This window comes from Nonomuraea sp. NPDC001636 (assembly GCF_040298265.1).
In the GTDB taxonomy this organism is placed as follows: domain Bacteria; phylum Actinomycetota; class Actinomycetes; order Streptosporangiales; family Streptosporangiaceae; genus Nonomuraea.
Window position 1 is genome coordinate 1 of the sequence record NZ_JBEOZT010000013.1, and the last position, 56,105, is coordinate 56,105.

Here is a 56,105-nt window from a genome sequence, read left to right on the forward strand (position 1 = left end):
GGCCGGGCTGGGCGGCGTCTGGACGGAGGCGATGCGCGACACGGCGCTGCGCCTCTGCCCGATCTCCGAGCGGGACGCGCGGCTCATGCTGGACGCGACGCTCGCGCTGGCCGGGCGGCTGGCCGGGGTCGCGCCGCGGGCGCTGCGCGCGGACCCGCGCGCCAACATCAGGGGCGGCGCCGCCCTCCTCGCCTCCTACCAGCGCCATCCCAGCCCCGACCCGGCCGACTGGTACGCGGCCGTCGCCCGCTACTCGGGCGCCCGCGACCCGCTCGCCGCGCGGTCGTTCGCCGACGAGGTGTTCGCGGTGCTGCGCGAGGGCGTCGCGCGGCGCACGGACGACGGCTTCGACGTGCGGCTGGACGCCGTGCCCGGCCTGCGCCCGCCCGCGGCCCCGGCGAAGAGCGCGACCGGCGACGACTCCGACGAGGACGACGACCCGTTCTTCTTCTCCGACATGGAGCCCGAGGGCGACGACGACTCGGAGTCGGCCGACGAGTCCGACTGGGACGTGCCCGCGCAGGACGAGCTGCCGCTGACCGCCGCCGACTCCGCCGCCGACTCCGCCGCCGGTTCGTCCGCCGAGTGCCCGCGCAGCCTCAGGTGCGAGTGGATGCCGGCCGCGTACAAGAGGTACGGCAGGAAGAAGGACCGCGGCTACGGCAACCACGACCGGGTCGAGGGCCGCCGCCAGATCGACTACATCGTCATCCACGACACCGAGGGCGGCTACCAGGGCATCCCGTCGATGATCGGCAACCCGAAGTACGTGAGCTGGCACTACACGATCCGCTCCCGGGACGGGCACGTCGCCCAGCACGTCCCGACGAAGGACATCGCCTGGCACGCCGGCAACTGGGACTTCAACGCCCGCTCGATCGGCATCGAGCACGAGGGCTACCTGGCCAGGGGCGCCTGGTACACCGAGGCGATGTACCGCTCGTCGGCCCGGCTGGTGCGCTACCTCGCCGGCCGGTACGGCATCCCGCTCGACCGCGCCCACATCCTCGGCCACGACAACGTGCCGGGCGCCACGGCGCAGGCGGTCGCCGGCATGCACGAGGACCCCGGTCCCTACTGGGACTGGGCCCACTACTTCGAGCTGATGAACCACCCGTTCAAGGGCGAGGGCGACGGGACGGGCACGTCGGTGATCATCCGGCCGTCCTACGACGACAACCGGGCGTACTACACCGGCTGCGCCAGCACCAAGCCCGGCCGCCGGTGCCCGGAGCACGGCGCGGCCAGCGTGTGGCTGCACACCCGGCCGAGCGAGAACGCCCCGCTGGTCTCCGACGCCGGCAAGCACCCCGGGAAGCCGAGCACGTACAGCGTCTATGACCACAGCGCCCGCGCCTCGACCGGGCAGCGGTTCGCGGTGGCCGGACAGCAGGGCGACTGGACGGCGATCTGGTACCTGGGGCAGCGGGCCTGGTTCCTCAACCCGTCCTCCGCCCCCACGGCCGTGCCGGCGAAGGGCCCGCTGGTCACGCCGCTGGCCGCGGGCACCAAGGTGTACGGCCGCGCCTACCCGGAGCGGTCGGCGTACCACGGCGGCGGGGTCCAGCCGTTGACGCCGTTGCAGTACCGGATCGGGCCGGGGCAGTCGTACTCGCTGGGCGGCACGGTCACCGGCTCCTTCTACTCGGCCGGCGCCTTCAACCCGGCCAGGCACGTGCGGGTCACGGGGTCCGTCCGGTACCACCAGATCCAGCTCGGGCATCGTGTCATGTTCGTCCAGGCCAAGGATGTGCGCGTCATCCGCTGAATTTCGCCCCACGGGGCTCGGGCTGCGCACGGGCACTCCGCGAAGACGATATGGTTTTCCCGTGGCCCCGCGAGTTCGCGGGGGATTCACGCGGAAGTGGCTCAGTGGTAGAGCATCACCTTGCCAAGGTGAGGGTCGCGGGTTCGAATCCCGTCTTCCGCTCGGAGTCAAACTCCTGGTGGAGTGGCCGAGAGGCGAGGCAGCGGCCTGCAAAGCCGTCTACACGGGTTCAAATCCCGTCTCCACCTCGGTGGTACAACGGACTCTCCTGGGTCCGGTAAAGTTAAGTGCGCCATGCGGAAGTGGCTCAGTGGTAGAGCATCACCTTGCCAAGGTGAGGGTCGCGGGTTCGAATCCCGTCTTCCGCTCTGAGTGACAACTCAACAAGGACGATTAGCTCAGCGGGAGAGCGCTTCCCTGACACGGAAGAGGTCACTGGTTCAATCCCAGTATCGTCCACCCACGCTCTTCGGAAGTCAGACCGGGTTTCGGTCCGGTCCGGACAGCGGTCAAGCCCCAGCGAACGGCAAACGCCGGACGGCTGGGGCTTCTTCGCTTCGCGGGCCGGGGCCCCGCTTTTCCGGGCAGAGCCCGCCAGACGCTCATCCCCAGCCGGTCGCCCATCGAACGGCCGGCCCCGAGGCTCGTCCGGAGTTCGGATCTCCCGGCTGGCCGGCGGCTCGTACTCGTCCGGTGGGTCCCGTCCCACAGGCTGCCGGTACGGAGCCGCCACGTCACCGCGTACCGCCACGTATCCGGCCCCGGGCCGCGCCCACCCCGCGGTCGATCAGGGACCAGTTCTGCACCGGTGAGGTCTCCCCGCCATGTTCGCTGGCCTGCCAGGGCCACCGGCCACACCCCCGGGCTGTCGCGCGGTCTGCGCCAGTGCCCTGATGCCGGAGGTTCGGTGTATCTCGGGCGTATCGAGAAGCGCATACGCCACCACAACAGTCCTCCCTCTTCAGTAGAGGCACCGACCCCATGGTGGTGGTCGGCTGCCGACGGCGGTCGCGGTCAGACCTGCAGCGGTCGGTTCGTCGTCAGGAAAGGACCGTGATCATGGACTCTGCAGGTGGCGTCGGCCGGCGGCGGCTGCTCGGGTGGAGCGGGCTCGCGGCGGCCGGCGTGGTGGCGGCCGGCGCGCCACTGGTGGGCGGCCGGCCCGGCAACCGGCAGCACCGTCCGGCCACGACCGGCCCCGGCATCCCGCCGGACACCCGTCCCGGCGGAGCCTACGACCGGTACGTGGCGAAGCTGGCCGCGGAGGGCAGGTTCTCCGGCGTGGTGCTGCTGTCGCACCGCGGCCGGACGGTGCTGTCCCGCAGCTACGGCATGGCGGACAAGGAGAAGGGGATCCGCAATCACGAGGGCATCGCGTTCAGCCTCAGTTCGGCGGGCAAGCCGTTCGGCGCGGTGGCCGTCCTGCAGCTGGTGCAGCAGGGCAAGGTGAAGCTGTCGGACACGGTGGGCACCCACCTGACGGGCTACGCCAAGGACGTCGCCGAGCAGGTGACCGTCCACCACCTGCTCTCCGGCACCTCCGGGCTGAGCACCCCGGAGGAGGACCCGCAGCGCATCTTCCGGAGCCGGGAGGAGGTGCACGAGTTCTACGAGCGGTGGGCCCGGAAGGCGAAGCTGGTGGCCGCCCCCGGCACCCCCACCGACCACGCCGGCGCCGACGTCGTCATCCCGGCGCTGATCGTGGAGGCGGTGACCGGCAGGACGTACTGGGACTACGTCGAGGAGAACATCTTCAAGCGCTGCGGCATGACCGGCTCGGCGTTCCACACCAGGCGGGAGTGGCTCGCCAACGCGCACATCGCGCACCCTCACATGAGGCTGGCCGACGGCAGTGTGGTGGACGCCGTCCGCAACCTGGGCAAGAGCAGCTCGAACCAGTCCACGCCGGGCAAGAACCCGGGCCGCGGCTTCATCGACGTCCCCGGGGACGGGGGCTTCGCCACCGCACCGGATCTGGTCCGGTTCGCGCACGCCCTGAGCGACGGCACGGTGCTGGAACGGCCCTACGCCGAGGTGCTCACCGCGGCCAAGTTCCCCCACGGGCCGCAGTCGTTCGGGGCCTACCACATGGCGGTCCGCATCGTCAGCGGTCAGTGGGTGCACGGGCGCGCCGGCGCCAACCCCGGCGTCGGCGCCAGCTGGAACATCTACCCGTACACCGGCTGGGTCGGTGTCATCCTCAGCAACACCGACGGCGGGACGTTGCAGGAGCTGACCGGGCGGGAGGTACAGGCTGTCACCGGCGGCACGCCTGGCGGCGGCGGGGGTGGCTGAGCTGGTTCGAGACGCTGAGGGAACACGGCGTTACCTGCCCCGGGTCCGTGTGCATCCCGGCTCGGCGCGGCGGACGTCGCCGCCAGGTGATCGACACCGCGGCCACGCCTTTGACATGCCTTTCGAACGAGCGAGGAGTTGGTCATGGATCGCATGGTGGAGATCGCCATTCCGGTCTACAACGAGCAGCATGTGCTGGCGGGCAGCGTGCGCAGACTGCACACCTATCTGGAGGAGACGTTCCCCTACCGGTTTCGGATCACGATCGCCGACAACGCCAGCGTCGACGGAACGTGGCAGGTCGCGCAGGAGCTGGAGACCGAACTGCAAGGGGTCCGGGCAGTACGGCTGGAGCAGAAGGGCCGGGGACGGGCGCTGCGGCATGTGTGGAGCCACAGCGACGCCGACGTGGTCGCCTACATGGACGTGGATCTGTCCACCGACCTGGACGCGTTCTTTCCGCTGGTGGCGCCGCTGATCTCCGGACACAGCGATCTGGCCATCGGGACGCGGCTGACGCGCGGGTCGGCGGTGGTGCGCGGCCCGAAACGGGAGCTGATCTCCCGGGGTTACAACGTGTTGTTACGCACGACGCTGGCGGCCCGCTTCACCGACGCCCAGTGTGGTTTCAAGGCGGCGCGGACCGTGATCGCCAGGGCGTTGCTGCCGTCGGTGCACGATGAGAAGTGGTTCTTCGACACCGAGTTGCTGCTGCTGGCCGAGCGCAACGGGCTGCGCATCCACGAGGTGCCGGTGGACTGGGTCGACGACCCCGACAGCCGCGTGGACGTCCTGCGAACCGCGCTGGATGACGTGAAGGGCATGGCCCGGGTGGCGCGGCGCATGCTGACGGGCGCGTTCGACGCCCCGGTGGAGAGCCGGCCGCGGCCGCGGCTGCCGGCGGGGATGGCCCGGCAGCTGCCGGCTTTCGCGATCATCGGGGTGTTCAGCACGATCGCTCAGCTGGTGCTGTTCGTGCTGCTGCGCATGGTGACGGGGCCGCTGTGGGCGAACGCGGTCTCGCTGTTGATCACCACTGTCGGCAACACCGCCGCCAACCGCCGGTTCACCTTCGGGGTGACGGGCCGGGAACGGGCGCTCAGGCAGCAGCTGGAGGGCGGTCTGGCGTTCCTGCTCGGACTGGCGCTGAGCACCGGCGGCCTGGCCCTGCTGCACGCACTGGCGCCCGAGCCGCCACGGGCCGTCGAGCTCGCCGCGCTGGTGACCGCCAACGGGGTCGCGACGCTGGTTCGGTTCCTTCTGATGCGCACCTGGATCTTCCATCCACGGCGCCTCGGGCGCCGGTCGGCCGCGGCCGGCCGTGCCGGATCGGGGTGGCTGCGCCGGCTGGCCCTGGGCGGGCCTGAAGATCCGCGCTGGTCGCGTCCGGCGCTCTGGGGCGTGCTGTTGGCGGCTTTCGTGCTGTACGCGTGGAACCTGTGGTCGGCTGGCTATGCCAACTCCTACTACTCGGCGGCGGTCAAGAGCGGCACCGCGAGCTGGAAGGCGTTCTTCTTCGGGGCCCTGGACTCCGAGTCGTTCATCACCGTGGACAAGCCTCCGATGGCGCTGTGGGCGATGGGGCTGCTCGCCCGCGTCCTGGGGTTCGGGACGTGGAGCCTGATGTTGCCGCAGGTGCTGGCCGGGGTGGCCGCCGTCGCGGTGCTGCACGCCACGGTACGGCGCGCGGCCGGGTTTCCGGCGGCGCTGATCGCTGCCGGGGTGCTGGCGCTGACCCCGATCACGGTGGCCATCAACCGCGACAACAATCCCGACACGCTGCTGGTGCTGTGGCTGGTGCTGGCCGCGTGGTCGGGTCAGCGCGCGATCGAGTCGGGACGCCTGCGCTGGCTGCTGGCCTCGGCCGCGTTCGTGGGGTGCGGGTTCAACACCAAGATGCTGCAGGCGTTCGTGGTCGTCCCGGCGCTGGCGCTGGCCTACCTGGTGGCGGCCAGGCCGGGCGTGCTGCGCCGGGTGGGGCACCTGCTGGCGGCGGGTGCGGTGCTGGTGGTGTCGAGTTCCTGGTGGATGGTGGTGGTCGACCTGACCCCGTCTGGGAGTCGCCCGTTCATCGGAGGCAGCACCGACGGCACCGTGCGTGACCTCGTCGTCGGCTTCAACGGCCTGGGCCGGATCTTCGGCATGGAGACGCCCGGCGGCGGCCGGGGCGGCGGGGGGTTCGGCGGCGCCGCGGGCGCGGGACGGATGTTCAACGACATGGTCGGCGGTCAGATCTCCTGGCTGCTGCCGTTCGCGATGCTCGCGCTGATCGCGGGGGTCGTGCTGCTGTGGAAGCGGTCGCGCACCGACCTGGCACGGGCTGGGCTGGTGCTGTGGGGCGGCTGGCTGGCGATGTACTGCGCGGCGTTCAGCTTCGCGAAGGGCGTGTTCCATCCGTACTACACCACGTCGCTGGCCCCCGCGATCGCCGCACTGGCCGGAGTGGGCGGGGTGTTGTTGTACGACGCGTACCGGGGGCCGGTCCGGTGGTCGTGGGTGCTGCCCGTGGGCGTCGCGGTCACGGGGGCGTGGTCGTTCGCGCTGCTGGACCGGACGCCCGACTGGAATCCATGGCTGCGCTGGGTGATCGTGGCGGCGACCGTGCTGGCGGTACTCGCGCTGGTGGCCGCGCGGCTGTCGTGGGCGCCGGGCCACGGCGTCGTCGTCGCGTCGATGACGTTCACGCTGGTCGCGGCCCTGGCAGGTCCGGGGGCGTACGCGGCGGTGACCGCGTTCGGCGGCGGCAGCACCAGCGGCAACGCGCTGGCGGGGCCGTACGCGGCGCAGGCCCACAACGGTCAGGCCGGGAACGGTCAAGCGCCGCCCCAGGGGCGGGGCGGCATGCTGGTGGTCGGCGGGCCGGCCGGTGAGTTGAGCGACGACATGGTCGGCTACCTGCTCAAGAACCGGGGCGGTGCGCGCTGGCTGGTCGCCGTGGTCAGTGCCCAGCAGGCGTCGTCGATCATCCTGTCGACCGGCGAGCCGGTGATCGCGATGGGCGGCTTCACCGGGCAGGACCCGGCGATGACGGTGGCCAGGCTGCAGGAGTACGTCCGCAGCGGCGAACTGCGCCACATCGTGATCAACGGGTCGGGTCAGAGCGGCCCGATGAGCGGCGACCCCGCCATCGCCTCATGGGTGCGGAAGAACGGCACGAGGGTTCCCGCGAGCACGTACGGCGGCACGTCCGGCGAGGGCGGCGCTGAACTGTACCGGCTCGGCTGAGGGAGCACGGCGAGGGGACCATCGGTTGGCGTTCGTCGTGGGTGACGAGCTGGTTGATCTCTTGGAAGAGCGCGGCCCGGGTCACAGGTATTCGTGGGGGCCGGTGGGCACGGGTTCGCCGGCGGGCGGGTCGTCGTCGGACAGGCCGGTGAGGATGACGGCGAGTTCGGCGCGGGTGTGGATGCCGAGCTTGCGGTAGATGCGGGCCAGATGGGTGTCCACCGTGCGCTTGCTGATCGACAGTGTCGTGGCCACCTCCAGGTTGCTCATCCCGCGCAGCACCAGGTCGGTGACCCGGCGTTCGCCGACGGTCAGCACGTGGTCGTCCTGGCCGGGGACGAGGGCGGCGGCGCGGGCCGGGGCGGTGGCGGCGCGGTGCTTGTCGGCCAGGGCGGCCAGGCGGCCCGCGCCGCAGTCGGCGGCCAGCCGCAGCGCCAGGGCCAGCGTCTCGTGGGCCTTGCCGTCGTCGCCGGCCTGGCGCTGGGCGATGCCGAGGCGCAGCAGGGCCCTGGCGTGTTCGAGCCGGGCGCCCCGGTTGCCCAGCAGGGCGACGGCCTCGTGCAGCATGTCGAGCCGGACCCGTCCCTCGTGGGCGAGGCTGCCCGCGCTGAGCGCGCGGGCGACGACGGTGGGCGCGCCCCAGGCGCGGGCCAGCTCCAGCTCCCGTTCGGCCACCATGCGGGCCGCCGTGCGCTCCCCGGACAGGACGTAGGCCAGGATCGAGTTCGTGCCCCAGGGCACGCAGGCGGGGTTGGTGATGCCGGCGGCGGTCAGGCGGCGGCCGCACTCCAGCAGGGTGAGCAGGCCGTCGCGCGGGCGGCCCTGGGCGAGCCGGAGGCGGCCCAGGGCGTCGAGGGCCTGTCCGGAGATCATCGGGTGCCAGTCGCCGTACGGGGCGACGGACTTCAGCGCCGACTCCGCGGCCTCCAGGTCGCCGAACTCCACCAGCACCCGGGCGGCGCAGGCGGCGGCGGCCACGTGGAAGCCCTCGGCCTGGCACTCGCGCGCGCTGACGACGGCGGCCTCGGCGTCGGCCAGCCCGGCCTCCAGGCTGCCGAGCTGGTAGCGCACCTCGGCCCTGGTCAGCAGCGCCAGCGCCAGGCCGGTGCCGGAGCCGGCCTCCTGGGTCTCGCTGACCAGGCGTTCGGCCCAGTAGGAGGCCTCGTCGAGGCGGTCGCCCCACACCAGCGGCAGCACGGCGGCCGCCGGCACCGGGCCCTGGCCGTCGAGGCAGCGCCGGGTCTGGGCGAGCGTGCGCGGCAGGCTGCGGCCCCGCGCGCCGGTGGCCAGGGCCAGCACGCTGAGGAACTCCCTGGCCGCCGGATTGACCAGCGTGCCGAGGGAGCGTCCGAGCCGGCGCAGGCCGAGCCGTCCGGCCGAGCGGCCCCACAGCAGCGCCTGGGCGGCGAACACGAGCAGCAGGTCCGCGCCGCCGAACTGGGGGACGGCGGCGGCGCTCTCGGCCGCGCCGGCGAAGACCTCGGCGGCCTCGGCGGAGTTCGCGGTGACCAAGATGTCGGCGAACGGCGCCAGCGACATCAGGGCGTGCGGGGCCATCCTGACCCGGCCGTAGGCGGTGCGCAGGTGGCGCAGGCAGGCGGGCAGGTCGCGGTGCTTCTCCACGGCGCCCAGCTCGGCGGTGACCTCCAGCACGGTGTCCTGGTCGTCGGTCTCGGCCAGGGCGCGGTGCAGGTAGCCGGTCGCGTCCTCCCACGAGTGCCTGGCGGCGGCCTCGCCGGCGGCCTCGCGCAGCACGGTGACGGTGAGCGGGTCGCCGGTCGGGCCGGCCGACATCAGGTGGCGGGCCGAGCGGCGCAGCGGCGCGCCCAGCCGGTACAGCAGCGACGCGGTACGGCGGTGCAGCCGGTCGCGCTCGCCCGGGTCCATCCCGGCCAGCACGGCCTGCTGGATGCGCGGATGGGCGAAGCGGTCGGGCGGCGTGCCGGTGACCAGCCCGGCGCGGCGCAGCGCCTCCCCCGCCGCCCTGGCGGTGTCCTGGCCGTGCCCGGCGATCATGGAGGCGACCTCCATGCCGTCCTCCGGCGCGACGATGGCCAGGCTGCGCAGCAGGTCGACGCCCGCGGCGTCCACGCCGGAGCCGCTGCCGGACAACCAGCCGAGCGCGGTCTCGGTCAGCGCCAGCGCGCCGATCTCCAGCACCCGGGGCAGCTCGGCGCTCACCGGTCGCACGCCGGACCGGCCGAGCCGCCCGGCCAGTTCCCGCAGCAGCAGCGGGTTGCCCTGGGTGAGCCGGTGGCAGGCGGCGGCGACCTCCTCGCCGATCTCGTCCCCGGTCTCCTTCCCGGCGCCGAGCACGGACTCCATGAGCCGGGCGGCGCATTGGGCGCACAGGGGCGCGGGCCGCAGCAGCCGCGTGTACGGCAGCGCCGCCAGGTCCCTGACCAGGTCGTCGGGGCCGCCGGAGTCGGCGGCGGTGTCGGCGGTGGTGAGGATCATCGCGATGGGCAGGCCGTCGAGCCGCCGGGCGATGTAGGAGCACCACTGGGAGGACTGCGGATCGGTGTGGTGCACGTCGTCGACGGCGATGATCAGCGGCCGGTCGCCGGTGAAGGACCGAGTGGCCCGGTAGAGGCCGTGCAGCAGGTCGGGGGTGACGGGATGGCCCCGGTCGAGGCCGCCGCCCAGGTCGGGCCCGACGACGGAGCCCCCGCCGGACGGCGGCGCGCGCCCGGCGGTCATCAGCGGTTCGAAGAGCTGACGGACGACGCCGAACGGGTGGTCGCGCTCGGTGGGGTGGCCCCGCGCCATCAGCAGCAGCGCCCCCGCCTCGCCCCTGGCCGCCAGCGCGGCGTTGAGCAACGTCGTCTTGCCCATGCCCCGGGACCCCTGGATCAGCAGGACGGAGGGGCCGCCGGCACGGACCCTCGACAGCGCCTCCCGCATCGCGGCGGTCTCGACGTCACGGTGTAGCAGCGGCTGTCCCGAAGACATCGCCACTCCCCACAGTTCGGCCCCCCTGAAACTGTCCACCAGGATCATGCCGCCTCAGGCGGGCGGGCTGTCAATACCTGGGCGCACGAATCCGACTAATCCGGACTATTGGCACCAGGTTCAACAGCCGGCCCACACCGGGGCGCATGCGCATTCCCGACGGACCAATACGTATTTTCCCCCGTCGTACCGGTGAAATGCGTACGCCGGAATTACGTCTTTACACCGGATCCGGCCCGATGCGACTCTGCGATCAACCGATATGGACCCGATACGGGGAGGGTCATGGACCGCCCACGTCTCAAGGCGCACTTCACACCCCAGGTGATCGACGGGTCGAAGGTGTTTCTCCTGGCCGAGGGGCAGCACTACCTCGTCCAGTCGGCGGGGGCCGGGAAACTCCTTCCCTACCTGGACGGACGGCGTACCGTCGCGGAGATCGCGAGCGCGCTGAGCGACGAAGTGCCGCTGCCGCAGACGCTCATCGCCATTCGCAAATTCGCCGCATTCGGCCATCTCGCCAATGGCCGCCCCGATTGGCCGGACAGCACGCTGGCATTCTGGGACGCGCAGGGAATTGACCCGGTGCACGCCCACGACGCGCTCTCCCGGGCCGAATTCACCGTCGTGGCCTGCGCGGGGGCCGACGCCGCGCCGCTGCTCCCGGTGCTGCGCGAGCACGGATTACGTATGCGTACGGCGAGCGTGGAGGAGGCGGCCGCCGAGCCCGGGGGGACGATGTCGGTCGTGGTGGCCGGCGACTACCTCGACCCGGCGCTCGACCGGCTCAACGCCGCCTACCTGGCCGCCGGGCACCCGTGGGCGCTGGTGAAACCCGGCGGGATCACGCTGTGGGTCGGCCCGGTGCTCCGGCCGGGACGTACCGGCTGCTGGGCCTGCCTGGCGCAGCGGCTGGCCGGGAACCGGCAGGTCGAGCGGTACCTGGCGGGCAAGCGCGGCGGCGGGGTGCCCTTCCACCCGGCGCGGGAGTCGGCGCCCGCCGGTCCGGCCGTGGCGGGCGGGCTGCTGGCCGTGGAGCTGGCGCGGATCGCCGCGGGGGCGGCCTCCTCGCGGCTGGAGGGCCGGATGACCACCGTGGACCTGCGCACGCTCGGCGTCATGGAGCACACCCTGGTCCGGCTGCCGCAGTGCCCGGCCTGCGGCGATCCCACGCTGATCAGCCAGCGCAGCCCCAAGGTCGCGCTGTCGGCGCGCAGCGCCCGGCACGTCACCGACGGCGGCTACCGCATCGAGCCGCCCGCGCGTACGTACGCCCGGCTGGAGAAGCACATCAGCCCGCTGATCGGCGCGGTCACCCGGCTGCACACCTTCGCCGAGCAGGACAACGGCGTCACCTACAGCTTCACCGCCGGCCACAACTTCGCCATGATCGGCGACAACATGGACCTGCTGCGGCGCAACCTGCGGGGGCAGAGCGGCGGCAAGGGCCGGACCGAGGTGCAGGCCAGGGTGAGCGCCCTGTGCGAGGCCATCGAGCGCTACTCGGGGGTCTGGCGCGGCGAGGAGCCGGTCACCGAGGCCGCCTACGCCGACCTCGACCCGGCGGTGGCCGTCCACCCGGAGTCGCTGCTGCACTTCTCCGACGCCCAGTACGCCGGCCGCGAGGAGTGGAACAAGGACCCCGCGCACCGGCTGCACCTGGTGCCCGAGCGGTTCCGTACGGACCTGCCGGTCGACTGGTCGCCCGCCTGGTCGCTGACCGAGGAGCGGGAGCGGCTGGTGCCCTCCGGCTACGCCTGGTACGGCCACCCCGACCTGGAGCGCCACTTCTACTGCGTGGGCGACTCCAACGGCAACGCCTCGGGCAACTCGATCGAGGAGGCCGTCCTGCAGGGCTTCTGCGAGCTGGTCGAGCGCGACGCGGTGGCCCTGTGGTGGTACAACCGGGCCCGGCGGCCGGCCTTCGACCTGGACTCGCTGCGCGACCCGTACGTCGACACCGTGCGCGAGTTCTACCGCGGCATGGACCGCGACCTGTGGCTGCTCGACATCACGACCGACCTCGGCATCCCGGCGTTCGTCGGGGTCTCCCACCGGCTGGGGCACCCGGTGGAGGACGTCATCGTCGGGTTCGGCGCGCACCTCGACCCGCGGATCGCCGCCATCAGGACGCTGACCGAGGTCAACCAGTTCCTGCCCTCGGTGGAGCGGCGCGACGAGCACGGCGAGACGCTCTACCTGGACGACGACGTCGCCACGCTGGCCTGGTGGAAGGAGACCAAGCTGGCCGACGAGCCGTGGCTGGTGCCCGACCCCGCCGCGCGTCCCCGCACCCTGGCCGACTACGCCCGCTCGGACGGCGGCGACCTGGCCGGTGACGTGCAGACCTGCGTGGCCAGGGCCGCCGCGGCCGGGATCGAGGTCATCGCGCTCGACCAGAGCCGCCCGGATCTGGAGCTCAGCGTGGTCCGGGTGATCGCGCCCGGCATGCGGCACTTCTGGCGGCGGCTCGGCCCCGGCCGGCTGTACGACGTGCCGGTCTCGCTCGGCTGGATCCCCGAACCCCGCGCCGAGGACGAGCTCAACCCGACCAGCGTCTTCTTCTGACCGGTTCGCGAGGCCCCCGCGTGACGGAGAGGAGCGGGCCATGGACGAGACCAAGCTGCGGCTGCGGCGGGACGCGGAGCTGACCGAGGCGGACGGGCAGGTGCGCATCTCCGCGCCGGCCGGCTCGCTCGGCCTGCGCGGGCTCGACGCCGGGACGACGGCCGCCCTGCGGATCCTGGCCGGCGGCGACGCGGGCGAGACCGCGCTGGCGGCGACGGTGGGCGAGGCCGGGCTGCTGCGCTGGAACCTGCTGGTACGCCGCCTGTCCAGAGCCGGCCTGCTGGAGTACGCCGCGGCGGGGGCCCGGCTGCGCCCGGTCGGCGCCGGGAGCGTGGAGCCCGCGCCAGCGCCGGCGGCGGACACGCCGATCAGGCTGTCGCGCTTCGCCGTCGTCACCGCCGGGGAGGGCGTGCTGACCGTGCGCTCGCCGCGCAGCCCGGCGGTGGTCGAGCTGTCGCCGGCCGCCTGCGGGCTGCTCGGCGCGCTGGCGTCCTGGACCACCCCGGCGGAACTGGCCCGGATTCCCGCGCCGGGGCAGGTGCTGCGGTTCCTGGCGGCGGCGGGCGTGCTGGCCACCGGCCCCGAGGACGACGACCTGCGCCAGGCCCAGTGGCACCCGCGCGACCTGTGGCTGCACGCCCACAGCCGCGGCCCCCGCTGGACCGGCCGCTACGGCGGCACGTACGCCTTCACCTCCCGCTTCGAGCCGGTGCCCGCCGATCCCCCGCCGTTCACCGGCGAGCGGATCGAGCTGCCCCGCCCCGACCTGGAGCTGCTGGCCAAGACCGACCCCAGCCTGACCGACACGCTGGAACGCCGCCGCTCCCTGCGCGAGCACGACCCGGCCGCGCCCATCACGCTGGCCCAGCTCGGCGAGCTGCTCTACCGGACGATGCGGCGGCGGGCCGTGTTCACCTCGCCGGACGGCCAGGAGCTGGCCGACCGGCCCTACCCCTCCGGCGGCTCGGTGCACGAGCTGGAGGTCTATCCGCTGATCGTGTCCTGCCAGGGCGCCGAGCCGGGGCTGTGGCACTACGACACCGCCGGGCACGCCCTGGAACTGGTCTCGCCGCCCACGCCCGCCGTGCGGGCGCTGGTCGAGCGGGCCAGATCGGCGGCCCAGCTCACCGGCGACCCGCAGGTGGTGCTGACCGTCACCGCCCGCTTCGGCCGGGTGATGTGGAAGTACGAGACGATCGGCTACTCGCTGGTCCTCAAGCACGTGGGCGTGCTCTACCAGACGCTCTACCTGGCCGGCACGGCCATGGACCTGGCCGTGTGCGCGCTGGGCGGCGGGGACGCCGCCGACTTCGCGCTGGCCAGCGGCCTCGACTACCTGACCGAGGGCAGCGTCGGCGAGCTGATCGTCGGCAGCCGGCGGTGATGGGCCCATGACGGCACGACGGCGGCCGGGCGGCCGCTTCCAGGGGACGGCGTGATGAAGTTCCGGTTCAAGGCGTTGCAGCGCATGCGGGAGCCCGACGAGCTGGACTCGCCGACGCTGCTGGCCTCCCCGCGCGGGTGGATCGCCACGTTCGTGGTGCTGATCATCGTGGTGGCCGCGGGGGTGTGGTTCTTCGCCGGGCGGCTGCCGGTCACGGTGCCCGCGGTGGGGCTGCTGACCCATCCCGGCGGCACGGCGCGGCTGCAGAGCCCGTACGGCGGGACGGTGCGCTCGATGCTCGTCCAGCCGGCCGAGGCGGTGCGGGAGGGGCAGGCGGTGGCGGTCATCGCCGCCGACGGCGGGTCGGAGCAGGTGGTGCGCAGCCCGTTCGGCGGGCGGGTGGTCGCCGGTTCCGCCGTGCCCGGACACGTGGTCAGGGAGGGCGAGGAGCTGCTGCTCGTCGAGCGTACGGACGCGCCGGGCGACCGGCTGGTGGCGATGTTGTTCGTGCCGGTCGACCGGGCGATGGGCGTGGTGCCCGGCAAACCGGTCGATCTGGCGGTCTCCTCGGCGCCGCCCGGCGCGTACGGGCTGCTGCGCGGCCGGGTCGCGTCGGTCAGCGCCTACCCCGTCATGACCGAGCAGGCCGCCGACCTGGTGGGCGGCGCGGACCCGGCGCGCGGCTACCTGCGGAACACGCCGTCCAGGCTGGTGATCGTGGACCTGGTGCGCGACGCCGGCACGCCGTCCGGCTACGCCTGGTCGACCAAACAGGGGCCGCCGGTGGGCCTGCAGTCGCAGGTCTCGGTCAGCGGCGCGATCGGGCTGGGCAGCCAGACGCTGTTCGACCTGCTGCTCGGGCGCTGAGGTGGGCCGCGTGAACGCCCCCGCCGCCCGGCCGAAGGAGGGATGCGTGACCACGACCAGCGCCCCCGGGAGGGACGTGTGACCACCACCGGCGTCCCCGAGCAGGGGCATGCGGACCAGGCCCCCGGGCAGCCCGCCGCGCCCGCTCCCCCGGCGGCCCCCGTACGGCGGCGGCGACGGTGGAGGTGGCGGCGGCGCACGCCGACGGTGATCCAGATGGAGGCCGTGGAGTGCGGGGCCGCCTCGCTGGCGATGATCCTCGGCTACCACGGCAAGTTCGTGCCGCTGGAGGAGCTCCGCTCGGCCTGCGGCGTCTCCCGCGACGGCGCCAAGGCCTCCAGCGTGGTGGCCGCCGCCCGCCGCTACGGGCTGATCGCCAGGGGCTTCCAGATGGAGGCCGAGGACCTGCGCTCGCTGGCCGAGCCGGCCATCGTGTTCTGGGCGTTCCAGCACTTCATGGTCCTGGAGGGGGTGCGCAGCCGGTTCGGCAGGAAGGCCGTCGCGGTCAACGACCCGGCGGGCGGCCCCCGGATGATCGACTGGGACGACTTCGACTCCGGCTTCACCGGCGTGGTCCTGACGTTCGAGCCGGGGCCGGACTTCCGGCCCGGCGGCCGGCCCACCCGGGTCGGGCAGGCCCTGCTGGCGCGGCGGATGCCGTCGGGCCGCGCGCTCCCGCTGGTGCTGCTGGCCAGCCTGCTGCTGGTCGTGCCGGGCATCATCGGGCCGGCGTTCAGCCGGGTGTTCATCGACCGGATCCTGACCGGGCGCGACCCGGGCTACCTGATGCCGCTGCTGTTCGCGATGGGGGTCACCGCGGTCGTGGTGTTCGTGCTGACCTCGGTGCAGCGGCACTACCTGCTGCGGCTGGAGATCCGGCTCGGCCTGGTCAGCTCGGCCCGGTTCTTCCGCCATCTGCTGCGGCTGCCGGTGGAGTTCTTCCTCCAGCGCCGTCCGGCCGAGGTGGCCAAGCGGGTGCAGGCCAACGACGGCGTGGCCGAGATCCTGTCCCGGGACCTGGCCGTCACGCTGGTGAACCTCGTCCTGGTGCTGTTCTACGCGGCCGTGCTCATCCGCTACGACGTGCTGCTCGGGCTGGTCGGGGTGTCGATGGCGCTGCTGAACATCCTGGTCCTGCGCCAGGTGTCGCGGGCACGGACGGACGCGGTGGCGGCGCTGCGCGCCGACCTGGGGAACCTGACCTCCACCACGTTCAACACGCTGCAGCTCGTGGAGACCGTCAAGGCGACGGGCGCCGAGCCGACGGCGTTCCAGCGCTGGGCCGGGTTCCTGGCCAAGGCGGTCACCGCCAAGCAGCGGCTGGGCGTGGCCACGGCGACGCTGACCGTCGTGCCGCCGCTGCTGGCCGGGATCAACAGCGGGCTGATCCTGCTGATCGGCGGCCTGCGGGTGGTGGACGGGGTGATCAGCGTCGGCATGCTGGTGGCGTTCCAGACGCTGCTCAACGCCCTGTCCAGGCCGGTCACCCAGCTCACCAACCTGGGCGGCCAGCTGCAGGACATCTCGGCCGACATCTGCCGCCTGTACGACGTCGAGAAGTACCCGATGGCCAGGACGTTCGAGCGGGCTGCCGCCGGCGGGGAGCAGGCCGACCCGGGCGGGCGCCTGGACGGGCGGCTGGAGTTCGCCGACGTGACCTTCGGCTACAACGCGCTCGCCGCCCCCGTCATCAGGGACCTGTCGTTCACCGTGGTGCCGGGCCGCCGGGTGGCGATCGTCGGCAACTCCGGCAGCGGCAAGTCCACCGCCGGCAAGCTGGCCGCCGGCCTGTACGCGCCGACCTCCGGCCAGGTGCTGCTGGACGACCGGCCGCGCGACGACCTGCCGCGGGCCGTCGTGGCCTCCTCCGTCGCCTACGTGGACCAGGACATCACCCTGTTCGAGGGCACCGTGCGCGACAACCTGACGTTGTGGAGCGACGACGTGCCCGACGAGGTGGCGGTCTCGGCGCTGCGCGACGCGGCGCTGTTCGACCTGATCGCGGCCCGGCCCGGCGGCCTCAACAGCCGGGTGCTGGAGGGCGGCAGGAACCTCAGCGGCGGCCAGCGGCAGCGGCTGGAGCTGGCGCGCGCCCTGTCGATCCAGCCCACGCTGCTGATCCTGGACGAGGCGACCAGCGCCCTGGACCCGGAGACCGAGCGGACCATCGCCGACAACCTGCGCCGGCGCGGCTGCGGCTGTCTGATCATCGCGCACCGGCTGTCCACCGTGCGCGACGCCGACGAGATCATCGTGCTCGACCGCGGCGAGGTGGTCGAACGCGGCAGGCACGCCGAGCTGCTGGCGCTCGACGGCCACTACGCCGAGCTGCTCAGGAGCTTGCGCAAGAACGGCGACGGCGGATGACGACACGGCAGACGACACGGAGGATGACGCAGTGCTGAAGGTGGCCGGTTTCTCCCCGTTCTTCACCGACGCCGCCACGCCGGTGGACTACTCGGCGGAGAACCTGTTCGTGTTGTCGGGCGTGCGCGAGGTGCTGCTGGTGGAGGAGGGCGCGGTCGACCTGTTCGCGGTGCGGCTGGAGGGCGGCCGTCCGGTCGGCCGGTGGCACTACCTGTGCCGGGTCCGGCAGGGCACGCTGCTGCCGGGCTCGCCCAAGGGGCCCAGGCACGGCATCGTGGGCCGTCCGGTGCTCGGCACCCGGGTGTCGCGTCTGCCGCTGGCCAGGCTGGGCGAGCTGTCGGGCACCAACCGGTCGGCGACGATGTCCACCGCCGAGTACGGGCTGGCCGTCCGGCAGTTCGTCCGCGGGCTGGAGGCGGGGATGATCGCGCTGGCCACCGCGCTGCGCGACGCGCTGCCGCCGCGCGAGTTCGTCCCGCTGCTGCCCGACGCGGTGACCGAGCTGCCCGCCGGGCGCGCCGCCCGGTCGGTGGACGGCGTGCGGTGGATGACCGTCGAGGCGGGCGCGGTCGAGATGCCCGACGGGGTGGCGGGCGTGCTGACCGCGGGCGCCGAGCTGGCGGTGACCGAGCGGGACTGGCTGGTCGCCGACGCGCCCGCCCGGCTGCGCGCCCGTTCGACCTGGCAGTTGCTGGCCGACGAGACGATCTGGGCTCGCTGGGTCGAGCACGCCATCCGTTTCCTCTACACCGTGGACCGCCGGGTCGAGCGGCGGCGGGCGCAGGAGCTGGAGGCGTTGCGGCGGCGCAAGGAACGCGAGGCCGGCACGACCCGGGCGGCCCGGCGTGGCTTCGACACGCTGGTCCGCGACACCGAGGCCAAGGTGCGCCTGGCCGACGTCACCGCCGACCCGCCGGCGCTGGCCGCGGCCAGGCTGGTGGCCTCGCACGGCGGGTTCACCGTGACCGCGCCGCCGCCCGGCCAGGCCAGGGGGGCCGATCCGCTGCAGGCCGTCGCGCTGGCCTCCGGGGTGCGCACGCGCTCGGTCCGGCTGGACGACGGCTGGTGGAAACACGACATCGGGCCCATGGTGGGCTACCGGTCCGACGACGGGACGCCGGTGGCCCTGCTGCCGATCGGCTCGCGGTACGTGGTGGCCCAGCCGGGCCACAGCCGGGTCACGCCGATCACCAAGGCGGTGGCCGCCACGCTGAGCGGCAAGGCCGAGGTGCTGTACCAGCCGCTGCCGCGCGAGGTGCGGACCGTGGCCGGGCTGCTGCGCTTCGGCCTGGCCCGCAACGGCCGCGACCTGTGGGTGCTGGCCTCCCTGGGCACGCTGGTGGCGGTCATCGGCCTGCTGGTGCCCGCGATGACCGGGCTGGTGCTGGGGACGTTCGTGCAGCGGGCCGAGCGCGACCTCATCGTGCAGGGCGCGGCGCTGGTGATCGGCGGCGCGCTGGTGGCGGGGGCGCTGTCGATCGTGCAGAACGTCGCGGCCCTGCGCATCGAGGGCCGTTCGTCGGCCCGGGTGCAGGCGGGCGCGTGGACCCGGCTGCTGTCGCTGCCCGTCACGTTCTTCGGCCGGTACTCCACCGGCGAGCTGGGCACGACCGTGCTGGGCGTGAGCGCGGCGCAGGAGACGCTGTCGGGCGTGATGACGACGGCGACGCTCGGGCTGTTCGGCGGGCTGGCCAACCTGGCGCTGGTGTACGTCTACGACGTCGGCCTGGCGCTGCTGGCGACCCTGCTGGTGCTGGCCGGCGTGCTGGTGTGCGCGGTCGCCGGCTTCTTCGAGGTGCGCCTGCAACGCCGCCTGTACGAGCAGGAGCAGCGGCTGTCCTCGCGGGTGTTCCAGCTGCTGTCGGCGGTGCCCAAGCTGCGCGTGGCGGCCGCGGAGGACCAGGCGTTCGGCGTGTGGACGCGCGACTTCATGGCCACCAGGACCACCTCGGCCGCGGCCCGGCGGCTGCAGAACGTGGTGACCACCTTCAACGCCGGGTTCCCGCTGGTCTGCTCGGTCGTGATCTTCGCCGTGGCCGCCGGGCCGCTGCGCGGGCAGCTCCCGATCAGCGCGTTCCTGGCCTTCTTCGCCGCGTTCAGCCTGCTCATCGCCTCGGTGCTGCAGTTCACCGGGGCGGCCATCACGGCCATGGGCGTCGTGCCGATGCTGGAGAAGCTGGCGCCGGTGCTGGAGGCCGAGCCGGAGGACCACGCGGGCAAGGCCGACCCCGGCGACCTGTCGGGCCGCGTCAGCCTGTCGCGGGTGTCCTTCCGCTACGGCGAGGACGGCCCCGCGGTGCTCACCGACATCGATTTGTCGATCGAGCCCGGCGAGTTCGTCGCGATCGTGGGCCCGACCGGCAGCGGGAAGTCCACCATCCTGCGCCTGCTGCTCGGCTTCGAGCAGCCCGGCGTCGGCTCGGTCCTGTACGACGGCCAGGACCTGGGCGAGCTGGACCTCGGCGCGGTGCGCCGGCAGTGCGGCGTGGTGCTGCAGAACGGCGCGCTGCTGGCCGGCGACATCAGGCAGAACATCGTCGGCAGCACGAACCACACCATCGACGACGCCTGGGAGGCGGCGGCGATGGCCGGCATCGCCGACGACATCACGGCCATGCCGATGGGCATGCACACCGTCCTGTCGGAGGGCACGAACACGCTCTCCGGCGGCCAGCGGCAGCGCATCATGATCGCCAGGGCGCTGGTCTCGCGGCCCCGCATCGTCTTCTTCGACGAGGCGACCAGCGCCCTGGACAACCCCGCCCAGAACGTCATCGCCGAGAGCACCCGGCGGCTCAACGCCACACGCGTGGTCATCGCCCACCGGCTGTCCACCGTCCGGGACGCCGACAAGATCCTGGTGCTCGACGGCGGGCGCATCGTCCAGCAGGGCACCTACGACGAGCTGCTCGCCGAGGAGCAGGGGCTGTTCGCGCGGCTGGCGCGGCGGCAGATGTGAGCGCACGGGAGGAGCCGTCATGGAGTTCGCGCTGCTGATCCACGGGCCGGAACGGGCCTGGGCCGAGCTGTCCGGACGGGACCGCGCCACGCTGTTCGCCGCCTACCTCGACCTGCCGTCGGAGGAGGCGGCGCTGGAGTGGGCCGGGCGCCTGCCGGCCGGGCCGGGCGACCGGGTCGGGTTACGGCGCTGCGACCGTGGAAGGATGTCACGATAGTGCCAACCGGGGCTCTGCCCGCGCCCCCCCACGCCTTTGGGGCAGAACCCACAGGGAGGTAGACGACTCATGGACTTCGTGCTGCTGATCCACGGCGACGAGATGCTCTGGGACGCCTTCAGCGAGAGCGAGCGGGAGCGGATGGCCGAGGCGCACCGCCAGTTCGGCCGGGCGATGGCGATGGCGGGGGTCAAGGTCAAGTACGGCGCGGGGCTGACCAGGTCCAGGGAGGGCAAGCTGGTCAGGCCCGACGGGCCCGCCGTCGACGGGCCGTACGCGGTCGGGCGGGAGCAGATCGGCGGCATCTGGGTGATCGAGGTCCAGTCGGCCGAGGAGGCCGAGTCGTGGGCGCGCAAGATGCCCTACGCGCCCGGCGACATCGTCGAGGTGCGCCCCTGCGACCCGGCCTCCTGACGGGCCGGGCCCCGGGCCGTCCTCAGTAGCGGGCTCTGCGGCTGAGCAGCACGCCCACGGCCAGGAACAGCAGGCCGGCGGCGCCGTACACGATGGCCAGCGAGGTCGCGGGCGGCTTCTCGCTGGCGTTCACGACGGCCAGCCCGAGGCCCACGATCGCGCTGATGTAGCTGAAGATCGCGATGAAGATCTTCCAGAACGGACTCATGACGTGCTTCCTTCCGATGGGTGCTGAGCCGGTCCGTACGGTGCGGTCCCGGCGACGACGAAGCCGAGCAGCATGACCCAGGCGTCCGGGTCGGCCAGGAAGCGCCGCCAGCGGTCGGCGGCCAGGGCCAGCCCCGCCATCGGCAGCGCGCCCGAGGCGACGAGCGGCGCCAGGCGTTCGGGCCCCAGGTGCGGGGCGAAGGCCGCGGTGGGGTGGGTGTCGTTGGTGGTGGCGAACGGGCGCAGCACCACGTCGGCGAACCCGCCGCGGCGCAGCAGCCGGGTGAGCTTCCTGCCGATCTGCCGGTCTCCTCCGGCGCCGCGCTGGGCCTGCGCCATGGTGGCGTGCACGGAGGCCAGCTCCGGGTACATCGGGTCGGCCAGCCCCCACAACATGCTGTCCACCTCGACGACCACGATCCGGCCGCCGGGACGCAGCACGCGCAGCGCCTCGGCCAGCATCGGCGCCGGATCGCCCACGTGCTGCAGTACGTACCGCAGCAGTACGCCGCCCACGCTGCCGGTACGCAACGGCAGCCGGGCGCCGTCGGCGGTGACCAGCGGCGCGCCGCAGCCGCCCGCGTTGCGCAGCAGGGCGGCGTCCACGTCGAGCGCGATGACCGGCAGCCCCGGCTCGGCGGCGCGCAGCCTGCGGGTGACCGCGCCGGACCCGGCGCCGAGCTCCAGCAGCGGGCCCTGGCCGGTCAGGCCGAGGTCGCGCATGATGCGCAGCTCCTCCTCGAAGGAGAGCGCCGCCTGGGCCTCCAGCCGGGCCAGCTCGCCCGCCACGCCTCCCCAGGTGGTGTTGGCGGCGTCGTAGGAGCCGGTGGCGGCCTGAGCACTCACCTGAGCACTCGCCTGAGCACTCACCGGGGCACTCACCGGGGCCTCGGGGTCATCATCAGGCCGTGCCGGGGCCGCAGCGTGACCAGCGCCTCGGGCTCGACGGGGAAGCCCGGCACCAGCTCCATGCGCAGCCCGCGCAGGATCACCGCGAGCACGAGCGTGGCCTCCGCCAGCGCGAAGTGCCGCCCGACGCAGATGCGCGGGCCGCCGCCGAAGGGCAGATACTGGTGGCTGAGCAGCCCGGCGGCCCGGCCGGGGTCGAACCGCTCCGGCCGGTACGCATCAGGCTGCTCCCAGTACCGCGGATCCCGGTGCAGCACCCACGGGCTGACGCACACCAGCGACCCGGCCGGCACGTCGTAGCCGTCCAGCACGTCGTCGGCCGTCCCGCGGCGTGAGATCAGCCAGACCGGCGGGTAGAGCCGCATGGCCTCCTGGACGGCCTGCCGGCAGCGCCGCAGCCCCGGCAGGTCGGCGGCCGTGGGCGAGCGGCCGGCCAGCACCTCGTCGATCTCGGCGTGCACCGCCCCGGCCGCCTCCGGGTTGCGGTCGAGCAGGTAGAGCGTCCAGGTCAGCGACTTGGCGGTGGTCTCGTGCCCGGCCATGACGATGGTCAGCACCTGGTCGCGCAGGTCGGCGTCGGACATCGCGTGCCCCTCGGCCAGCATCGCGCCGAGCAGGTCGTCGCCCGCGCCGCCGGCCCGGCGGGCGGCGATGATGAGCCTGGTGACCCGGTCGAGGAAGGCCCGCGCGCGCAGGAAGCCGGCGTGCCGGGCGGCCGTGCCGGCCGGGTCGGGGTCGTCGCTGGGCACGTAGTGGCCGATGAAGCGGTTGACCGCGTCCACGGCGCGGCCGAAGCCCTCGCCCGCGACGCCGATGTCGGTGCCCAGCATGGCCTTCACGATCACGGTGAGGGTGAGCGAGGTCAGGTCGTGGTCGACGCGTACGGGCCGGCCGCCGGCCCAGTGCGTCACCAGGTTCTCGGCCGCCTCCACGATGACCCGGTCGAACCGGGCCACCTCGGCGGGCCGGAACGCGGGCGCGCACATCCGGCGCTGGGCCGCCCACTCGGCGCCGTCGCTGGTCAGCAGGCCGTTGCCGAGCAGGGGGCGGAGCATGTCGTCGTCCGGCGTGCGCTCCTTGGTGTAGGCGGCGCCGTTCTCCTTCAGCACGTGCCTGGCCAGGTCGGGGCGGTTGAGCATGTAGACCGGCTCGCCGTCGGCGTCGTGGCGGGTGACGTCGCCGAGGGCCGCCATGGCGGTGACGAACTCCAGCGGAGCGTCGCGCATGGCCCTCAGGCTCTGGGTTCCGGCGGGTCCCGGCGGCACCCGGGGGGATACGTACGTCCCGGACATGGGTTCTCCCGATGGCTTACGCAGACGAATATTCTCGATACGCATTTCCGGCCATCGAATACGTATATCGCTTCGTATTGTTCCGGTCGGCGTATTTGCAGAGTACCTTTTAAGCAGAGGGCTCTCAATACTTAATCCGAGGCCCCGGAAATTAAGTCTAGGCACTGCGAATTCGGCTGTGTAAGACTCCGTTCCGAGACGGCGCACCGCGCCGAAGGGGAAAAGCTCCAGGAGGACGCAATGGCCCTGAACCCCAGAGAGCGGACCGAATTCGTCAACGCCTACACGCGAGTCCTGATCACCGCGTGGTCGAGCGAGGAATTCTCGGCGAAGCTGGACAGCAATCCCCGTGAGGCGCTGGCCGAGGCCGGCCTCGAGGTTCCCGCGGGCGCCCAGATCACCCTCGTGCGCAACGTTCCCGACGGCCACCACGACACGAACCTCGACGTGCAGGTCTCGCTGTGGGAGCGCGGGCTGGAGACGGGGACGTTCGAGTTCCACATCCCCGAGACGCCGCAGATCGACATGGCCGAGCTGAGCGAGGGCGACCTCGACTCGATCGCGGCCGGCGACGTCAACTGCTGCTGCTGCCCCTGCTGCTGCTGCACCTGACGCCGGGAGCCACGCACGCCAAGAGGAGGTAGAGGAGATCATGTCCGACGACCAGGCGAACCCCATCCACGTACGGGGGCTGCGCAAGCAGTACGGTCCCGCTCTCATCCTGCAGGGAGTGGACCTGGACGTTCGTCCCGGAGAGGTGTTCGCCTTACTCGGCCCCAACGGCGCGGGCAAGACGACCACGGTCGAGATCCTCGAAGGCGTGCGCAGGCGTTCGGGCGGCGACGTGCGAGTCCTCGGCCGTGACCCGGCCGAGGACGCCCCGCAGTGGCGGGCGCGGCTCGGCATCGTGCCGCAGACGACGGGCGCCTACGCGGACCTGACCGTCCGCGAGGTCGTCGAGCACTTCGCCGCCTTCTACCCCGCGCCGCTGCCCGCGGCGCAGGTGATCGACATGGTGGGCCTCGGCGCCAAGGAGCGCAAGCAGGCCCAGACGCTCTCGGGCGGCCAGCTGCGCCGCCTGGACGTGGCCGTCGGCGTCGTCGGCGACCCCGACCTGATCTTCCTCGACGAGCCGACCACCGGGCTGGACCCGGAGGCCCGGATGGAGGCGTGGGACCTGGTCCGCTTCTTCGTCGACCAGGGCAAGACGACCGTGCTGACCACCCACTACCTCGACGAGGTGGAGGCGCTGGCGCAGCGCGCGGCCGTGATCGTGGCCGGCCGGATCGTCGAGACCGGGCCGGTGAGCGAGCTGGGCGGACGGCGCGGCACGCCCGCCGCGGTGAGCTTCACCCTCACCCCCGAGCTGAGCGCGGCCGGCCTGCCGGACCTGCCCGCGGGCACCGCGCTCGACCCGTCCTGCACGCCCGGCGTGCCCGGCGGCACGCTCACGCTGCTCACCCACACGCCCACGCGGGCCCTGGCCGCGCTGCTGCCCTGGGCCGCCCGCGCGGGCGCCGACGAGCTGCCCGACCTGCGCGTCCACCGGCCCACGCTGGAGGACGTCTACCTCAAGCTGATCCGCGAGAACCAGGGGGCCCAGGCATGACCAGCTCGAACGCGATCGTGGCCGAGCAGGGCCGTCCCGCGCGCGCGCCGGGCGGCGGGTCGGGGCTGTGGCGGGCGTCGGCGGCCCGTTCGTCGGTGGAGCTGAAGTCGTTCTTCCGCAACCGGCAGTCGTTGTTCTTCACGCTGCTGCTGCCGATCGTGCTGCTGCTGGTGCTCGGCTCGATCTTCTCCGGCACGGTCCCCGGCACGCACACCGACTTCAAGCAGATGTTCGTGGCCGGGATCATCGCCTGCGGCATCATGAGCGTCAGCTTCAACGGCCTGGCCATCAACATCGCGATCGAGCGGGACAACGGCATGATCCGCCGCCTGGCCTCCTCGCCGATGCCGAAGACGGCGTACTTCGTCGGCAAGATCGTCCGGGTGGTGGTGACCGGGGTGCTGGAGGCGGCGATCCTGCTGGGCGTCGGCGTCGCGCTGTTCCGCCTGCCGCTGCCGCCGGACGCCGGACACTGGCTGACCTTCGCCTGGGTGCTGCTGCTCGGGGCGACGTCCTGCTCGCTGCTGGCGGTGGCCTTCAGCGCGATCATCCCGAACGCCCGCTCGGCCGCGGCGATCGTCACGCTGCCGTTCCTGGTGCTGCAGTTCATCTCCGGGGTGTTCTTCCCCTACAGCGAGCTGCCGGCCTGGATGCAGAGCCTGGCGGCGTTCTTCCCGCTGAAGTGGATGACGCAGGGCCTGCGCTCGGTGTTCCTGCCCGCCGACTTCGCGGTGGTGGAGCCCGCCGGCACGTGGGAGCTGGGCAGGACCGCCGCGGTGCTGGGCGGCTGGTGCCTGGCGGCGCTGCTGCTGAGCCTGCTGACCTTCCGCTGGCGCGGCGCCAACGTCCGCTGACCGGGGAAGGGGCTCAGATGGCGAGGGTGAAGCCGGTCAGCCTCCTGGGCACCAGGCCCGGCGCCCAGGCGGGCGGCTTCCCCGTGCGGCGCAGCCCGGGATACCGCTCCAGCAGCCCGCTCAGCAGCAGCCCGCCGGCCTGCCTGACCAGCGGCGCGCCCAGGCAGAGATGGGTGCCCGCGCCGAAGGCCAGATGGGGGTTGGGCAACCGGGTGACCAGCAGCTCGTCGGGCCGGTCGAACACCGCCGGATCGCGGTTGGCCGCCCCGACCAGGGCCAGCACCCGCGCCCCCGCCGGGATCACGCCGCCGTCCAGCGGGACCGCCTCGGTGGTCACCCGGGCGGTGAACGGGATCGGCGACTCCAGCCGCAGCAGCTCGTCGACGGCCGCCTCGGCCACCTGCGGGCCGCCGTCCCTGATCAGGCCGGCGGCCTCGTCGCGCGGCAGCAGCCAGTGGAGGGCGTTGCCCACCATCTCGGCCAGCGGCTTCCATCCGCCGACGACCGTGAGCGCGGCGATGCCGAGCATCTCGGCCCTGGTCAGCCGGTCGTCGGCGGCCAGCCGCCCGAACGGCGAGCCGCCCGGCCCGTTCCGGGCGGCCCCGGCGGCGGCGTCGGCGCGCTCGCCGAGGAAGCGGGTGAGCTCGCCCATCGCGGCCCGCCCGGCCGCGGCGGCCTGCGGCCCGGCCAGCGGGTCGAGGTTGACCGACACGCGGGCGGCCAGCCCGGCGAAGGCCGGTACGTCGGCGGCCGGCAGGCCGAACAGCCTGGCCAGCACGCCGGTGGCCAGCGGCTCGCCGAGGTCGGCGGTGGCCTCGATCTCCTCCCGGCCGGCCAGCCCGTCGAGCACCGCGCCGATCCCGGCCTCGATGTCGCCGGCGATGCCGCGGACCGCGGCCGGGCCCATCAGCAGCGCGCCGGGCGAGCGCAGGCGCTGGTGCTCGGGGGGATCGGTGGTCAGCATCGACGGCGGCAGCTCGTCGTCCCTGACCCGCTCCCGCTGCCCGAGCGCGGCCGAGAAGCGCGGGTCGCGCAGCGCGAGCGCGCAGTCGGCGTGCGCGGTCAGCAGCCACATGCGCGAGGTGACGTCGAAGTGCACGGGATCGTGTTCGCGCAGCCAGCGGTACGCCGGATACGGGTCGAGCCGCCCGCGAGGAGAGAACGGGTGCGCAAGGTGGCCGGGCAGCGTGCGGGGTGCCGTCATGGCGTCTCCTCGTGATCAGGCCGAGGACAAACTACTACAGAGGATGTGCCGGTGGCAGAGCTTGACGTCGTCGTGATCGGCGCCGGGGTGAGCGGGCTGGCGGCGGCCGCGCGCCTGGCCGCCGCCGGGCTGGCGGTCGCGGTGCTGGAGGCCAGGGAGCGGGTGGGCGGCCGGATCCGCACCCACCGGCCGACCCTGCTGGAGCTGGGCGCGCAGGTGATCCACGGCGACCGCAACCCGATCGGGGCGCTGCCCGGCCTGGAGGCGCCCGTGCCGGTGCCGCGGCGCGCGGCCCGGGTGCTGCTGCCCGGCGGGCCGCGCCCGCTGACCACGCTGCGGCCCACGCCGCCGCTGCTGGAGGAGCGGCTGACGTCGGGGGCGGCCCGGGAGCCGCTGCGCCGCCTGGCGGGCGCGAGCCCCTGGGACGTGCCGGTCGCGACGTGGCTCAAGGAGGAGACCGCGCAGTGCCCGCAGGCCCTGGAGCCGGCGGCGGAGTGGTTCAGGCAGAACTGGGCGGCCGAGCCGGAGGCGCTGAGCGCGCCCGCGCTGGCCGCGCTGCGCCGGGCCGACCGGTCGGGGCGGGGCGAGTTCGCGCTGCCCGGCGGCTTCGACCGGCTGCCCGCGCGGCTGGCCGAGGGGCTGCGGGTGCGGCTCGGCGACGCGGTCGTCCGCCTGTCCTGGACGCCCGGCCGGGTGCGGGCGCTGACCGCCGCGGGGCGCGTGGAGAGCGCCGCCGCCGCCGTGGTGACCGTGCCGCCGCCGGTGGTCGCCGAGGGGCGGCTCGTGCTGGACGACCTGCCGGTGCGCAAGCAGGCGGCGGCCTACGAGCTGCGGCCCGGCGACGCCTGGTGCGGGCTGGCCGCCTATCCCGTGGCCGCCCCCGAGTCCGTCGTGGTCTTCGACGCCGGCGGCCGGCTGGGGTTCGTCAGCACGACCGCCGGGCGGACCGAGGTGCTGGTGATGGCCAAGGGCCGGGCCGCCGCGGCGGCCCGGCGCGCGTGGGCCGAGCCGGGCGGCCTGGCCGCGCTGCTGGCCCGCGCCCTGCCGTGGACCAAGGGGCTGAAGCCGGAGGTGGTGGTGTCCGACTGGGGCGCCGACCCGTGGGCGGGCGGCGCGTACACCTACCCGGGCGTGGGGACGTTGTGGGCGTCCCCGGCCTGGGCCGAGCCGCTGGGCGGGACGGTCTTCTTCGCCGGGGAGGCCACCGTCGGCCTGTCCGGCCCGCCCATGGCGCACATGGCGATGGCCAGCGGGGAGCGCGCGGCCACAGAGGTGATTGGGGCGCTGGAGAGATGACGGCCGGTAACGGGGAGCTGCACGGCGGGTGGTTCCTGCTCGCCCTCGACGACGAGATCGGCCCGGGGCTCACCCCGCTGCGGCTGGGCCGCGTACGCCTGATGGCCGTGCGCGACGGCGAGCGGATCCGGGTGTTCGAGGCCACCTGCCCCCACCGGGGCGCCCATCTGGCCTACGGCGGCAAGCTGGACGGCGACTGCGTGATCTGCCCCTTCCACGGCAAGCGCGTCTCGCTGGGCGGGTCCGGCCGCCGCTGGTCGGTGGGCGAGCTGCGGACGCTGCGGGCCGGGGCGGCGCTGTTCGCCCGGCTGTCCGGCGACCCCGGCGACGACCGCGGCTTCGAGCAGGCGATCAAGCAGGCGGCCGAGGACCTGGTGATCGTGGCGGCGGTGCACCAGGCGGTGACGGTCCCGGCCGAGTACGTCGTCGAGAACGCCTTCGACGCCCAGCACTTCGGCACCGTGCACCTGGTGCCCTCGGTGCGCGGCATGCGGGTCAGCATGGGCGGGCACGACGAGCTGGTCATCGAGGGCGAGTTCCGGACCAAGGCGCCGCCGTGGGAGCGGGAGCGGCGGCTGGACTTCGCCTCCCGGTTCGTGGCCCGCGCCTACAGCCCCCATCTCGTGGTGACCGAGCTGGGCACGGAGTCGGCGCCGTACACGATCGTCACCGGCGCGGTGCCGGACGGGACGGGCTGCGTCGGACGGGTGGCCATCGGCGTGCGGCCGGACCAGCGGGACTCGCTGCCCGCGCTCGTGCACGGCGCCCGCTACGCCTTCGACCAGGACCGCGTCGTCTGGGACCACCTGGACACCGGCGCACCGCAGCGGCTGGACGCCGGCGACACGCCGGTCATCGCCTTCCGCCGCTTCTGCCAGGGCTTCGCCCCCGTCCCCGCCTCCGCCGGAGCGTGCTCATGAGCCTGTACGTGCGCTCGACCGGCGAGGGCCGGGCCGTGTTGTGGATCCACGGCTACACGATGGACGCCTCGGTGTGGGAGCCGCTGTGGAACCTGCTGCCCGGCTGGCGGCACGTCGGCGTGGACCTGCCGGGGCACGGGCGGTCCGGGCCGCTGCGGCCGGGCACGTCGCTACCCGCGCTGGCGGCCGAGCTGGCCGCGCTGGCCAGGGCGGAGTCGGCCACGCTGGTGGTGGCCGAGTCGATCGGCTCGATGATCGCGCTGCAGCTGGCCGTCGACCACCCCGGTGACGTGCGCGGGCTGGTCGTCGGCTCCCCGACCATCGCCGGCGCGCCTCCCGAGCCGGGCACCGCCGAGCGTTACCGGGCGCTGGCCGGGCTGGCCCGGATGGGCGCGGACGGCGAGCAGCTCGCCGACCTGTGGATGTCCTCCCCGCCGGACATCTTCCGCGGCACCGAGGACCATCCCGGGCTGCGGGCCGGGCTGCGGGCGATCGTGGCCCGGCACTCGTGGCGGGAGCTGCGCGACGGCGCGATGCACGGGCTGAGCAGGCACGTCCACACGGTGGCGGACCTGCGCGGCATCCGGGCGCGCACGCTGGTCGTCGTGGGCGACCGGGACATGCCGACGTTCCGGGCCGGCGCGGCGCTGCTGCGCGAGTCGGTCCCCCGGTGCCGTACGGTCACCGTCCCCGGGGCCGGGCACCTGTGCCTGATCGAGCGGCCCGGGGTCGTGGCGCCGATCGTCGCCGAGCACCTGCGGCTGTCGGCCCTGGAGGCGGACGAAGCGGAAGAGGAGGCCGGGCGTGCCGATTCACCAGCACTATGAGCCGGGCGAGCCGTGCTGGGTGGACTACGGGGCGCTCGACCCGGCCGGCGCGCGGGCCTTCTACGGGGAGCTGTTCGGCTGGACCTTCCGCGAGGAGGGCGGCTACTCCTTCGTCGAGCTGGGCGGCCGGGTCGTGGCCGGTTTCGGCCGGGTGCCGCCGGGCCTGCCCGCCTCCTGGAACACCTACCTGGCGGCCCCGGACGCGGACGCCGTGGCCGTACGGGTGAAGGAGCTGGGCGGCGGGGTCGTCTTCGGCCCGATGGCGGCCGGCGAGGACGGGCGCGTGCTGTTCGCGACCGACCCGGCGGGGGCGGCCGTCGGCTTCTGGGAGGGGCACCGGCCGGCCGGGATCGTGCTGGCCGGCGAGCCGGGCACGTGGTGCGCCCACGAGCTGTGGTCGGCCGGGGCCGGGTTCTACCGGGACCTGCTCGGCGTCGCGCCCGAGGTCCGCGAGGGGACGGGGGCGCGGCCGCAGTGGATGACGTTCTTCGCCACCGCCGACCGTGCCGCGACCGCCGCGACGGCGGCCCGGCTGGGCGCCACGACCGCCCCCGGGCATCCCCGGGCGACGATCGTGCGCGACCCGTGGGGGGCCCTATTCGCGCTGACGTGACCGGCCGGACAGCACGAAGAACAGGGCCACGAGGACGGCGCCGGCGATGACGACCACCGAGCCGACCGTCTTGCCGATCAGGAAGGCCACGACCACCGCGGCGGCGTAGACCAGGGGAACGACCAGCCGGAGGTTCAATCCCATGCGCGCTCCTTGAAGAAAGACGGAACGGAACTCAGACGCATCATCGAACAGGCCGGGCCGGCGGTCCAGAATAACGCCGGAATATACGTATCGGCCTACGTATTGGGCCCCGCACGCCGGGCCCGTCACTGCGTAATACGTATCGATTGTGGAAGGGCTCGCGATGACCAAGGTATTAGTGATCGGCGGCGGCCCGGCGGGCTCGATCGCCGCGACGCTGCTGGCCCGCAACGGAATGGACGTCCGGCTCCTGGAACGCGAACGTTTCCCGCGTTACCACATCGGCGAGTCCGTCTCGCCGTCCTGCCGGACGATCATCGACTACGCCGGGGCGCACGAGAAGATCGAGGAGCGCGGCTATCCCGTCAAGGAGGGCCTGCTGCTGCGCTGGGGCGCCGAGCGCGACTGGACGGTGAACTGGGCGGCCACCTTCGGCCCCGAGGTGCGCTCCTGGCAGGTGGACCGGGACGACTTCGACCAGGTGCTGCTGGACCACGCCGCCTCCCAGGGCGTCGAGGTGATCCAGCAGGCCAGGGTCAGGCGCGTGCTGTTCGAGGACGGCCGCGCCTGCGCCGCCGAGTGGGACCGCGGCCTGGAGCGCTTCGACCACGTGGTCGACGCCTCCGGACGCGCCGGGGTACTGTCGGCGCAGCACTTCCGTGACCGACGACCGCACGACGTCTTCAGGAACGTCGCCATCTGGGGCTACTACCAGGGCGGCGACCTCCTTCCCGGCACGCCGGGCGGCGGCATCAACGTGATCTCCTCACCGGAAGGGTGGTACTGGGTGATCCCGCTGCGCGGCGAGGTGTTCAGCGTCGGCTTCGTCACCCACCAGACGCGCTTCCTGGAGCGGCGTCCCCACTACCGGTCGCCGGAGGAGATGTTCCACGCGGTGGTGGCCGAGTCGCCGACCGTGGCGGGGCTGATCGGCAGGTTCACCGGCCCGGTGCGCGTCGAGCAGGACTTCTCGTACGTGGCCGGCTCCTTCTGCGGCCCCGGCTACCGCATCGCCGGCGACGCCGCCTGCTTCCTCGACCCGCTGCTGTCGACCGGCGTGCACCTGGCCATGTACAGCGCCCTGCTGGCCGCGGCCTCGATCACGGCCACCGAGCGCGGCGAGGTGAGCGAGCAGGAGGCCCAGGGCTTCTACGAGTCCCTGTACCGCAACGCCTACCAGCGGCTGCTGACCATGGTCTCCTCGGTCTACCGGCAGTACCGCGGCCGGGCCAGCTACTTCTGGCTGGCCCAGCACCTGGTCAGGGGCGGGAGGTCCGACCACGCGTTCGCCGCGATCACGGCCGGGCTGTCCGACCTGACCGACGCCACCACCGCCGGCGGCACCGCGCCGATGAGCGAGCTGGTCACCGCCGCCCACGACGCGGGGCTGCGCGCCCTGCGCAACGTCACGCCCGCCGGCAGCACCCTGGCCCCCATGCGCATGGACGCCAACGACCTGTACGACGCCGCCACCGGCCTCTACCTGACCGCTCACCCCCGGCTCGGCATCAGCCGCTCACTGACGAGGACGCCTTGATGAAGTCACTGGTCCGCCTGCTCCTGCCGCTCGCCCTGCTGGCGGCCCTGCTCTCCCCCGGCCCCGCGACGGCCGCCCGCACGTCCGCCGCGCCGGTCGGGCAGGCGGAGGCCATGCGGCGGCTGTCGTTCATGATCGGCACGTGGGCGGGGGCGGGCTGGACCGTCACGCCCTCCGGCGCCCGGCAGGAGTTCCTGCAGACCGAGCGGGTGCGCCGGCAGGCGGGCGACCTGGTGATCTCGGTCGAGGGCCAGGGCCGCGACAAGGCCGACCCGCGCACGATCGTGGACAGCGCCCTGGCGGTGATCAACTACTCCGAGGCGAGCGGCCAGTACCGCTGGGAGGCGTTCTCGCGCGGCTACGTCACCACGGTGGTGCCGGTGGTCGGCGACGACACCTTCGAGTGGAGCCTCCAGACGCCCGCCTACACCAGCCGCTACACGCTGACGTTCACCGGCACCACCTGGCACGAGATCGGCGAGACCACCGTGGACGGCGGCCAGACCTGGCACCAGAACTTCCAGATGGATCTCCGCCGGCTCTCCTGACCCCTGCGCGCACTTGTACAAATGTAACACTGCGCGAAAATTTGGTAGCAATGCGTGCATAGTCCCAGTTCAGCCGGGTACCGCGACTCCATTGGCTCCTCGTCCTGGAGGAAACCGTGGACATCAATATTGGCCAAGGCCTGACGGACGCCTGGCGACAGGTCGCCACGTTCGTGCCCAGGCTGGTCGCGTTCCTGGTGATCCTGATCATCGGGTGGATCGTGGCGAAGGCGCTGCAGAAGCTCGTCGACAAGATCCTCGACCGCGTCGGGTTCGAACGGGCGGTACAGCGCAGCGGCGTGCAGCGCTGGCTCGAAAGCAGCCGGTACGACGCCAGCGGGCTGCTCGCCAAGCTCGTCTACTACGCGATCCTGCTGATCACCCTGCAGATCGCCTTCAGCGTCTTCGGGCCCAACCCGATCTCGGCGCTGCTCAACGGGGTGGTGGGCTGGCTGCCCAAGGCCGTGGTCGCCATCGTGATCATCGTGATCGCCGGGGCGATCGCCCGGGCCGTCCGGGATCTCGTCGACGGCGCGCTCGGCGGGCTGTCGTACGGGCGCTGGCTCGGCATCGCGGCGGCCGTCTTCATCTGGGCGCTGGGCATCATCGCCGCGCTCAACCAGATCGGCGTCGCCACGACCGTCACGACCCCGGTGCTCATCACCGTGCTCGCCACCATCGGCGCGATCATCGCCATCGGCCTCGGCGGCGGGCTCGTCCGCCCGATGCAGCAGCGCTGGGAGCGCTGGATCGGCCGGATCGAGGCGGAGGCGCCGCAGGCCAGGGCGCACGCCGAGGCGTACCAGCGGGGGCGTGAGGACGCCCGCTCGATGGCCCGGCCCGCCGAACCGGCCCGCACCACACCCGGCGCGCCCGGCACGACCGGCCCGACCGGCACGACCGGCCCGACCATGGGCCCGAGCGGCGGGACGACCGGCGGGGCGACCCGCGCGGACATCCCGCCGGAGAGCTGAGCTCCGTGTGGCCGGGACAAGCGCCCGGTCACGCGGACCCCTCATGGACGGCCGGTCGGCGGGCGCGAGCCCCGCGGGCCGGCCGTGAGCGGCGCGGTCGGCGGGCATGAGCCTCGCGGGCCGGCCGCGAGCGGGGCCCGGTGCCGGGTGGTGGCCGTCTGAGCGGGGGACGCCCGGCGCAGGCTCAGGCGGGTTCGGCGAGGAAGCCCTGTTCGCGGGCGAGCCAGCAGACCGCCGTCAGCCGCAGCGCGGGCGCGTCGTGGTCGCCGCTGAAGATCCAGCCGCGGTGGCGCAGCTCGTCGAGGAAGCCCAGCAGGTAGTCGCCGAGGGTCTCGCGGTCGAGCGGGATCGCGTCACGCAGCAGCGCCGCGTGCTGATCCACGGCCGCGACCAGCGCCGGCTCGGACTCCATCCTGGCGAGCTGGGCATGGCCCAGCGTGTCCATCAACCACCGCAGGGGCGCGTGCGCCCAGCCCTCCTCGAAAACCACGCGCCAACTTTAAGGCATCGCCCGAGGTCAGCCCGCCCGGGGGGCGGGCGGCGGGGTGAGTCGTGCGGTCAGTCGCGCGGTCAGTCGAAGGGCAGTCCGACGTAGTTCTCCGCCAGCGTGGTCGCCGCCGCCTCCGAGGAGGTGACGTAGTCCAGGTAGGAGGTCTGGAGCCGGCGCCCGTACGCGTCGTCCTCGTCGAAGGTGTGCAGCAGCGTCGTCATCCACCACGAGAAGTGCTGCGCCCGCCACACCCGCTTCAGGCACGCCGCCGAGTAGCCGTCGAGCAGCTCCGGCGAGCCGTGCTCGAAGAACGCCGCCAGCGCCTCGGTCAGCACCCGGACGTCGGCCACGGCCAGGTTCAGCCCCTTGGCGCCGGTCGGCGGCACGATGTGCGCGGCGTCCCCGGCCAGGTAGAGCCGCCCGTACTGCATGGGCTCGGCGACGAAGGAGCGCATCGGCGTGACGCCCTTCTCGATGATCTCGCCCGTGGCCAGCTCGAAGCCCGGGACGGTCTCCAGCCGGGCCTTCAGCTCGGCCCAGACGCGCTCGTCGGGCCACTGCGCCACGTCGGCGTCGGCCGGGACCTGGAGGTAGAAGCGGCTGACCGTGGGCGAGCGCATGCTGTGCAGCGCGAAGCCGCGCTCGGTCCTGGCGTAGATCAGCTCCTCCGCCGAGGGCGCCACCTCGGCCAGCACGCCGAGCCAGGCGAAGGGGTACTCCCGCTCGAACACCTCCAGGACCCCGTCCGGGACGCTCGGCCGCGAGACGCCGTGGAAGCCGTCGCACCCGGCGATCACGTCGCAGTCGAGCCGCTCGCCGCCGAAGGTGAGGTACGGCTCGGACTCCGGCGAGTGCACCTCGACGTCCTCGACCTCGAACCGCAGGTCGCCGCCCGCCGCCAGCCGGGCCGCGATCAGGTCCTTGACGACCTCCTGCTGCCCGTAGACGGTGATGGCCCGGCCGGGCACGAGCTTGTCGAAGGCGATGCGGTGGCCCGCGCCGCCGTACCGCAGCTCGATGCCGTGGTGGGGCAGGCCCTCGCGCAGCAGGCGCGCGCCGACGCCCGCCTCGACGAGCGTGTCCACCGTGCCCTGCTCCAGGACGCCCGCGCGGACCCGCCGCTCGACGTAGGCACGGCTGCGCCTCTCCAGCACCACCGAGGAGATGCCGCGCAGGTGGAGCAGATGAGACAGCAGCAGGCCCGCGGGGCCCGCGCCGATGATCCCGACCTGAGTTCGCATGAGGGAAGTCTGCTGCCTGCCGGCCCCCGGAGCCGAGTAGCCTCTTCCACTGAGTGGAAGATGTGCGCAGGAGTGTGGTCATGTCCGGAGGAGCCCGGCGTCCGGGGCAGACGGTGACGTCCAAGGTGCTGGCCATCCTGGGGGCGTTCGACGCGGCCCATCCGCAGCTCACGCTGACCGACCTGGCCAGGCGGAGCGGGGTGCCGCTGAGCACGGCCCACCGGCTGGTGGCCGAGCTGGAGGAGTGGCAGGCGCTCAGCCGCTCCCCCGACGGGCGGCTGCGGGTGGGGCTGCGGCTGTGGGAGCTCGGCCAGCTCGCGCCCGGCAGCCTTCAGGGCCGCGCGCACCCCTGGCTCCAGGAGCTGTTCGCCACCACCGGCGAGAACGTGCACCTCGCCGTCCGCGACGGCCTGGAGGTCCTGTACGTGGACAAGGTGTACGGCAGGCGGGCCGTGCCCATCGTCTCGCGCACGGGCGGGCGGCTGCCGATGCACCCGACCGGGGTGGGCAAGGCGCTGCTGGCCTTCGAGCCGGAGTGGTTCGTGCAGGCGTACTTGGCCCGCGCGCTCGAACGGCCCACGCCGCACACCGTCACCGAGCCGGGCCGGCTGGCCAGGGAGCTGGCGGCGGTGCGGGCGCAGGGCTACGCGCTGACGCACGAGGAGATGACGCTCGGCTCGTGCTCGGCGGCCGCGCCGGTCGTCGTGGACGGGCGGGCGGTGGCCGCCGTGGGGATCGTGCTGGCCTCGCGGCGCGCCCGCGAGCTGCCCCGGCTGGTGGACCCGCTGCTGGAGACCGCCGCCCGGATCGCCGCCGCCTGCCGGGCCCCCTGACCGGCCGCCGGACGGCGGTCAGTCGGTGAACTTCTGGATGCGGTCCTTGAACAGGGTGGTCGCGATGGCCGCCTTGTGCGGCTGCCCCTTCAGGAACGCCTGGGCGAAGCTCTTGGCCTGGTCGTAGGAGACCTTGCCGGGCATGGGCGGCTCGTTCGGGTTGACGTCCACGTCCACCAGGGCGGGGCCGTCGTGGGCGAGCGCCTGCCTGATCGCCGCGGCCACGTCCCCGGATTTGGTGACCTTGGCGCCGAACCCGCCGCACGCCCTGGCCCAGACCGAGTAGTCGGCCTCCGGCTGGGCGAAGCGCACGCCGTGCTCGGGGTAGCCGAGGACCATCTGCTCCCACAGGATCTGGCCGAGCGAGTTGTTGTTGTTGATGACGACCTTGACCGGCAGCCGGTGCTGGGCGGCGGTCAGGAACTCGGCCATCAGCATCGCGAAGCCGCCGTCGCCGACGTAGGCGATGACCTGCCGGCCGGGGAAGGCGTGCTGCATGGCGATGGCGTACGGCAGGCCGGGCGCCATCGTGGCCAGGGTGCCCGACAGGTAGAACTCGCGCCCGCCGCGGATCGTCCAGTGGCGGGCGGCCCAGGTGGCGATCGTGCCGCTGTCGCAGGTCAGGATGGCGTCGTCGGCGGCCAGGTCGTCCAGGACGGACATGGCGTACTGGGGGGCGATCGGGTCCCTGTCGGGGTTCTCCAGGCTGTCCATGTCGGAGCGCCACCTGGCCATGAGCTTCTGGTACTTGGCCAGGTGCCCGTCGCCGCCGCGCCGGGTGAGCAGCGGCAGCAGCTCGCGCAGGCCCTCCTTGGCATCGCACACCACGGGCACGTCGGTCGGCACCCGCGCCCCGGCCCTGGTCGGCTCGGCCTCGAACTGCACCACCCGCGCCTTGCCCGGCTCGGGGAGGAACTTCGAGTAGGGGAAGTTCGTGCCGATCATGAACAGGACGTCGGCCTCGTCCATCAGCTCCTCGCTCGGCTTGGTGCCGAGCAGCCCGATCCCGCCCGTCGTGTACGGCGAGTCGTCCGGGACGACCGCCTTGCCGGGCAGCGTCTTGACCACCGGCGCGCCCAGGGCCTCGGCCACGGCCAGCACCTCCTGCCGGGCGTGCAGCGCGCCCTGCCCGGCCAGGATGGCGGGCCGTTCGGCGGCGTTGAGCACCTCGGCGGCGCGCGCCAGGTCCTCCCGGCGGGGCAGCCCCGGGGGCCGCAGGTAGATCGGCGCGGTCTCCGGCGCGCGCACCGGCGCGACCGTCCGGTACGGATCCTCCCCCGCGTCGGCCACCTGGATGTCGTTGGGCAGCGTGAGATGGGCGACGCCGCGCCGCGCGTAGGCCGTCCGGACGGCCAGGTCCACCAGCGAGGGCAGCTGGGCCGGGTTGGTGATCATCATGTTGTACTCGGCCACGTCGGCGAACAGCTTGTCGAGGTGGACCTCCTGCTGGTAGCCGGTGCCGAGCACGGCGGTCTCCTGCATGCCGGTGATGGCCAGCACGGGGACGTGGTCGAGCTTGGCGTCGTAGAGGCCGTTGAGCAGGTGGATGCCGCCGGGGCCGGAGGTGGCCAGGCAGACGCCGATCCGTCCCGTGGCCTTGGCGTAGCCGGTGGCCATGAAGGCGGCGGCCTCCTCGTGGTGCACCAGCACGAACCGCACCCGGTCACGATGACGGCGCAGCCCCTCCATGATGCCGTTGATGCCGTCGCCCGGCAGGCCGAAGACGGTGTCCACGCCCCACTCGGCGAGCCGTTCGATCAGGGATTCGGATGCGATACGAGCCATATTGGCGGCTCTACCCCGCACCGCCGTCCACAGACCTCGTCACGAAAATCATTGTCATCTCTGGGGATTCGCGGGTATGGACCCGGCATGCGCATTCTGGTCACAGGAGCCACCGGCACCCTCGGCAGGGCCCTCGTGCCAGTCCTGCTCAAGGCGGGACATCGGGTACGGGCGCTCAGCCGTACCCGGCACGAGGACCGCGGGGGCGTGGAGTGGGTGTGGGGCGATCTGGCCTCGGGCAAGGGCGTCGCCGAGGCCGTCCGGCAGGTCGAGGCCGTCGCGCACCTGGCCACCGGCGGCCGGCAGGGCCGCGCCCAGGTGGACCTGGCCGGCACCCGCACGCTGACCGCGGCGGCCCGCGCGGCCGGGGCCGCGCACGTGCTGCTGCCCTCGATCGTCGGCGCGGACCGCGCGCCCGGCCACCGCCACAAGCTGGAGGCCGAACGGCTGGTCCGGGAGAGCGGCATGGCCTGGACGGTCGTCCGCGCCACCCCGTTCCACCAGTCGGTGGACCGGCTGCTGCGCGACCTGGCGGCGCTGCCCGTGCTGCCCATGGACCGCTCGCTGCCGTGGCAGCCGGTGCACGTGGACGACGTCGCCGGCCGCCTGGCCGCGCTGCTGGCCGGCGGCCCGGCCTGCGCCGTCCTCGAGTACGGCGGCCCGCAGGTGCTCGGCACCGAGGAGCTGACCAGGACCTGGCTGGAGGCCCGCCGCCTGAGCCGCCTGTGCCTGCCGGTGCGCATCCCGGGCAGGCTGGCCGCCGCGCAACGCGCGGGCGCGTTCACCACCGAGGCCGACCCCAAGGGCCGGATCACCTGGCACGACTACCTGTTCCCGCCGCCGCCGGTGCCCTCGGACGACTTCGCCGAGGAGCACACCGCCTCGCCGACCAGCCCGGCCACGCAGCCCGAACGGGACCCGTCGGTGCGCGTCTACGGCGGCGACGAGGGCTACCAGCGGCCGACCCGCGGCTGACCCGCAGCCCGCTCGCGCCGACCTACGGCTGGGACCGGTTACCGATTCGTTAGGCACCCCCCTCTTGCTGGGCTTTCTCCGCCGTCGGTACCGTCACTGAACAACTTGTTCAGCCTGACCGATCGAGAGGTTCGATGACGGACCTGGGCACCCGCATCCGGGTCTACCGAGGCATGCGCGGCATGACCGTGCGCGCCCTGGCCGGCGAGGCCAAGGCGAGCCCCAGCTTCATCAGCCAGCTCGAACGCGGGCAGACCAGCGCGAGCATCGGCATGCTGCGCCGGATCGCCTCCGCGCTCGGCATCACCGTGGCCGACCTGTTCAACGAGGACGACGAGCCCGCCCACCGCGTGGTGCGCCGCGCCGAGCGTCCCGAGCTGGCCACCGCCCCGGGCACCCGCAAGTTCCTGATCTCCCAGCGCCCGCTGCGCACTGTGGAGATGTACGCCGGCGAGTTCGACCCCGGCGCCTCCACCGGCGACGAGCCGTACACCCACGGCGACTCGCAGGAGATCTTCCTCGTGCTGCGCGGCAGCCTCACGCTCTGGCTGGGCCCCGCCGGGTCCGCCGCCGCGCACCCGCTGGGGCCCGGCGACAGCGTGGAGTACCGCACGTCGGTCCCGCACCGGGTGGTCAACGACGGCGACGAGACCGCCGAGGTGCTCTGGGTGATCAGCCCGCCCACCCCGTCCGCCGGGGACAGAGCGGACGGGGAATCAGCGGAGGGGCACGTAGCAGCCGTGGAGGCAGAACAGTCATGACAGGCATCCCGCTCACCGACGACTACGCCAACGGGGGCGTCTCGTTCTGGTACCGGCAGATCGGCCTGCCCGCCAGGCGACCGTCGCTGCCCGGCTCCCGCGAGTACGACGTGGCGATCGTCGGCGGCGGCTACACCGGCCTGTGGACGGCGTACTACCTGAAGAAGGCCCAGCCCGACCTGCGGATCGCGATCCTGGAGAAGGAGTTCGCCGGGTTCGGCGCCTCCGGGCGCAACGGCGGCTGGCTGTCGGCCGAGTTCGCCGGCTCCCGCGAGCGGCACGCCCAGGCCCGCGGCCGGCAGGCCATGATCGACCTCCAGCACGCCATGTTCCGCGCGGTGGACGAGGTCATCGACGTCACCCGCGCCGAGGGCATCGACGCCGACGTGCACAAGGGCGGTCTCGTGCACGTGGCGACCAACCCGGCCCAGCGGCGGCGGCTCCGCGAGGAGGTCGCCGACCTGCGCTCCTGGGGCTACGGCGAGGACGACATGCGGCTGATGGGCCGCGACGAGCAGCGCGAACGCCTCCAGGTGGCGGGCACGCTGGAGGCCGCGTACTCGCCGCACTGCGCCCGCGTGCAGCCGGCCAAGCTCGCCGTCGGGCTGGCCTCGGCCGTGGCCGCGCTGGGCGTGGACGTCTTCGAGGGCACGACGGTGACCGAGATCCGGCCGCGGGTGGGCGGCGGCAAGGCGACCGCGCACACGCCGCTCGGCATCGTCTCGGCCGACTACGTCATCCGCGCCACCGAGGGCTTCACCGCGTCACTGGCCGGGCAGCACCGGCAGTGGCTGCCGATGAACAGCTCCATGATCGTCACCGAGCCGCTGCCCGCCGAGGTGTGGAAGCACATCGGCTGGGCCGGGAACGAGCTGCTCGGCGACCAGGCCCACGCCTACGTCTACGCCCAGCGCACGGCAGACGACCGGATCGCGATCGGCGGGCGGGGGGTGCCGTACCGGTTCGGGTCGCGGACCGACCGCCGGGGGGCCACCCAGGCGCGGACGGTGGCGCTGCTGTGGCGGATGCTGGTGAAGCTCTTCCCGGCGGCGGCCGACGCGCGGGTGCAGCACTCGTGGTGCGGGGTGCTCGGCGTGCCGCGCGACTGGTGCTCGACCGTGCACCTCGACCACGCGAGCGGGCTGGGCTGGGCCGGCGGGTACGTCGGCAGCGGCGTCACCACCACGAACCTGGCCGGGCGCACGCTGCGCGACCTGGTGCTGCGGCGGGACACCGAGCTGACGGCGCTGCCGTGGGTGGGCCGGCAGGTGCGGCAGTGGGAGCCGGAGCCGCTGCGGTGGGCGGGCGTGCAGCTCATCTACACGCTGTTCCGGGCCGCCGACCGCCACGAGAACGACCGCGGCACCGGCACCTCGCTGTACGCCCGCCTCGGCAACCTCGTCTCCGGACGCTGACCTCCACTCGCCGGCGAGGAGTCAGGGGCCGCCCGCGCCCTGCCAGGGGTCGTAGTCGACCTCCAGCGGCTCCTGCGCCGGCCGCTCGCCCTCCGGCACGTGCTGGAGGTTGACCCGGATCCGGTACCACACGCTGCTGCGCCCGCGCATGCCGTCGACCAGCACGTCGGCGGGCTCCAGCAGGGCCGCGACCTCGGGGTGGCGGGCCTTCCAGCGGTCGAGCCCGGCCAGGGCCTCCTCCTTGTGCTGGGCCCTGGCGATCTCGATGACCGGCATGGTCTGCTGCCTGCGCCCGCTGCCCTTGGGCGGCTTGGGCGCGGGCCCGAGCTCCTCGGCCAGCTCCAGCAGGCCGTCGAGCGAGCCGGCGTGCAGGTCGATGTCCTCCCACGGGTCGCCGAGCTCGGCCAGCCGCTTCGGCACGGTGTCGACGGTGAACTCCTCGGGCCGGCAGCCGGGCACCTCCTCCCAGCTCAGCGGGGTGGACACGCGGGCGTCGGGCACCGCCCGCACCGAGTACGCCGAGGCGACCGTGCGGTCGTAGGCGTTCTGGTTGAAGTCGACGAACACGCCGTGGCGCTCCTCCTTCCACCACCGGCTGGTCGCCAGGTCGGGGGCCCGCCGCTCGACCTCGCGCGCCACGGTCTCGGCCGCCTTGCGCACCTGGGCGAACGACCACCGCCGGTCGATCCGGGCATAGACATGGAAGCCCCGCGACCCGGACGTCTTGGGCCAGGCGACCAGCCCGTGGTCGGCCAGCACCTCGCGCGCCACCTGCGCGGTCGCCAGCACGTCGGCCCACTCGACGCCCGGGACGGGGTCGAGGTCGATGCGCAGCTCGTCGGGCCTGGCCAGGTCGTCGGCGCGGACCGGATGGGGGTTGAGGTCGACGCAGCCCAGGTTGACCACCCAGAGCAACTGCGCCAGATCGGTGCAGACCACCTCTTCGGCGCTCAGCCCGGACCGGTAGCGCAGCTCGGCCACCTCGATCCAGTCGGGCCGCTTGGCCGGCGCGCGCTTCTGGAAGAACGCCTCCTGCTCGATGCCGTGGACGAACCGCTTGAGCACCATCGGCCGCCCGTGCACGCCGCGCAGCGCCGCCTCGCCGACCGCCTGGTAGAACCGGATCAGGTCGAGCTTGGTGTGGCCGGACTGCGGGAAGACCACCTTGTCGGGGCTGGTGACGCGGACGGAACGGCCCGCGACCTCGATGTCAGGCATGAGATCACGATACGCGGCGGGTCCGACAGTCAGCCGGGACGCCACCCCCGGCTGCGCGCCTCCCAGTAGGTCAGCCCGAGCCGCCGGTGCAGCTCGACGGCGGCCTCGTTGTGCTCGCGCGCCTCCCGTCCGCGGCCGAGCCACCGGGCCAGCTCGGCCAGCACGTCGTGCACCGAGCCCCAGGCGGCGCTGCCCATGCCCATGACGATGAGCTGACCGGCGCTGGGCAGCAGCCGTTCGTACAGCTCGGCGGGGTCGGGCGTGCCCAGGCGGCGCGCCTCGATCCCCCACAGGCTGCCGCCGAACGCGAGCCCGGGGAAGCGGCCGAGCAGGGCCTCGGCCTCGTCCCAGCGGGCGTGCAGGGTGTGCGCGGCGGTCTGGGAGACGCGGACCATGGCCTCCAGCTCGGGCCGGGCGACCTCGTGCAGGAGCTGCTCGCAGCGGTCCAGGTCCCTGGCCCACTCGGCCAGGTCGCCCGCGCGCAGCAGGCACGACATGCGCAGGACGCGCCCGACCAGCCGGGCCTCCCTGGGCAGGCCGGGCACGGCCAGCATCTCCTCGGCCGCCCTGCGCCGCGCGTCGTTGCGGCCCGGGACGAACCCGGCGATCAGGTAGTTGTTCAGCGCCTTGGCCAGCACCATCGGGTCGTCCAGGCCGCGGGCCAGATCGACGGCCTCCAGCGCCAGCCGCTCGCCCTCCGCGCGGCGCGGGCCGTAGTGCAGCTCGATGCCGAGCGTGCCGAGCAGCGCCGCCCTGGACGCCGGGTCCAGGCCGCCGGCGAGCAGGTCCTCCAGCAGCGCGACCATCGTCTCGTCCACGACGCCGTACGGCCGCCAGTTCCACACCGACAGCCCGCCGAACACCGAGACGGCGGCCACCAGCGCGTCCCGGTCGCCGAGCCGCTGGGCCTGGGCGACGGCCTCGTCCAGGTCGCGGTGGGCACCGGCGGCGTCGCCCAGGCTGCGGCGGGCCCGGCCCAGCTCGGTGAGCAGCCGGCAGCGCCGCGGCGAGTCGCCGGGCGGGAGGTGGGCGAGCGCCAGCTCCCACAGCTCGACGGCCTCCTGGTGGCCGTGCCGGGCGGCGGCCTGGGCGGCGGCCTCGCAGGCGTGCGTGACGGCCTTGGGCGCGCCGCCCAGCCGGGCCGCCGCGGCGAAGTGGTCGGCCAGCAGCGCCGGGTCGGCGCCGGGCACGCTCTCCAGGTGCAGGCCGGCGCGCAGGTGCAGCCGGGCGCGGGCGAGCGTGGTCAGGCCGGCGTCGAGGGCCTGGCGGACGAGGGCGTGCGAGAAGCGGTAGCCGGCGGCCTCGGTCAGCAGCCCGGCGGCCAGGGCCGGCTCCAGGCCGGTCATGACGTCCTCGACCGGCTGCTCCACGAGCGCGGCCAGCAGGTCCACCTCGACCTCGCGGCCCGCGACGGCGGCGGCCCTGAGCAGGTCCAGCGTCGTCCCGGGCAGCCTGGCGAGCCTGCGGGCGATCACGTCGCGTGCGCCGGGCGGGACGAGATGGCGTTCACGTTCGGGCAGCCGCAGCAGCTCGGTCAGGTAGAACGGATTGCCGCCGGAGCGGTCGAGCAGCTCCCCGGGGTCGGCGCTCACCTCGCGCAGGCGCAGGAAGTCGCGCACCCCGTCGGCGTCGAACGGCGCGAGCGGCAGCCTGCGGCCCTCCCTGGACAGGGCGGCCAGGGTCTCGCGGAGCTGGGCCGGGTGGCCGTCCGGCTCGGGCCTGAGCGTGGCCAGCACCAGGGCGGACGTGCCCGCCAGCTCGCCTGCGACGTGGCCGAGCAGCTTCAGCGAGGAGGCGTCGGCCCAGTGCAGGTCCTCCAGCACCAGCAGCAGCGGGCCGCCGCGCAGCGAGTCGAGCACGGCGTCGTAGAGGTCGAACAGCTCGGCGTGCGGCGACGGCGGGATCATGCCCGCGCGCGTCCACGGCCAGAACGCCGGGGCCCTGGCGTCGTCCAGGCACCTGCCCCACTCCACCCGGAATCCGCGGGCGGCGGCCAGGTCGGCGGCGGCCCTGGCCAGGCTGGTCTTGCCGATGCCCGGCTCGCCGGTGACCAGCGCCAGCCCGCCGCGCCCGGCCCGCGCCGCGCCCAGCAGCTCCTCCAGGGTCCGCAGCTCCGCCTCCCGTCCCACCAGCCGCTCCCCGGCGCGCCGGCCCGCCACCGTCGGCGGCTCCGGGGCGGCCTCCGCCCTCCGGTCCGCCGCCGGGCGGGCGGTCGTCGCGCCGGGGACGTCCAGCGCCGGGGACTGGTCGAAGACGGCCTGTTCCAGGCGTCTGAGCTCCGGTCCCGGCTCGATGCCCAGCCGTCCGGCCAGCCAGGCCGCGCACCCGGCGCAGGGCGGCCAGCGCGTCGGCCTGCCGGCCCGCCCGGTAGAGCCCGAGCACCAGCAGCCGCCACGCCCGCTCCCGGTACGGGTACGCCTCGGCCAGCGCCTCCAGGTCGGGCACGGTGGCCTCGCCCAGCTCCAGCCGCGCCTCCAGCAGGTCCTCCTCGGCCGCCAGCCGCAGCTGCTCCAGCCGGGCCGGCACCTCGGGCGCGAGCCCGGGGAACTCGGCCAGCGGCTGGCCGCGCCACAGGCCGAGCGCCCGGTCGAGCACCCGCGCCGCCTCGCCGTGCCGTCCCCGCCGCACCAGCCGGGCGCCGTCGGCGGTCCAGGAGGCGAAGCGGGCGACGTCCGTCTGGCCGGGCGCGATGTCCAGCAGGTAGCCGGGCTCGCGGGTGAGCAGCACCCGGGGCGGCGTGCGCGGCCTGCGTCCGGGTTCGAGCACCCGCCGCAGGTGCGACACGTACGCCTGGAGCGTGGCGGTGGCCCTGGCCGGGGCCTCCCCCGCCCACAGCTCGTCGATCAGCCGGTCCAGCGGCACGATGCGGCCCGGTTCCAGCGCCAGCATGGCCAGCACCGCGCGCTGCTTGCGGGTGCCGAGGTCGAGCCGGACGCCGTCGGCGTCGTCCACCTCAAGCGGCCCGAAAAGTCTGAACTCCACAGACCTCAAGTCAACCCCAATTCCCACGCAAGTGGGATGACGCATCATCGATCACATGAACGAACTGAGGAACATGACGGCCGGCCCGGTGCTGCTCCCCGGCGACGACGGCTTCGACCAGGCGCGACGTCCCTGGAACGTGGCAGTTGACCAGCCGGTGCGCGCGGTGGTCGAGGCGGCCGACGCCGACGACGTGGCCGCCGTGATCGGCTACGCCCGCCTGCACGGCCTGGCGGTCACCGCGCAGCCGAGCGGCCACGGCGCGTCGGGCGACACCGAGGGGACGATCCTGCTGCGTACCGGCCGGCTGGGCGGGGTGGAGATCCGCGACGGCGTGGCGCGCGTCGGCGCGGGCGTGCAGTGGGGCGAGGTGCTGGCGGCCGCGAGCCCGCTCGGGCTGACCGGCCTGGCGGGCAGCTCGCCGGTGGTCAGCGTGACCGGTTACACCCTGGGCGGCGGCCTGAGCTGGTTCAGCCGCAAGTACGGCTTCGCCGCCGACAGCGTGCGCGCCGTCGAGGCCGTGGACGCCGACGGCGGCCGGGTCAGGGTGACCGCCGAGCGCGACCCCGAGCTGTTCTGGGCCCTGCGCGGCGGCGGCGGCGACTTCGCGATCGTGACGGCGCTGGAGTTCGACCTGCACCCCGCGCCCATGCTGTACGGCGGCCGGATCATCTGGCCGGCCGACCGCGCCGAGCAGGTCATGGCGGCCTTCCGCGAGGTCACCGCCGACGCGCCGGAGGAGCTGTCGGTGTGGCTCCAGCTCCTGACGCCGCCCGGCGCCCCCGGCTTCGTCATGGCCGACTGCACCTACCTCGGGGCCGATCCCGGGGCGCTGCTGCGGCCGTTCGAGGCGGTGGGCGGGGCGATCGCCGACACCAGGCGGCGGCTGCCGGTGGCCGAGCTGGCCTCGATCTGCGACGAGCCGGTCGACCCGAGCCCGGGCGTGGGCCACACCGAGCTGCTGACCAGGCTGGACGACGAGGTCGCCGGTGTGCTGGCCGGCGAGCCGATCGAGCCGCTGCTGGCGGTGCAGGTCCGGCACCTGGGCGGGGCCGTGGCCAGGCCGGTCGAGGGCGGGGGCGCGGTGGAGCGGCTGGCGGAGCCGTACCTCGTGCACGCGCTGGGCCTGCCGTCGCCGGAGGTGGCGGAGCGGATGGAACGGCTCGGCAAGTCGCTGGTGCCGTTCAGCACCGGGCGGCGTCCGTTCACGATGCTGCACGGCGGGGAGCAGGCGGCGGCGGCGTTCTCGCCGGAGACGCTGGCCCGGCTGCGCGACCTCAAGCGCGCCCGCGACCCGCTGAGCGTCATCAGGTCCAACTTCCCGGTTCTGGGCTGACCGGCCTACGGTTCGTCGAGGACCAGGTCGCACGTCGCCCGGGGCTCCAGGAAGGCGCACAACCGGGCGGCCTCGGTCAGCAGGGCGTCGCGATCCGTACGGCGCAACGGGGTGAACGGCCGGATGCGCAGCGTCCGGTCCCGGATCCGCCAGGTGCCCTGCCACATGCCGTCGACCAGGAAGGTGCCGGTGGTCGCGCCGTTGCCCGGGGGGAGCGGGACGGGGCGGTTGCCGGGAATCACCCGGGTCCGGTCCTTGTGTGACAGCAGCAGATTGTCGTATTCGGGGAGGAATCTGGGCGGGGCGGGCACGTCCTCGGCCGGGCGGGGCGCGTCGGGCAGGTCGTACAGCACCTGCCGCTCCTCCCCGCGGAGCACCCGCAGGGGCAGCCGCTCCACCACCTCGCGCAGGTGGGTCAGCCCGGACCACAGCTGGACGTCCGCGACGCTCGCCGGGCCGAACGCGCCGAGATAGCGCAGCACCAGCGCGTCCACCGGCACCGGGCGCAGCGGCGCGCCCAGCCAGCTCTCCACCGGCGCCCACGCGGCCGGTCCGGTGCCGCCCCAGACGCCCCGCGGCGGCACCTGGCACAGCGCGAGGTGATGCGTGACCGCGTAGGCCAGCGCGCTCGGGTCGGCGCCCGGCCGGCTCCGCGCGAGCAGCCTGCCCAGCTCGCCGCGGGTGCGCGGCCGCTCCGCCAGCAGCCGCCCGGCCTGTTCGAGCAGCGCCTCCCGGTCCGCGTCGCCGAGGCCGTGGCGGCAGTGCGCGCGGAAGCCGGCGGCGTGCAGCGGGCGGAACAGCGCGCGCCAGCCCAGGCAGTCGCGCGCGCTGACGAGGTGCACGGTGTTGCGCATCAGGTGCAGCCGCACCACCTGGCGCTGCTCGGTCAGCTCCGACAGCTCCCCCGGCGCGAAGCCCCGCAGACGGGTCCACAACCCCACGTACGGGGCCAGCGGCGCCTGGGACTGCATGCCGCCCAGATGCTCGATCGCGTCGATCGCCCGGCCCGGCGCGCGTTTCAGCAGGTACTGGCGGGCCAGCGTGGCCCGGTTGAGTCGACGCCGGCTCAGCACGTCGCTCATCGCAGCGGCCCGAAGAAGGCCCGCAGGTCGGCCGCCAGCAGGGCGGGGGCCTCCATCGCGGGGAAGTGCCTGCCGCGCTCGAACTCGCTCCAGTGGGCGCCGGCCGGCGCGGGCACCAGCCGGCGCACGGTCTCGTCGGCGCCGAAGACCGCGAACCCCTGCGGCACGGCGGGCGGCGCGCCCCAGTCGGCGGAGTGGGCCTGCTCGTACAGGGTGTGCGCGGCGGAGGCGCCGGAGCCGGTGAACCAGTACAGGCTGACGGTGGTGAGCAGCTGGTCGCGGTCGACCGGCAGGTCGGTCCATTCGTGGACCTTCTCGGCGATCCAGGCGAGCTGCAGCAGCGGCGAGTCGGCCAGGCCGTAGCCGATGGTCTGCGGCCGGCTGTTCTGGATCGCCAGGTAGCCGGAGCCGTCCTGCTGGAAGGCGTCCATCCGGCTCAGGATCAGCTTGTCGACCGGGTCGTCGGCGTCGAGCCGGTCGGCCATCCCCGGCATGAAGGTGGCGACGCTCGCGGCGGTGAACGGATCGGTCACCACGTGCACGCCGACGACGTGCTCGCCGTCGAGGCCGGCGACCAGGCCGGACACGCCCGCGCCGACGTCGCCGCCGTGCACGCCGTACCGCTCGTAGCCGAGGCGGCCCATCAGCTCGGCCCAGGCGCGGGCGGTGCGCCCCATCGACCAGCCGGTCCCGCCCAGCGGCGTGGAGAAGGCGTAGCCGGGCAGCGACGGCGCGACGACGTGGAAGGCCGGGCCCTCGTCCGGGTCGACCAGCGGCTCGATCAGGTGCAGGAACTCGGCGACGGAGCTCGGGTAGCCGTGGGTGATCAGCAGCGGCCTGGCGTCGGGCCGGTCGGACCTGACGTGCAGGAAGTGGATGCGCTGGCCGTCGATCTCGGTGGTGAACTGCGGGAACCGGTTGAGCCGGGCCTCCTGGGCGCGCCAGTCGTACCGCGTGCGCCAGTACCCGGCGAGCTCCTTCAGGTGGCCGAGCGGCATGCCGCGGGTCCATCCGACGCCGGGCAGCTCGCCGGGCCAGCGGGCGTGGGCGAGCCGGTCGTGCAGGTGGTCCACGTCGGCCTGGGGGATCTCGACGCGGAAGGGCTGGATCTCGTCGCGCACGGCGCTTCTCCTTGTGAACGGCTCGGCCATGAGTGCTCTTGCGCTCATGCGGAGAAGACTAGGAACATTCGCGGAAAGGATCGTTCCTAGATTGTCGTCAGGATCGAAGAATGCTGGAAACCTCGGCGCGGCTGCTGCGCCTGCTGTCCCTGTTCCAGGCCAGGCGCGACTGGACGAGCACCGAGCTGGCCGCCCGGCTCGGCGTCACCACCCGCACCGTCCGCAACGACGTCGGCCGGTTGCGCGCGCTCGGCTACCCGGTCGACGCGCGGCCGGGCGTGGCCGGCGGCTACCGGCTCGGCTCGGACGGCGCCCTGCCGCCGCTGCTGCTGGACGACGACGAGGCGGTGGCGGTCGCGATCGGCCTGCGCACCGCCGCGAGCGGCTCGATCGCCGGGATCGAGGAGACCTCGATGCGGGCGCTGGCCAAGCTGCAGCAGGTGCTGCCGGCGCGGCTGCGTCACCGGGTGAGCGCCTTCCAGTCGTACGCGCTGCCGATGCCGTCGCGCGGCGCGCAGGTGGATCCCGACGTGCTGACCGTGATCGCGAGCGCGTGCCGCGACCATGAGCGGCTGCGGTTCGACTACCGGGCGCATTCCGGGGCGGCCACCACGCGTTCGGTGGAGCCGTACCGCCTGGTGCACGACCGGCGGCGCTGGTACCTGGTGGCCTGGGACCTCGACCGGGACGCCTGGCGCACCTTCCGGGTCGACCGGATCGAGCCGCGGACGCCCGCGGGGCCGCGCTTCACGCCCCGCGAGCTGCCGCCCGACCACGAGATCACGGCGCGGGTGGCCCGCGGGGCCGGCGAGGCGACCTGGCGCTACCGGGCGCGGGTGATCGTGCACGCGCCCGCCTCGCACGTGCGCGACCGGCTGCCGATCCCGGTGGACGTGCGGCCGCTGGGCGAGGACCGGTGCGTGTTCGAGCCGGGCTCGGACCATCCGGAGATGCTCGCCCTCCACCTGGGCCTGCTCGGCGCGGACTTCACGGTCGAGGACTCGCCGGAGCTGGTGGCCGCGCTGCGCACGCTGACGAGCCGCTACCAGCGCGCGATCGACGCCGCCGACCAGCCACCCGGCTAGCCGGCACGTCTCGAAAAGGCCGCGCCCGGCCAGGCGACGCCCGCCGGTGCCGTGCTAGGCGGGGTCGCCGTGGCGGCCGGCGCCGGCGGCGAACCTGGCGGCGCCCTCCGCGGCGTCCGGCAGCGCGACCAGGCCGTGGCGCAGCTCGTTGCGCATGGCCTCGTCCTCGGGCAGGCCGTGCTGCTCCAGCAGCGACATGCGGTCGCCGCGCAGGCACGCCTGCGGGAACGCGGCGATCCGCGCGGCCAGCTCCTCGGCGTGCCGCCGGGCCGTGCCGGTGGGCACCAGGCGGTTGACCAGGCCCATGTCACGGGCCTCCGGGGCGCTCACCGCGCGCCCGGTGAGGATCATGTCCATGGCGCGGGAGGCGCCGACGAGCCGGGGCAGCCGCACCGTGCCGCCGTCGATCAGCGGCACGCCCCAGCGGCGGCAGAAGACGCCGAACACCGCGTCCTCCTCGGCCACCCGCAGGTCGCACCAGAGGGCCAGCTCCAGCCCGCCGGCCACGGCGTGCCCGGCGACGGCCGCGATCACCGGCTTGGACAGGCGCATCCTGGTGGGCCCCATGGGGCCGTCGCCGTCCTCGCCGACGTGGTTGTCCAGCGCCTTGAGGTCGGCCCCTGCGCAGAACGTGCCGCCCTCGCCCCACAACACCGCCACGGCCGCGTCGGAGCGCTCGAAGCCGGCGAACGCGTCCGTGAGCGCGTCGGCGGTCTTCCTGTCCACCGCGTTGCGCGCCTGCGGCCTGCTGATCACGACGGTGGTGACGGGCCCCTCGCGCTCGACGCGTACGGTCATGCGACCCTCCTCCGGGAAACCTGCCGAGCGTACCCTCAGGCGAGGGCCCCGGCCAGCAACGCGTCGAAGTGGTCGGCGGCGGGGGCGTCGATGCCGCGCAGCGGGCCGCGCTCGGCCAGGTGCGCCTCGGCGTACAGGCGGGCGACCAGGGCCTTGCGCCCGTCGTCGAGGCCCCAGCCGGCCTGGTCCTCCAGCAGGGCGGCGGCGTAGACGTCGGCCATGAACTGGGCCAGCGGGTAGAGGCGTTCCTCGGCGAGCGCCGGGTCGAGCCCGTGCCAGGCCGCGACGGCCTTGGACAGGTCGTCGATCCGCGCGTGCACCAGGTCGGAGGTGGCCAGGGCGCGCAGGCGGGCCAGGAACGGCACGTGGGCCTCCTCGCGGAGCATGGCGCGGCGCACGTCCAGGCACAGGATGTTGTCGCCGCCCTCCCAGATGGGGTTGACCTGGGCGTCGCGCAGCAGCCTGGCCACCGGCCACTGCTCGATGTAGCCGTTGCCGCCGTGCACCTCGATCGCGTCGCTGGCCGCCGTCAGGCCGAGCCGGGCGGCGCGCAGCTTGATCAGCGCGGGCCCGAGCCGCAGCCGGGGGCCGACCAGGCCGTCGAACACCATCGCCTGGGCCGCCTCGACCTCGACGATCAGCTCGGCCAGCTTGCGGCGCATCAGCGGCTGGTCGATGAGCGGGCGGCCGAACGCCTCGCGGGAGCGCGCGTAGCAGATCGACTCGACCAGGGCCCGCCTGGCCACGCCGACGCCCATCATGGCCACGCCCAGCCGGGAGGCGTTGGTGAGCTTCATCATCGTGCCGAGCCCGGAGCCGGAGCCCCGCCCGGCCAGCAGGAACGCCTCGGCGTCGGTGAACTCGACCTCGGCCGAGGCGACCGAGCGGGTGCCCAGCTTGTCCTTCAGCCGCCGGATGCGCACCCCGTTGCGCGAGCCGTCGCGCCGCTCCCACAACGCCAGGAACGGCGCCACCGACCCGTCCGGCGTGCGGGCGAGCACCACGAACGCCGAGCCGTTGGCGTTGGAGGCGAACCACTTGAACCCGGTCAGCCGCCACGCCTCCCCGTCGGGCTCGGCCCACGCCTCCAGGGCGGCCAGGTCGGAGCCGCCGGTGCGTTCGGTGAACATCTGGGCGGCCTCGCCGGAGTAGTAGCCGTCGGCGAAGATCTCCCGGACCCGGTCGCGCACGTCCGGCGGCGCGTGCTTCTCGGCCAGCGAGACCACCATGTCCCCGCCGGTGCCGAGTGCGCAGCCCATCCCGATGTCGGCCTGGTCGAGCAGGTACGTCCAGGCCGCCGCCAGCGCGGCCGGGTCCGCCCCGTTCGCCCGTGCCTCCTCGGCGAACGACGGCGAGGTGAAGTTGTCCTCCATGAGCGCCGCGCGCGCGGCCTGGAAGGACGGCGGCATGACGACCCGGCTGACGTCCCTGCCCCACTTGTCGTACTTCTCCAGGCGGGGCGGGTTGCGGTCGGTCTCCTCGGCGCATTCGGCGACCAGGCCGCCCATCAGTGCGCCGAGCCGTTCGAGGTGGGGCTCGGCCCAGGCGAAGCCGTCGCCGAGGTGGCGCCGCATGAGCAGGCGCAGCGTGGGGTCGCAGGTCCACCAGTTGCGCCCGGCCGCCCCCTGGTAGCGCTCGGTGGCGTAGCGGTCGCTGTGGTCGAAAGGTTCGATGAGATACCGGCCCATACTCGCGAGTGTTACATATAATCAACACGCGATGGAAGACCGTAACACCTCACTCAGCGCCCGGTCGGCGGTGCTGAGCGCACTGCTCGGCAGCCACCCGCCCCGCCTGCCCGCCCGCCACCTGGTGCGCATCGGCGCGCTGTTCGGCATCGCCGAGGGCACGGTCCGGGTGGCGCTGTCGCGCATGGTGGCGGCCGGCGACCTGACGCAGCAGGGCGGCCGCTACACGCTGTCCGAGCGGCTCGTCGAGCGCCAGGCCCGGCAGGACGAGAGCCGCGACCCGCACACCAGGCCGTGGGACGGCACGTGGGAGGTGGCGGTGGTCACCGCCGAGCGGCGCGCCCCGGCCGACCGGGCCGCCTTCCGGCACACGATGTCCGCGCTGCGCATGGGCGAGCTGCGCGAGGGCACCTGGCTGCGTCCGGCCAACCTGGTGCGCGAGTGGCCCGAGACCGTCACCGCGCAGTGCACGTTGATCGACGGCCGCCCGCACGGCGACCCCACCCCGCTGCTGTGGGACCTCGACGGCTGGGCGGCCGAGGCGGGCCGGCTGGAGCGGGCGCTCGACCGGGCCGACGGGCTGGCCGAGGGCTTCCTGGTCTCGGCCGCCGTGCTGCGCCACCTGCTGGCCGACCCGCTGCTGCCCGCCGAGCTGCTGCCCGCGAGCTGGCCGGGAGCCGCCCTGCGGGCCCGCTACGACGCCTTCGACCGCCGCTACCGCGAGGTCCTGCGCGCGCACATGGAGGGCTGAGCCCGCCTGGATCAGAGCTCGACGCCGAAGACGATGCGCTTGTTCCGGAACTCGGTGACGCTCCACACCTTGCCGCCGCGCACCGTCAGGTCCTCGGGCCCGATCGGGTAGGGCCTGGTCAGCAGCTTGTCGCCGCTGTGGACGAGCAGCTTGCCGTTGGTGGCGGCGTCGGCCGCCTGGCTCAGGTACCACTTGCCGCCCCACGAGACCGCGCCCTGGATCTTGGGGTGGCCCATGACGAAGGCGTCCTTGGGGGTGCCGTCGGTCAGCGGCAGGTTCCAGCGGGCGACCCACCCGCCGGGGTCGTTCTCCCGGTACTCGCCCGCCACCAGCGCGGGCGTGCCGCCGCTGCGGTCGACCGACAGGAACGAGAAGTGCGGCCCGCCGCGCGCGAGCTTCCAGCAGTCGGTCTGCGGGAGCAGGTACCGGTAGCCGAAGGCGTGGAACCTGCCGCCGGAGCGCCCGATGCGCGCGGGGTCGCCCAGGTCGGGCTGGGCGGTGCGCAGGTCGAGCAGGTTGCCCAGATCGAAGACGCGCAGGCCGTTGTAGGTGTCGGCGACGTAGAGCAGGTCGCCGTGGCAGGCCAGGCCGCCCGCGTGCACGTCGATCGGCCCGTACGAGCCGTCGGGCCTGGCCTCGACCAGCAGCGCGTGCTGGTACTTCAGGGTCCGGGGGCTCAGGAACGACACCCTGATCCCCCGCTCGCCCGCCGCCGGCTTGAAGTACCAGCTCACCAGCAGCACCGGCACGCCGATGGCGCCGGACTCCTCGCCGCAGGTCACGCCCTGCGGGTACCAGTCGACCGTGTCCTGGTCTTTCGCGTCGAAGGCGTACCAGTCCGCCGGCCTGGGCCGCATCGAGCCCAGCGCCGCCGTCGCGCCCTTGTGGACGGCGGTCCTGTTGGCGTGGGCCAGCAGGGCCTCGACCCCGGTCGCGCCGATCTCCCCGGCCAGCTTCGCCGCCCCCGTGGCCAGCGTCCCCGTGGCCCGCGTTAACGCGTAGGGCGCCTTGTCGGCCGGTACCATCCCCGTCGCCGCCATATCTGCCTCACTCCGTCCGTCTCTCGGAGTAGTTTGACGGACGCGCGACGGCATTTGTTGGCGTTCAGTCCCAGTTCAGTCCCACAGGTGCACCGGCAGGCCCGACAGGGCCAGCTCGCGGTAGCGGCGCACGAGCCGTTCCCGGTCGCCGCCGAAGCGCGCCAGCGCCTCGCGCTGCCAGACCGCGCCGGTGCGCCGCAGCCGGGTGCGCTGGGCGATGACGTCCAGCGCGGTGTCGGCGTCGTGCGGGGTCACCCCGGCCGCCAGCAGCGCCGCCCGCGCCTCGGGCAGCAGCCTGAGCACCAGGTCGGCGGCCTCGAATTCGCCGTCCAGCCCCGGCCAGGTCAGCTTGGCCTCCAGCCCGTCCTGGGCGGCGCGGTAGAAGTTCTGGTACGCCTCGGCGAACCGGTAGCCGGTCAGGTCCCGCTCGGCCTGCGACAACGTCAGCCCCAGCAGGAACGCCGTGTTCGCGGTCATGTCCGCGCACGAGGGCCCGGCGGGTAGCGCGCGCATCTCGACCCGCAGGTGGCCGCCGTCGGCCGGGTCGTAGACGGGCCGGTTCCACTGCCAGATCGTGCCCTGGTGCAGCCGCAGCTCGGGCACCTCGTGCGGCGCGGCGTCGTCGGACAGGTCGGGCACGATCGGCTCGTAGTCCTGGACGTACCGCTCGAACAGCTCGTGCGCGCCCTCCCGCACCCAGTCCGAGCCGAACGTGACCCGCCCGTCCCGGCGCCCGCGCCGCTCCACGTCGCGGTCGTCGGCCGCCTCCTCCATCAGCGCGATCCGCGTCTCCGCCCACAACTGCCTGCCCAGGAAGAACGGCGAGTTGCCGCACGCGGCCAGCACCGGCCCGATGGCGAGCTGGGCGGCGTTGAACAGCCGGGCGAAGCGGTCGGGCGGGGTGCGGATGTGCACCTGCCAGGAGGTGTTGGCGCTTTCCAGGATCACGTCCTCCACCGACAGCTCCAGGTCCTCGATCTTGACGAGGAACGGTTCCAGCCGCAGCCGCCTGATGCCCCTGCTCATGGCCCGGTAGCGGTTCTGGTCGCTCATCGCGCCGATGGTGAAGTCCTCGGCGGCCAGCGTGGGCAGGATGCCGATCGGCAGCGCGCCGCCGTCCTCCACGGCGGCGTCCACCTTGGTCACGGTCTCCTGGATCTCGGCCCCCATACGCTCGAAGGGCGCGCCGGCCAGGGGCATCGGGGTGAGGTTGACCTCGATGTTGAAGCGGCCCAGTTCGAGCACGACGCGCGGGTCGTCGAGCTTGTCCCGCACCTCGTCGTTGCGCGGCAGCGGCCGTCCTTGCCCGTCAATGAGGAACAGCTCCAGTTCGGCCCCGATGGTGGCCGGCCCCTGGCCGAAGCCAGGGGTTTCGAGCAGCTCGCGAAGAGTGCCGAGCTGCTCCCGGATGCGTTCTCCGAAGCGCGCGTACTCCGCCTCGGAGAACCGCTCTTTGTCCAGATCTCGTCCCATCGCCCCCTTCTGTCCAGTACGCAAGTGTCCACACCTCACCAGCCGATCGGTCCCGCGTCCTCCAGGTAGGCGCCGGTCGGG

At 73.8% G+C, this 56,105-nt stretch carries 45 protein-coding genes, 4 tRNA genes and 1 pseudogene (1 of these 50 running past the window's edge); 31 read left to right on the top strand and 19 right to left on the bottom strand.

Annotated features, from left to right (window positions below; genetic code table 11):
* From ABT158_RS23925 to ABT158_RS23955, 7 genes are all read left to right on the top strand, one after another.
* A partial coding sequence (locus tag ABT158_RS23925) for an N-acetylmuramoyl-L-alanine amidase (RefSeq protein WP_352356805.1) occupies window positions 1-1,768 on the top strand: 1,768 nt, incomplete at its 5' end.
* Window positions 1,769-1,858: 90 nt separating this feature from the next.
* A tRNA-Gly gene (locus tag ABT158_RS23930) sits at window positions 1,859-1,930 on the top strand.
* A gap of 15 nt (window positions 1,931-1,945) precedes the next feature.
* A tRNA-Cys gene (locus tag ABT158_RS23935) sits at window positions 1,946-2,016 on the top strand.
* Window positions 2,017-2,064: 48 nt separating this feature from the next.
* Window positions 2,065-2,136: transfer RNA gene (locus ABT158_RS23940), tRNA-Gly, on the top strand.
* Window positions 2,137-2,155: 19 nt separating this feature from the next.
* Window positions 2,156-2,227, top strand: a tRNA-Val gene (locus ABT158_RS23945).
* A 600-nt stretch (window positions 2,228-2,827) separates the two neighbouring features.
* Window positions 2,828-4,063, top strand: coding sequence for a serine hydrolase domain-containing protein (locus tag ABT158_RS23950; protein ID WP_352356807.1), 1,236 nt, complete (start codon window positions 2,828-2,830; stop codon window positions 4,061-4,063).
* 144 nt (window positions 4,064-4,207) lie between these two features.
* Complete coding sequence (locus tag ABT158_RS23955; RefSeq protein ID WP_352356809.1) at window positions 4,208-7,288, top strand: glycosyltransferase family 39 protein; 3,081 nt, start codon at window positions 4,208-4,210, stop codon at window positions 7,286-7,288.
* A gap of 81 nt (window positions 7,289-7,369) precedes the next feature.
* Here ABT158_RS23955 and ABT158_RS23960 read toward each other — a convergent pair whose 3' ends face one another.
* Complete coding sequence (locus ABT158_RS23960; protein ID WP_352356811.1) at window positions 7,370-10,240, bottom strand: ATP-binding protein; 2,871 nt, start codon at window positions 10,238-10,240, stop codon at window positions 7,370-7,372.
* A gap of 285 nt (window positions 10,241-10,525) precedes the next feature.
* Here ABT158_RS23960 and ABT158_RS23965 point away from each other — a divergent pair, with 285 nt between their 5' ends.
* The 7 genes from ABT158_RS23965 to ABT158_RS23995 all read left to right on the top strand — a co-directional run bounded on the left by ABT158_RS23965 (window position 10,526) and on the right by ABT158_RS23995 (window position 21,016).
* Window positions 10,526-12,808, top strand: a complete 2,283-nt coding sequence (locus ABT158_RS23965; RefSeq protein WP_352356813.1) for a TOMM precursor leader peptide-binding protein — start codon at window positions 10,526-10,528, stop codon at window positions 12,806-12,808.
* 40 nt (window positions 12,809-12,848) lie between these two features.
* Complete coding sequence (locus tag ABT158_RS23970; RefSeq protein WP_352356815.1) at window positions 12,849-14,192, top strand: SagB family peptide dehydrogenase; 1,344 nt, start codon at window positions 12,849-12,851, stop codon at window positions 14,190-14,192.
* Between the two features lie 54 nt (window positions 14,193-14,246).
* Entirely contained in the window at window positions 14,247-15,059 is an 813-nt protein-coding gene (locus ABT158_RS23975; RefSeq protein ID WP_352356817.1) for an HlyD family efflux transporter periplasmic adaptor subunit, read from the top strand.
* 42 nt (window positions 15,060-15,101) lie between these two features.
* The gene (locus tag ABT158_RS23980) at window positions 15,102-17,426 is read left to right on the top strand and encodes an NHLP family bacteriocin export ABC transporter peptidase/permease/ATPase subunit (protein ID WP_352356819.1); all 2,325 of its coding nucleotides are present in this window, start codon (window positions 15,102-15,104) and stop codon (window positions 17,424-17,426) included.
* 31 nt (window positions 17,427-17,457) lie between these two features.
* Window positions 17,458-20,385 carry an NHLP bacteriocin export ABC transporter permease/ATPase subunit gene (locus ABT158_RS23985; RefSeq protein ID WP_352356821.1) on the top strand — a complete coding sequence of 976 codons (2,928 nt, stop codon included), beginning with the start codon at window positions 17,458-17,460 and terminating at the stop codon, window positions 20,383-20,385.
* 19 nt (window positions 20,386-20,404) lie between these two features.
* On the top strand, window positions 20,405-20,602 hold the full coding sequence (locus ABT158_RS23990; protein WP_352356823.1) for a hypothetical protein: 198 nt from the start codon (window positions 20,405-20,407) through the stop codon (window positions 20,600-20,602).
* Between the two features lie 69 nt (window positions 20,603-20,671).
* Complete coding sequence (locus tag ABT158_RS23995) at window positions 20,672-21,016, top strand: YciI family protein (RefSeq protein ID WP_352356825.1); 345 nt, start codon at window positions 20,672-20,674, stop codon at window positions 21,014-21,016.
* Between the two features lie 22 nt (window positions 21,017-21,038).
* Here the strand turns inward: ABT158_RS23995 and ABT158_RS24000 are convergent, their stop codons facing one another.
* Genes ABT158_RS24000 through ABT158_RS24010 form a run of 3 tightly spaced genes read right to left on the bottom strand, consistent with a single transcriptional unit; the run spans window position 21,039 to window position 23,358 of the window.
* Complete coding sequence (locus tag ABT158_RS24000) at window positions 21,039-21,224, bottom strand: hypothetical protein (RefSeq protein ID WP_189646391.1); 186 nt, start codon at window positions 21,222-21,224, stop codon at window positions 21,039-21,041.
* The gene (locus ABT158_RS24005; protein ID WP_352356827.1) at window positions 21,221-22,069 is read right to left on the bottom strand and encodes a class I SAM-dependent methyltransferase; all 849 of its coding nucleotides are present in this window, start codon (window positions 22,067-22,069) and stop codon (window positions 21,221-21,223) included. The genes ABT158_RS24000 and ABT158_RS24005 overlap by 4 nt, the downstream gene beginning before the upstream one ends.
* Window positions 22,070-22,101: 32 nt before the next feature.
* Window positions 22,102-23,358, bottom strand: coding sequence for a cytochrome P450 (locus tag ABT158_RS24010; RefSeq protein ID WP_352356829.1), 1,257 nt, complete (start codon window positions 23,356-23,358; stop codon window positions 22,102-22,104).
* 306 nt (window positions 23,359-23,664) lie between these two features.
* On the opposite strand from ABT158_RS24010, the gene ABT158_RS24015 reads away from it, so the two are divergent.
* From ABT158_RS24015 to ABT158_RS24025, 3 genes are read left to right on the top strand one after another with little or no spacing between them, the layout of a single operon-like run.
* Complete coding sequence (locus tag ABT158_RS24015; RefSeq protein WP_352356831.1) at window positions 23,665-24,036, top strand: hypothetical protein; 372 nt, start codon at window positions 23,665-23,667, stop codon at window positions 24,034-24,036.
* A gap of 40 nt (window positions 24,037-24,076) precedes the next feature.
* Window positions 24,077-25,033, top strand: a complete 957-nt coding sequence (locus ABT158_RS24020) for an ABC transporter ATP-binding protein (RefSeq protein ID WP_352356833.1) — start codon at window positions 24,077-24,079, stop codon at window positions 25,031-25,033.
* A complete protein-coding gene (locus ABT158_RS24025; protein WP_352356835.1) occupies window positions 25,030-25,887 on the top strand; it encodes an ABC transporter permease in 858 nt (285 codons plus the stop codon). Before ABT158_RS24020 ends, ABT158_RS24025 begins: the two co-directional genes overlap by 4 nt.
* Before the next feature lie 13 nt (window positions 25,888-25,900).
* On the opposite strand, the gene ABT158_RS24030 is transcribed toward ABT158_RS24025, so the two are convergent.
* On the bottom strand, window positions 25,901-27,091 hold the full coding sequence (locus tag ABT158_RS24030; RefSeq protein WP_352356837.1) for a cytochrome P450: 1,191 nt from the start codon (window positions 27,089-27,091) through the stop codon (window positions 25,901-25,903).
* 51 nt (window positions 27,092-27,142) lie between these two features.
* On the opposite strand from ABT158_RS24030, the gene ABT158_RS24035 reads away from it, so the two are divergent.
* The 4 genes from ABT158_RS24035 to ABT158_RS24050 are packed head-to-tail and all read left to right on the top strand — an operon-like array spanning window position 27,143 to window position 30,747.
* Complete coding sequence (locus ABT158_RS24035) at window positions 27,143-28,387, top strand: flavin monoamine oxidase family protein (RefSeq protein WP_352356839.1); 1,245 nt, start codon at window positions 27,143-27,145, stop codon at window positions 28,385-28,387.
* Entirely contained in the window at window positions 28,384-29,307 is a 924-nt protein-coding gene (locus ABT158_RS24040) for a Rieske 2Fe-2S domain-containing protein (RefSeq protein WP_352356841.1), read from the top strand. Before ABT158_RS24035 ends, ABT158_RS24040 begins: the two co-directional genes overlap by 4 nt.
* Window positions 29,304-30,134, top strand: a complete 831-nt coding sequence (locus tag ABT158_RS24045; RefSeq protein WP_352356843.1) for an alpha/beta fold hydrolase — start codon at window positions 29,304-29,306, stop codon at window positions 30,132-30,134. The genes ABT158_RS24040 and ABT158_RS24045 overlap by 4 nt, the downstream gene beginning before the upstream one ends.
* Entirely contained in the window at window positions 30,112-30,747 is a 636-nt protein-coding gene (locus ABT158_RS24050) for a VOC family protein (protein WP_352356845.1), read from the top strand. Before ABT158_RS24045 ends, ABT158_RS24050 begins: the two co-directional genes overlap by 23 nt.
* Here the strand turns inward: ABT158_RS24050 and ABT158_RS24055 are convergent.
* A complete protein-coding gene (locus ABT158_RS24055; RefSeq protein ID WP_352329725.1) occupies window positions 30,730-30,891 on the bottom strand; it encodes a hypothetical protein in 162 nt (53 codons plus the stop codon). The two genes, ABT158_RS24050 and ABT158_RS24055, sit on opposite strands and share 18 nt — an antisense overlap.
* A gap of 163 nt (window positions 30,892-31,054) precedes the next feature.
* Here ABT158_RS24055 and ABT158_RS24060 point away from each other — a divergent pair, with 163 nt between their 5' ends.
* The 3 genes from ABT158_RS24060 (at window position 31,055) to ABT158_RS24070 (ending at window position 33,950) form a co-directional block, all read left to right on the top strand.
* Window positions 31,055-32,428 carry an NAD(P)/FAD-dependent oxidoreductase gene (locus ABT158_RS24060; protein ID WP_352356847.1) on the top strand — a complete coding sequence of 458 codons (1,374 nt, stop codon included), beginning with the start codon at window positions 31,055-31,057 and terminating at the stop codon, window positions 32,426-32,428.
* On the top strand, window positions 32,428-32,976 hold the full coding sequence (locus ABT158_RS24065; RefSeq protein ID WP_352356849.1) for a hypothetical protein: 549 nt from the start codon (window positions 32,428-32,430) through the stop codon (window positions 32,974-32,976). Before ABT158_RS24060 ends, ABT158_RS24065 begins: the two co-directional genes overlap by 1 nt.
* Window positions 32,977-33,098: 122 nt before the next feature.
* Complete coding sequence (locus ABT158_RS24070; RefSeq protein WP_502911564.1) at window positions 33,099-33,950, top strand: mechanosensitive ion channel family protein; 852 nt, start codon at window positions 33,099-33,101, stop codon at window positions 33,948-33,950.
* Window positions 33,951-34,134: 184 nt separating this feature from the next.
* On the opposite strand, the gene ABT158_RS24075 is transcribed toward ABT158_RS24070, so the two are convergent.
* Both ABT158_RS24075 and ABT158_RS24080 read right to left on the bottom strand, forming a co-directional pair.
* Window positions 34,135-34,440: a DUF6401 family natural product biosynthesis protein gene (locus tag ABT158_RS24075; RefSeq protein ID WP_352356853.1), complete on the bottom strand. Its 306-nt coding sequence runs from the start codon at window positions 34,438-34,440 to the stop codon at window positions 34,135-34,137.
* An 80-nt stretch (window positions 34,441-34,520) separates the two neighbouring features.
* The gene (locus ABT158_RS24080; RefSeq protein ID WP_352356855.1) at window positions 34,521-35,681 is read right to left on the bottom strand and encodes a 4-hydroxybenzoate 3-monooxygenase; all 1,161 of its coding nucleotides are present in this window, start codon (window positions 35,679-35,681) and stop codon (window positions 34,521-34,523) included.
* Between the two features lie 80 nt (window positions 35,682-35,761).
* On the opposite strand from ABT158_RS24080, the gene ABT158_RS24085 reads away from it, so the two are divergent.
* Window positions 35,762-36,514 (top strand): IclR family transcriptional regulator, encoded by a 753-nt coding sequence (locus ABT158_RS24085; RefSeq protein WP_352356857.1) that lies wholly within the window; start codon window positions 35,762-35,764, stop codon window positions 36,512-36,514.
* An 18-nt stretch (window positions 36,515-36,532) separates the two neighbouring features.
* Here the strand turns inward: ABT158_RS24085 and ABT158_RS24090 are convergent, their stop codons facing one another.
* Window positions 36,533-38,299: a thiamine pyrophosphate-dependent enzyme gene (locus ABT158_RS24090; protein ID WP_352356859.1), complete on the bottom strand. Its 1,767-nt coding sequence runs from the start codon at window positions 38,297-38,299 to the stop codon at window positions 36,533-36,535.
* An 87-nt stretch (window positions 38,300-38,386) separates the two neighbouring features.
* Here ABT158_RS24090 and ABT158_RS24095 point away from each other — a divergent pair, with 87 nt between their 5' ends.
* The 3 genes from ABT158_RS24095 (at window position 38,387) to ABT158_RS24105 (ending at window position 41,450) form a co-directional block, all read left to right on the top strand.
* Complete coding sequence (locus tag ABT158_RS24095) at window positions 38,387-39,274, top strand: SDR family oxidoreductase (protein WP_352356861.1); 888 nt, start codon at window positions 38,387-38,389, stop codon at window positions 39,272-39,274.
* Between the two features lie 134 nt (window positions 39,275-39,408).
* Window positions 39,409-40,035: a helix-turn-helix domain-containing protein gene (locus tag ABT158_RS24100; protein ID WP_352356863.1), complete on the top strand. Its 627-nt coding sequence runs from the start codon at window positions 39,409-39,411 to the stop codon at window positions 40,033-40,035.
* Window positions 40,032-41,450, top strand: a complete 1,419-nt coding sequence (locus tag ABT158_RS24105; RefSeq protein ID WP_352356865.1) for an NAD(P)/FAD-dependent oxidoreductase — start codon at window positions 40,032-40,034, stop codon at window positions 41,448-41,450. Before ABT158_RS24100 ends, ABT158_RS24105 begins: the two co-directional genes overlap by 4 nt.
* A gap of 21 nt (window positions 41,451-41,471) precedes the next feature.
* Here the strand turns inward: ABT158_RS24105 and ligD are convergent, their stop codons facing one another.
* The 3 genes and pseudogenes from ligD to ABT158_RS24120 all read right to left on the bottom strand — a co-directional run.
* Window positions 41,472-42,668 carry a non-homologous end-joining DNA ligase gene (ligD, locus tag ABT158_RS24110; RefSeq protein WP_352356867.1) on the bottom strand — a complete coding sequence of 399 codons (1,197 nt, stop codon included), beginning with the start codon at window positions 42,666-42,668 and terminating at the stop codon, window positions 41,472-41,474.
* 29 nt (window positions 42,669-42,697) lie between these two features.
* The gene (locus ABT158_RS24115; RefSeq protein ID WP_352356869.1) at window positions 42,698-44,797 is read right to left on the bottom strand and encodes an ATP-binding protein; all 2,100 of its coding nucleotides are present in this window, start codon (window positions 44,795-44,797) and stop codon (window positions 42,698-42,700) included.
* 199 nt (window positions 44,798-44,996) lie between these two features.
* Window positions 44,997-45,698: pseudogene (locus tag ABT158_RS24120) on the bottom strand (AfsR/SARP family transcriptional regulator); the annotation flags it as partial.
* A 7-nt stretch (window positions 45,699-45,705) separates the two neighbouring features.
* Here ABT158_RS24120 and ABT158_RS24125 point away from each other — a divergent pair.
* Window positions 45,706-46,986, top strand: a complete 1,281-nt coding sequence (locus ABT158_RS24125) for an FAD-binding oxidoreductase (protein WP_352356871.1) — start codon at window positions 45,706-45,708, stop codon at window positions 46,984-46,986.
* A 5-nt stretch (window positions 46,987-46,991) separates the two neighbouring features.
* On the opposite strand, the gene ABT158_RS24130 is transcribed toward ABT158_RS24125, so the two are convergent.
* Complete coding sequence (locus ABT158_RS24130) at window positions 46,992-48,068, bottom strand: winged helix DNA-binding domain-containing protein (protein ID WP_352356873.1); 1,077 nt, start codon at window positions 48,066-48,068, stop codon at window positions 46,992-46,994.
* A complete protein-coding gene (locus tag ABT158_RS24135) occupies window positions 48,065-49,237 on the bottom strand; it encodes an epoxide hydrolase family protein (RefSeq protein WP_352356875.1) in 1,173 nt (390 codons plus the stop codon). The genes ABT158_RS24130 and ABT158_RS24135 overlap by 4 nt, the downstream gene beginning before the upstream one ends.
* Window positions 49,238-49,299: 62 nt before the next feature.
* Here ABT158_RS24135 and ABT158_RS24140 point away from each other — a divergent pair, with 62 nt between their 5' ends.
* A complete protein-coding gene (locus ABT158_RS24140; protein ID WP_352356877.1) occupies window positions 49,300-50,274 on the top strand; it encodes a helix-turn-helix transcriptional regulator in 975 nt (324 codons plus the stop codon).
* Between the two features lie 54 nt (window positions 50,275-50,328).
* Here the strand turns inward: ABT158_RS24140 and ABT158_RS24145 are convergent, their stop codons facing one another.
* A complete protein-coding gene (locus ABT158_RS24145; protein WP_352356879.1) occupies window positions 50,329-51,072 on the bottom strand; it encodes a crotonase/enoyl-CoA hydratase family protein in 744 nt (247 codons plus the stop codon).
* A gap of 35 nt (window positions 51,073-51,107) precedes the next feature.
* Window positions 51,108-52,760, bottom strand: coding sequence for an acyl-CoA dehydrogenase family protein (locus ABT158_RS24150; RefSeq protein ID WP_352356881.1), 1,653 nt, complete (start codon window positions 52,758-52,760; stop codon window positions 51,108-51,110).
* Window positions 52,761-52,791: 31 nt separating this feature from the next.
* Between ABT158_RS24150 and ABT158_RS24155 the strand changes: the two genes are divergently transcribed.
* A complete protein-coding gene (locus ABT158_RS24155) occupies window positions 52,792-53,511 on the top strand; it encodes a PaaX family transcriptional regulator C-terminal domain-containing protein (RefSeq protein ID WP_352356883.1) in 720 nt (239 codons plus the stop codon).
* A gap of 11 nt (window positions 53,512-53,522) precedes the next feature.
* On the opposite strand, the gene ABT158_RS24160 is transcribed toward ABT158_RS24155, so the two are convergent.
* The 3 genes from ABT158_RS24160 to ABT158_RS24170 form a co-directional block, all read right to left on the bottom strand.
* On the bottom strand, window positions 53,523-54,551 hold the full coding sequence (locus tag ABT158_RS24160) for a hypothetical protein (RefSeq protein WP_352356885.1): 1,029 nt from the start codon (window positions 54,549-54,551) through the stop codon (window positions 53,523-53,525).
* 75 nt (window positions 54,552-54,626) lie between these two features.
* On the bottom strand, window positions 54,627-56,024 hold the full coding sequence (locus ABT158_RS24165; protein WP_352356887.1) for a glutamate-cysteine ligase family protein: 1,398 nt from the start codon (window positions 56,022-56,024) through the stop codon (window positions 54,627-54,629).
* Window positions 56,025-56,059: 35 nt separating this feature from the next.
* Window positions 56,060-56,105: the 3' portion of a Rossmann-fold NAD(P)-binding domain-containing protein gene (locus ABT158_RS24170; protein WP_352357206.1), read on the bottom strand. Its footprint extends 134 nt past the window's final position; only the last 46 of its 180 coding nucleotides appear in the window; its start codon lies off the right edge, out of view; it ends in the stop codon at window positions 56,060-56,062.

Excerpts from the sequence above, each read along its gene's own strand:
- ABT158_RS23950 (WP_352356807.1), top strand. The coding sequence starts at position 2,828 with ATGGACTCTGCAGGTGGCGTCGGCCGGCGGCGGCTGCTCGGGTGGAGC.
- ABT158_RS23955 (WP_352356809.1), top strand. The coding sequence starts at position 4,208 with ATGGATCGCATGGTGGAGATCGCCATTCCGGTCTACAACGAGCAGCAT.
- ABT158_RS23960 (WP_352356811.1), bottom strand. The coding sequence starts at position 10,240 with ATGTCTTCGGGACAGCCGCTGCTACACCGTGACGTCGAGACCGCCGCG.
- ABT158_RS23965 (WP_352356813.1), top strand. The coding sequence starts at position 10,526 with ATGGACCGCCCACGTCTCAAGGCGCACTTCACACCCCAGGTGATCGAC.
- ABT158_RS23970 (WP_352356815.1), top strand. The coding sequence starts at position 12,849 with ATGGACGAGACCAAGCTGCGGCTGCGGCGGGACGCGGAGCTGACCGAG.
- ABT158_RS23975 (WP_352356817.1), top strand. The coding sequence starts at position 14,247 with ATGAAGTTCCGGTTCAAGGCGTTGCAGCGCATGCGGGAGCCCGACGAG.
- ABT158_RS23980 (WP_352356819.1), top strand. The coding sequence starts at position 15,102 with ATGCGTGACCACGACCAGCGCCCCCGGGAGGGACGTGTGACCACCACC.
- ABT158_RS23990 (WP_352356823.1), top strand. The coding sequence starts at position 20,405 with ATGGAGTTCGCGCTGCTGATCCACGGGCCGGAACGGGCCTGGGCCGAG.
- ABT158_RS23995 (WP_352356825.1), top strand. The coding sequence starts at position 20,672 with ATGGACTTCGTGCTGCTGATCCACGGCGACGAGATGCTCTGGGACGCC.
- ABT158_RS24000 (WP_189646391.1), bottom strand. The coding sequence starts at position 21,224 with ATGAGTCCGTTCTGGAAGATCTTCATCGCGATCTTCAGCTACATCAGC.
- ABT158_RS24010 (WP_352356829.1), bottom strand. The coding sequence starts at position 23,358 with ATGCGCGACGCTCCGCTGGAGTTCGTCACCGCCATGGCGGCCCTCGGC.
- ABT158_RS24015 (WP_352356831.1), top strand. The coding sequence starts at position 23,665 with ATGGCCCTGAACCCCAGAGAGCGGACCGAATTCGTCAACGCCTACACG.
- ABT158_RS24020 (WP_352356833.1), top strand. The coding sequence starts at position 24,077 with ATGTCCGACGACCAGGCGAACCCCATCCACGTACGGGGGCTGCGCAAG.
- ABT158_RS24025 (WP_352356835.1), top strand. The coding sequence starts at position 25,030 with ATGACCAGCTCGAACGCGATCGTGGCCGAGCAGGGCCGTCCCGCGCGC.
- ABT158_RS24030 (WP_352356837.1), bottom strand. The coding sequence starts at position 27,091 with ATGACGGCACCCCGCACGCTGCCCGGCCACCTTGCGCACCCGTTCTCT.
- ABT158_RS24040 (WP_352356841.1), top strand. The coding sequence starts at position 28,384 with ATGACGGCCGGTAACGGGGAGCTGCACGGCGGGTGGTTCCTGCTCGCC.
- ABT158_RS24045 (WP_352356843.1), top strand. The coding sequence starts at position 29,304 with ATGAGCCTGTACGTGCGCTCGACCGGCGAGGGCCGGGCCGTGTTGTGG.
- ABT158_RS24055 (WP_352329725.1), bottom strand. The coding sequence starts at position 30,891 with ATGGGATTGAACCTCCGGCTGGTCGTTCCCCTGGTCTACGCCGCCGCG.
- ABT158_RS24060 (WP_352356847.1), top strand. The coding sequence starts at position 31,055 with ATGACCAAGGTATTAGTGATCGGCGGCGGCCCGGCGGGCTCGATCGCC.
- ABT158_RS24065 (WP_352356849.1), top strand. The coding sequence starts at position 32,428 with ATGAAGTCACTGGTCCGCCTGCTCCTGCCGCTCGCCCTGCTGGCGGCC.
- ABT158_RS24080 (WP_352356855.1), bottom strand. The coding sequence starts at position 35,681 with ATGCGAACTCAGGTCGGGATCATCGGCGCGGGCCCCGCGGGCCTGCTG.
- ABT158_RS24085 (WP_352356857.1), top strand. The coding sequence starts at position 35,762 with ATGTCCGGAGGAGCCCGGCGTCCGGGGCAGACGGTGACGTCCAAGGTG.
- ABT158_RS24090 (WP_352356859.1), bottom strand. The coding sequence starts at position 38,299 with ATGGCTCGTATCGCATCCGAATCCCTGATCGAACGGCTCGCCGAGTGG.
- ABT158_RS24095 (WP_352356861.1), top strand. The coding sequence starts at position 38,387 with ATGCGCATTCTGGTCACAGGAGCCACCGGCACCCTCGGCAGGGCCCTC.
- ABT158_RS24100 (WP_352356863.1), top strand. The coding sequence starts at position 39,409 with ATGACGGACCTGGGCACCCGCATCCGGGTCTACCGAGGCATGCGCGGC.
- ABT158_RS24105 (WP_352356865.1), top strand. The coding sequence starts at position 40,032 with ATGACAGGCATCCCGCTCACCGACGACTACGCCAACGGGGGCGTCTCG.
- ligD (WP_352356867.1), bottom strand. The coding sequence starts at position 42,668 with ATGCCTGACATCGAGGTCGCGGGCCGTTCCGTCCGCGTCACCAGCCCC.
- ABT158_RS24125 (WP_352356871.1), top strand. The coding sequence starts at position 45,706 with ATGAACGAACTGAGGAACATGACGGCCGGCCCGGTGCTGCTCCCCGGC.
- ABT158_RS24130 (WP_352356873.1), bottom strand. The coding sequence starts at position 48,068 with ATGAGCGACGTGCTGAGCCGGCGTCGACTCAACCGGGCCACGCTGGCC.
- ABT158_RS24135 (WP_352356875.1), bottom strand. The coding sequence starts at position 49,237 with ATGAGCGCAAGAGCACTCATGGCCGAGCCGTTCACAAGGAGAAGCGCC.
- ABT158_RS24140 (WP_352356877.1), top strand. The coding sequence starts at position 49,300 with ATGCTGGAAACCTCGGCGCGGCTGCTGCGCCTGCTGTCCCTGTTCCAG.
- ABT158_RS24145 (WP_352356879.1), bottom strand. The coding sequence starts at position 51,072 with ATGACCGTACGCGTCGAGCGCGAGGGGCCCGTCACCACCGTCGTGATC.
- ABT158_RS24150 (WP_352356881.1), bottom strand. The coding sequence starts at position 52,760 with ATGGGCCGGTATCTCATCGAACCTTTCGACCACAGCGACCGCTACGCC.
- ABT158_RS24155 (WP_352356883.1), top strand. The coding sequence starts at position 52,792 with ATGGAAGACCGTAACACCTCACTCAGCGCCCGGTCGGCGGTGCTGAGC.
- ABT158_RS24160 (WP_352356885.1), bottom strand. The coding sequence starts at position 54,551 with ATGGCGGCGACGGGGATGGTACCGGCCGACAAGGCGCCCTACGCGTTA.
- ABT158_RS24165 (WP_352356887.1), bottom strand. The coding sequence starts at position 56,024 with ATGGGACGAGATCTGGACAAAGAGCGGTTCTCCGAGGCGGAGTACGCG.